Annotated in this window: 40 protein-coding genes; 28 read left to right on the forward strand and 12 right to left on the reverse strand. The window is 60.2% G+C overall.

The genetic code is table 11. The annotated features are described in order from the left end of the window. Positions 1-134: 134 nt before the first annotated feature. Positions 135-854: a transcriptional repressor LexA gene (lexA, locus tag ACIOWL_RS07425; protein WP_400383177.1), complete on the reverse strand. Its 720-nt coding sequence runs from the start codon at positions 852-854 to the stop codon at positions 135-137. 256 nt (positions 855-1110) lie between these two features. Between lexA and ACIOWL_RS07430 the strand changes: the two genes are divergently transcribed. The 8 genes from ACIOWL_RS07430 (at position 1111) to ACIOWL_RS07465 (ending at position 7467) form a co-directional block, all read left to right on the forward strand. Next, on the forward strand, positions 1111-1464 hold the full coding sequence (locus ACIOWL_RS07430) for a LysM peptidoglycan-binding domain-containing protein (protein WP_400383179.1): 354 nt from the start codon (positions 1111-1113) through the stop codon (positions 1462-1464). A 91-nt stretch (positions 1465-1555) separates the two neighbouring features. Continuing rightward, positions 1556-2662, forward strand: coding sequence for a histidinol-phosphate transaminase (locus ACIOWL_RS07435; protein ID WP_400383181.1), 1107 nt, complete (start codon positions 1556-1558; stop codon positions 2660-2662). 21 nt (positions 2663-2683) lie between these two features. Continuing rightward, the gene (hisB, locus tag ACIOWL_RS07440) at positions 2684-3304 is read left to right on the forward strand and encodes an imidazoleglycerol-phosphate dehydratase HisB (protein WP_400383183.1); all 621 of its coding nucleotides are present in this window, start codon (positions 2684-2686) and stop codon (positions 3302-3304) included. Next, a complete protein-coding gene (gene hisH, locus ACIOWL_RS07445; RefSeq protein ID WP_400383185.1) occupies positions 3305-3940 on the forward strand; it encodes an imidazole glycerol phosphate synthase subunit HisH in 636 nt (211 codons plus the stop codon). It begins immediately after the preceding gene. Between the two features lies 1 nt (position 3941). Beyond that, entirely contained in the window at positions 3942-4091 is a 150-nt protein-coding gene (locus ACIOWL_RS07450; RefSeq protein WP_400383187.1) for a hypothetical protein, read from the forward strand. A 25-nt stretch (positions 4092-4116) separates the two neighbouring features. Beyond that, complete coding sequence (priA, locus tag ACIOWL_RS07455) at positions 4117-4854, forward strand: bifunctional 1-(5-phosphoribosyl)-5-((5-phosphoribosylamino)methylideneamino)imidazole-4-carboxamide isomerase/phosphoribosylanthranilate isomerase PriA (RefSeq protein WP_400383188.1); 738 nt, start codon at positions 4117-4119, stop codon at positions 4852-4854. 362 nt (positions 4855-5216) lie between these two features. Beyond that, positions 5217-6098, forward strand: coding sequence for an SseB family protein (locus tag ACIOWL_RS07460; protein ID WP_400383190.1), 882 nt, complete (start codon positions 5217-5219; stop codon positions 6096-6098). 34 nt (positions 6099-6132) lie between these two features. Continuing rightward, positions 6133-7467, forward strand: coding sequence for an MFS transporter (locus ACIOWL_RS07465; RefSeq protein WP_400383192.1), 1335 nt, complete (start codon positions 6133-6135; stop codon positions 7465-7467). A 108-nt stretch (positions 7468-7575) separates the two neighbouring features. Here the strand turns inward: ACIOWL_RS07465 and ACIOWL_RS07470 are convergent, their stop codons facing one another. After that, positions 7576-7941: a DUF1844 domain-containing protein gene (locus ACIOWL_RS07470; protein WP_400383193.1), complete on the reverse strand. Its 366-nt coding sequence runs from the start codon at positions 7939-7941 to the stop codon at positions 7576-7578. Between the two features lie 321 nt (positions 7942-8262). On the opposite strand from ACIOWL_RS07470, the gene infC reads away from it, so the two are divergent. From infC to pheT, 8 genes are all read left to right on the forward strand, one after another. Further along, positions 8263-8913, forward strand: coding sequence for a translation initiation factor IF-3 (gene infC / locus ACIOWL_RS07475; RefSeq protein WP_400383195.1), 651 nt, complete (start codon positions 8263-8265; stop codon positions 8911-8913). A 169-nt stretch (positions 8914-9082) separates the two neighbouring features. Next, entirely contained in the window at positions 9083-9277 is a 195-nt protein-coding gene (rpmI, locus tag ACIOWL_RS07480) for a 50S ribosomal protein L35 (protein ID WP_047121169.1), read from the forward strand. A 99-nt stretch (positions 9278-9376) separates the two neighbouring features. Further along, a complete protein-coding gene (gene rplT / locus ACIOWL_RS07485; protein ID WP_400383197.1) occupies positions 9377-10057 on the forward strand; it encodes a 50S ribosomal protein L20 in 681 nt (226 codons plus the stop codon). Positions 10058-10154: 97 nt separating this feature from the next. Beyond that, entirely contained in the window at positions 10155-11033 is an 879-nt protein-coding gene (locus ACIOWL_RS07490) for a TrmH family RNA methyltransferase (RefSeq protein ID WP_400383199.1), read from the forward strand. 36 nt (positions 11034-11069) lie between these two features. After that, positions 11070-11519: a (deoxy)nucleoside triphosphate pyrophosphohydrolase gene (locus tag ACIOWL_RS07495; protein WP_400383201.1), complete on the forward strand. Its 450-nt coding sequence runs from the start codon at positions 11070-11072 to the stop codon at positions 11517-11519. Positions 11520-11583: 64 nt separating this feature from the next. Further along, positions 11584-12228: an LppM family (lipo)protein gene (locus tag ACIOWL_RS07500; protein WP_400383203.1), complete on the forward strand. Its 645-nt coding sequence runs from the start codon at positions 11584-11586 to the stop codon at positions 12226-12228. 142 nt (positions 12229-12370) lie between these two features. After that, on the forward strand, positions 12371-13450 hold the full coding sequence (gene pheS / locus ACIOWL_RS07505) for a phenylalanine--tRNA ligase subunit alpha (protein WP_400383205.1): 1080 nt from the start codon (positions 12371-12373) through the stop codon (positions 13448-13450). Positions 13451-13453: 3 nt separating this feature from the next. Continuing rightward, on the forward strand, positions 13454-15994 hold the full coding sequence (gene pheT, locus ACIOWL_RS07510) for a phenylalanine--tRNA ligase subunit beta (RefSeq protein WP_400383207.1): 2541 nt from the start codon (positions 13454-13456) through the stop codon (positions 15992-15994). 65 nt (positions 15995-16059) lie between these two features. Here the strand turns inward: pheT and ACIOWL_RS07515 are convergent, their stop codons facing one another. The 3 genes from ACIOWL_RS07515 to ACIOWL_RS07525 all read right to left on the reverse strand — a co-directional run bounded on the left by ACIOWL_RS07515 (position 16060) and on the right by ACIOWL_RS07525 (position 18099). After that, entirely contained in the window at positions 16060-16665 is a 606-nt protein-coding gene (locus tag ACIOWL_RS07515; RefSeq protein ID WP_400383208.1) for a class I SAM-dependent methyltransferase, read from the reverse strand. Between the two features lie 366 nt (positions 16666-17031). Continuing rightward, positions 17032-17493 carry a GNAT family N-acetyltransferase gene (locus ACIOWL_RS07520; protein ID WP_400383210.1) on the reverse strand — a complete coding sequence of 154 codons (462 nt, stop codon included), beginning with the start codon at positions 17491-17493 and terminating at the stop codon, positions 17032-17034. Between the two features lie 81 nt (positions 17494-17574). Further along, complete coding sequence (locus tag ACIOWL_RS07525; RefSeq protein WP_400383212.1) at positions 17575-18099, reverse strand: phosphoribosyltransferase; 525 nt, start codon at positions 18097-18099, stop codon at positions 17575-17577. Positions 18100-18464: 365 nt separating this feature from the next. Between ACIOWL_RS07525 and ACIOWL_RS07530 the strand changes: the two genes are divergently transcribed. Continuing rightward, on the forward strand, positions 18465-19979 hold the full coding sequence (locus ACIOWL_RS07530; protein ID WP_400383213.1) for a DUF5129 domain-containing protein: 1515 nt from the start codon (positions 18465-18467) through the stop codon (positions 19977-19979). On the opposite strand, the gene ppk2 is transcribed toward ACIOWL_RS07530, so the two are convergent. The 5 genes from ppk2 to ACIOWL_RS07555 form a co-directional block, all read right to left on the reverse strand. Next, complete coding sequence (ppk2, locus tag ACIOWL_RS07535) at positions 19976-20872, reverse strand: polyphosphate kinase 2 (RefSeq protein ID WP_400383215.1); 897 nt, start codon at positions 20870-20872, stop codon at positions 19976-19978. The two genes, ACIOWL_RS07530 and ppk2, sit on opposite strands and share 4 nt — an antisense overlap. A gap of 82 nt (positions 20873-20954) precedes the next feature. Further along, the gene (locus ACIOWL_RS07540) at positions 20955-22259 is read right to left on the reverse strand and encodes a M1 family metallopeptidase (RefSeq protein ID WP_400383217.1); all 1305 of its coding nucleotides are present in this window, start codon (positions 22257-22259) and stop codon (positions 20955-20957) included. A gap of 38 nt (positions 22260-22297) precedes the next feature. Beyond that, positions 22298-26269, reverse strand: a complete 3972-nt coding sequence (locus ACIOWL_RS07545; RefSeq protein WP_400383219.1) for a Pls/PosA family non-ribosomal peptide synthetase — start codon at positions 26267-26269, stop codon at positions 22298-22300. 387 nt (positions 26270-26656) lie between these two features. Then, a complete protein-coding gene (locus ACIOWL_RS07550; RefSeq protein ID WP_400383221.1) occupies positions 26657-26932 on the reverse strand; it encodes a hypothetical protein in 276 nt (91 codons plus the stop codon). 5 nt (positions 26933-26937) lie between these two features. Then, the gene (locus ACIOWL_RS07555) at positions 26938-27906 is read right to left on the reverse strand and encodes a quinone oxidoreductase family protein (RefSeq protein ID WP_400383223.1); all 969 of its coding nucleotides are present in this window, start codon (positions 27904-27906) and stop codon (positions 26938-26940) included. A gap of 176 nt (positions 27907-28082) precedes the next feature. Between ACIOWL_RS07555 and argC the strand changes: the two genes are divergently transcribed. From argC to ACIOWL_RS07585, 6 genes are read left to right on the forward strand one after another with little or no spacing between them, the layout of a single operon-like run. Then, positions 28083-29114, forward strand: a complete 1032-nt coding sequence (gene argC / locus ACIOWL_RS07560; RefSeq protein WP_400383225.1) for an N-acetyl-gamma-glutamyl-phosphate reductase — start codon at positions 28083-28085, stop codon at positions 29112-29114. After that, positions 29111-30325, forward strand: a complete 1215-nt coding sequence (gene argJ / locus ACIOWL_RS07565) for a bifunctional glutamate N-acetyltransferase/amino-acid acetyltransferase ArgJ (protein ID WP_400383227.1) — start codon at positions 29111-29113, stop codon at positions 30323-30325. Before argC ends, argJ begins: the two co-directional genes overlap by 4 nt. A 32-nt stretch (positions 30326-30357) precedes the next feature. Next, complete coding sequence (argB, locus tag ACIOWL_RS07570) at positions 30358-31296, forward strand: acetylglutamate kinase (protein WP_400383229.1); 939 nt, start codon at positions 30358-30360, stop codon at positions 31294-31296. Continuing rightward, complete coding sequence (locus tag ACIOWL_RS07575; protein WP_400383230.1) at positions 31293-32555, forward strand: acetylornithine transaminase; 1263 nt, start codon at positions 31293-31295, stop codon at positions 32553-32555. Before argB ends, ACIOWL_RS07575 begins: the two co-directional genes overlap by 4 nt. 30 nt (positions 32556-32585) lie before the next feature. Then, positions 32586-33545 (forward strand): ornithine carbamoyltransferase, encoded by a 960-nt coding sequence (gene argF / locus ACIOWL_RS07580; protein WP_400383231.1) that lies wholly within the window; start codon positions 32586-32588, stop codon positions 33543-33545. Positions 33546-33547: 2 nt separating this feature from the next. Next, complete coding sequence (locus ACIOWL_RS07585; protein WP_047121186.1) at positions 33548-34051, forward strand: arginine repressor; 504 nt, start codon at positions 33548-33550, stop codon at positions 34049-34051. Positions 34052-34105: 54 nt separating this feature from the next. Here ACIOWL_RS07585 and ACIOWL_RS07590 read toward each other — a convergent pair whose 3' ends face one another. After that, positions 34106-34276, reverse strand: a complete 171-nt coding sequence (locus tag ACIOWL_RS07590; RefSeq protein WP_400383233.1) for a hypothetical protein — start codon at positions 34274-34276, stop codon at positions 34106-34108. A 19-nt stretch (positions 34277-34295) separates the two neighbouring features. Beyond that, positions 34296-34847, reverse strand: coding sequence for a macro domain-containing protein (locus ACIOWL_RS07595; protein ID WP_400383235.1), 552 nt, complete (start codon positions 34845-34847; stop codon positions 34296-34298). A 309-nt stretch (positions 34848-35156) separates the two neighbouring features. Between ACIOWL_RS07595 and argH the strand changes: the two genes are divergently transcribed. The 5 genes from argH (at position 35157) to tyrS (ending at position 41979) form a co-directional block, all read left to right on the forward strand. Continuing rightward, a complete protein-coding gene (argH, locus tag ACIOWL_RS07600) occupies positions 35157-36575 on the forward strand; it encodes an argininosuccinate lyase (protein WP_400383237.1) in 1419 nt (472 codons plus the stop codon). 139 nt (positions 36576-36714) lie between these two features. Continuing rightward, on the forward strand, positions 36715-37455 hold the full coding sequence (locus ACIOWL_RS07605) for a maleylpyruvate isomerase family mycothiol-dependent enzyme (protein ID WP_400383238.1): 741 nt from the start codon (positions 36715-36717) through the stop codon (positions 37453-37455). A 122-nt stretch (positions 37456-37577) separates the two neighbouring features. Further along, the gene (locus ACIOWL_RS07610; protein WP_400383240.1) at positions 37578-38117 is read left to right on the forward strand and encodes an adenine phosphoribosyltransferase; all 540 of its coding nucleotides are present in this window, start codon (positions 37578-37580) and stop codon (positions 38115-38117) included. Positions 38118-38220: 103 nt separating this feature from the next. Then, positions 38221-40500, forward strand: coding sequence for a HelD family protein (locus ACIOWL_RS07615; protein WP_400383242.1), 2280 nt, complete (start codon positions 38221-38223; stop codon positions 40498-40500). 159 nt (positions 40501-40659) lie between these two features. Next, positions 40660-41979, forward strand: a complete 1320-nt coding sequence (tyrS, locus tag ACIOWL_RS07620) for a tyrosine--tRNA ligase (RefSeq protein ID WP_400383243.1) — start codon at positions 40660-40662, stop codon at positions 41977-41979. Positions 41980-42392: the final 413 nt, after the last annotated feature.

Below are 42392 nucleotides of genomic sequence, written 5' to 3' on the forward strand. Positions count from 1 at the left end.
CCGTTGTTAGAAGCTATACCAGCACACACCGGTGTCCCCTTATTCCAAACCACAAAACAATAATTTTTAACATATTTGTTTTTTTTTGCCCCCCCCCCCCCCCCCCCCCCCCACCGCTCTTTGTGCGCGAGCTACTAAAGAGAACGCATAACCGAGACAACACGTCCCATCACGGTTGCAGCGTCGCCGAGAATTGGTTCGTAACGTGAATTCTGCGGCAACAGCCAAGTATGCCCGTCGCGCTGGCGGAAGGTTTTGACGGTGGCTTCTTCGTCGAGCAGGGCCGCGACGATATCACCATTGTTAGCGGTTTGCTGACGACGGACAACCACCCAGTCTCCATCGCAGATCGCCGCATCCACCATCGAGTCGCCGGACACCCGAAGCATGAACAATTCACCGTGTCCCACAAGCTGGCGTGGAAGCGCGAAAACATCTTCGACCGTCTGATCGGCGAGGATCGGTCCGCCGGCAGCGATACGGCCAACCAGAGGCACCATGGTGGTGTCCGCCGAGGTGCTCAGCTCGATGATCTTAGCTTCGTCCTTGCCTGCGTCCGCGGCAGGCTTGGGTGCTTCGGCCGCGGCTGCATCTTCGGCAAGCTGCAATGGCAGCAAAATTTCCATCGCCCGCGGACGGCGGGGATCGCGGCGAAGGTAACCGAGCTTCTCCAGCTGGCTCAACTGGTGAGTTACGCTCGACAAACTCTTCAACCCAACGGTGTCACCGATTTCCCGCATCGACGGTGGATATCCGTTTTTGCCGATGGAGCGCTGAATGGTCTCGAGAATTTTCTTCTGGCGGATCGTCAGCGAACGTGCGTTCGATCGGGGAGTGCGCTCTGAAGCTGACATGATCTTTAGCCTTCCCTATTCACCGGGCTTGAGTTGGGCGGATGCCTAACTGTCGGACCCAGGTGATGTTATGTACTCGTTCCTCTTCTACTTCGAAATCTTAGTCGATATGAGGGAGTCTTTCAAAGATTTGTTCGAAAGTGTCTAGACATTTTTGGCAAGCATCTGTTAGAAAAGATATACGAGAATCGAACACATCTTCGAATCCAACATTCGAAGACAGGTTCGCATCATGTCACCGCTGAGGAGAATAGTCATGGCAACCGTCGCACTTGACTCAAAACGCACCAAACAACCAATGAAGATCCGTATCAACCGAAGGGGCTGGGCTGTCCTTGTCGGGGTACCGGTTTTTATCCTGACCATTGCCGCTGCGTTTTTGGTCACGATGTTCACCTCCGACGCGCAGGCGTCGTCGAACCTTCCGACCGGTGTTGAAACGGTGGCGGTCACGGTCATTCAAGGCGACTCGCTGTGGGCCCTGGCTCGTGAATACGCGACCGGATACGACGTTGATGTGGCTATCGAACACATTGCCGAGATCAACGCACTGGACTCCAGCGAGATCCGCGTGGGGGATACGTTAGAGATTCCGGTCCTGGCCAACTAGCCGCTATTCGTCAAGGATGCGGCGCTGGGTATTGTTACCTGCGCTTGTCGCCAATTCTTGAACAGCGCAGTGCGCCATTAGACTTAATGACGTGAATGACCGCAGTGAACTTTTGAGTCAGCTGCCCTTGCGTGAGAACCTCCGCGGGCTGTCCCCTTATGGTGCGCCACAAATTGACGTACCAATTCAGCTGAACGTCAATGAGAACACTCATCCGCTGCCACAGACCGTTATTGATGCCATCGCTCAAGAAGTCTCCAAGGCAGCCGCGTCGCTGAATCGCTACCCCGATCGTGAATTCGTGGAATTGCGAGAACTGCTGGCCGCATACCTTGGCCACAATCTAGATCGTGAAAACATTTGGGCCGCCAATGGTTCTAATGAAATCTTGCAGCAGATCTTGCAAGCTTTTGGTGGCCCCGGTCGTAGCCTGTTGAGTTTTGGGCCGACCTACTCGATGTATCCGCTATTGGCCAGTGGTACCGACACCGAATACATTGCCGGCCATCGAGCCGATGATTTCACCCTTTCGGCTGAATCTGCCGCGGCTCAGGTGCGTGAGCACACGCCGAACATCGTTTTCCTCTGCTCCCCAAATAACCCCACGGGCACCGCCCTGGGTCTGGACGTCATCGAGGCGGTGTACGAAGCGGCCTCGGAAACCAACGCCATGGTGATTGTGGATGAAGCCTACGCTGAATTTTCGTTGGCCAGCACTAAATCAGCCTTAACCCTGCTCGAAGGTCGCCAACGGCTGATCGTCAGCCGGACGATGTCCAAGGCGTTCGGCCTGGCTGGCGCCCGGGTGGGCTATTTGGCGGCCGCTCCCGAAGTAACTGACGCGATTCGACTGGTCCGGTTGCCATACCACCTGTCGGCCGTGACCCAGGCTACCGCTATCGCGGCGTTAAAGAACGTAGAACTGTTGCTGGCCCAAGTTGAGGAAATCAAAGCTCAGCGTGACCGCATCGTCCAAACCCTCCTTGCGCTTGGACTCAAGCCGTCGGTCTCGGACTCAAACTTTGTGTTCTTCGGCGGATTGGATGATCCGCATGCCATTTGGCAAGGCCTGCTCGAGGCCGGAATTATCGTCCGCGATAACGGAATTGCCGGAACCTTGCGGGTGACCGCCGGTACCGAAGCCGAAACTACCGCTTTCTTGAACCGGCTGACCGAACTGCTCAGCGCACAGAAGTAGAAAAGACAAACGAAGGAAGACATGTCTGCCGAATTGATTGGTGCACGACGCGCCCGCATGGAACGCGTCACCAGCGAGTCCTCGATATTCGTTGAGCTAGACCTTGACGGGTCGGGTGTCTCACAGATCAGCACCACCGTGCCGTTCTACGACCATATGCTCACTGCATTGTCCAAGCATTCGTTGATCGACCTCACCGTGCGCGCAACTGGGGACACCCACATCGATGTGCATCACACCGTTGAAGATACCGCGATTACCATCGGTGAAGTTCTCCGGGTGGCTTTGGGCGACAAGGCTGGAATCCGCCGATTTGGCACCTCATACGCTCCGCTGGACGAGGCCTTGGCTCGTTCGGTAGTGGATGTTTCTGGCCGCCCGTACCTGGTCCATGGGGGAGAGCCTGCGGGGCAGGAGTACCACTTGATTGGCGGTCACTTCACCGGGTCGATGACACGCCACGTTTTCGAAGCGATTACGTTCCACGCGCAGATCTGTGCACACATCGAGGTGCTCTCCGGTCGCGACCCGCATCACATTGTTGAAGCGCAGTTCAAGTCCTTCGCCCGCGCACTGCGAGAAGCCGTCGAGCACGACGAACGTATGGGCGATAAGATTCCATCCACGAAGGGTGCCCTTTAAGTGGCGAAAAAGACAGTGGTTGTCCTGGACTACGGTTCGGGTAACGTACGCTCCGCAGTACGCGCGCTGGAAGCCGCCGGGGCAGATGTTGAGCTCACCGCCGATCCGGACAAGGTGCAAAATGCCGACGGCCTTGTGGTCCCCGGTGTCGGGGCCTACGCATCCGTGATGGAACAGCTGACTAAGCTTGGCGCATTGCGCTGGATCGGCCGACGGATCGCCGGTGGGCAGCCGGTCCTCGGTATTTGCGTCGGGCACCAGGTGTTTTTCGAAGAAGGTGTGGAACACGGCGTCAAGACGGCCGGTATCGGCGAATGGCCCGGCACTGTCGAGCGCCTGCAGGCAGATGTCATTCCGCACATGGGGTGGAACACCGTCCGTCCGCCGGAGAACACCAAGCTGTTCGCCGGAATCGAAGACGAGCGATTCTATTTTGTGCACTCATACGGGGTGCAAAAATGGGAGTTCGACGTGACGCAGCCAGCGATGACCCCACCACAGGTAACCTGGTCCACGCATGGCACCCCGTTTATTGCTGCCGTGGAGAACGGCGCCTTGTCGGCGGTTCAATTCCACCCAGAGAAGTCCGGTGAAGCAGGCAAGAAACTGCTGAGCAACTGGCTGGAAACCCTCTAGCATGTGGTCGATCATACTTCTGGGCGTAGGGGCGTTTCTGGCAGGCGGAGCGATCTCGCTGAAAAACCAGAAGGCCCACATATCTTGGATCATCGCCGTGTGGGGTCTGGTCGCCGCTAGCGTGATCGCAGCCTGGGTCTTGACCCTCTAGTTTCTATTTTTCGACGAAGGACATCATGAGTGAGCAATCAATTCTTGAACTGCTTCCAGCAGTAGACATCGCCGGTGGGCAGGCCGTCCGCCTGGTGCAGGGCGAAGCCGGTTCCGAAACCGGATATGGCGACCCACTGGAAGCCGCGCTTGCCTGGCAGAATGACGGGGCAGAATGGCTGCACCTAGTGGATCTGGATGCGGCTTTCGGACGTGGAAGCAATATCGAGATCGTCCAGCGTATCGCCCAGGAACTCTCCATCAAGGTGGAGCTCTCCGGCGGCATCCGTGACGATGCATCACTGGATCGGGCCCTGGAGTTCGGTGCGACCCGGGTTAACCTGGGCACCGCAGCGCTGGAAAACCCGGAGTGGACTCGCAAGGCCATTGCACGTCACGGGGACAAGATCGCCGTTGGCATGGATGTGCGCGGAACAACCCTGTCGGGACATGGCTGGACCAAGGACGGGGGAGACCTGTGGGAGGTCCTGGCTCGTTTGGAAGACGCCGGCTGCGCACGCTACGTCGTTACCGACGTCACCAAGGACGGAACTCTTCGTGGCCCCAACGTCGAGTTGTTGCGGGAGATCGCATCCAAAACCAACAAGCCAGTTGTTGCCTCGGGCGGGATCTCATCCCTCGAGGACCTTCGTGTTTTGCGTGCATTGGTTCCCGAAGGCATCGAAGGGGCCATCATGGGCAAGGCCCTCTACTCCGGCCAGTTCACCCTGCCGGAAGCACTTGATGTCGCAGGACGTCGCTAGAGTCATCAAGCTCTGAGCATTCCTTACGTGGGTCGGCTGGAATTTTTCAGCCGGCCCACGTTTTTCTTTTGTGAAGCGAAAATGAACGGCAATCAGTTTTTGTGTGGTTGAGCGGTGTGGAACCGTGGCGCCTGAACCTGTGAGAAGCAGTGAGTTTGCGAGCGAAAGTTTCCGGTCATAACCGCAGATTCCGCATTCACCGGCGGTTCTTCATCCGCAGTGAGTTTTCTCGCGAGGTACTTGCAAGCCTCGGACGTCTGCGCAGGAAAACGTGAAGTGCAAACCTCGTTGGGTGGGCAAGCTCATGTGTGAGTCCGGGCAACGTGTTCATGCGCAGGTGTTCTCACCGATAGCATGGATCTATGAGCACTGAGCAACCCGAATCCGCACCGAAACGCCACCTGCCTGGACACATCGTCGCAGCCTTGGCGCAGGCAGGATCGGCAACCGACTCAGCGGGTCAAAGCTGGGAAGGCCGCGACCTGGCCGGTGAAGAAAACCCGCTGCACAAGTTCGACAAGGATGATGGGCTCGCCGACGCGCAGGTAGTGCAAGCGCTAGCCGACTTGCGAGCAGGAACCGGCAGCGAAGCATCGGTTCACCAAGCGATGGCCAATGCCCGAGTTTTTGTTGCCGTGGTGGCCCAGCTTGGGGAAGAAGCGATGACCGAGCACGGTTTCGCGGCCGATAAGGAAGCCGACATGGCGCTGGTGAAAATCAAGGGACCCGACGGGCGCATGGCCTTGCCGGTGTTTACCACCGTTGAACGGCTTCAAGCGTGGCATGGCGAGGCCCGCCCGGTCGCGGTATACGCTCCTCGGGCCGCCCTATCTGCGGTCAGCGAAGAATGCCAGTTGCTGGTATTGGACCCAGGTAGCGATTACACCTTTGTCCTTCGACGGCCCGGCGTGTGGAACCTTGCGAAACAGATTGGCTGGACACCGAGTTATCTGAACCAGGCAATTGCCGACCTCGTTCAGGAAGCGACTGGTGGGTACAAACAACTGCGTCAGGTAAAGCTTGCTCCCGGGCGAGGTGTGGGTTCAAGAGACGCACAAGGCCAAGGCGTGCCAGGCGGCGGATCTGGGCCGGAACTCAACCTCCAATTCGTTTTTGCCACTGGCACCAGTGAAAACGATGCGCGGGAAATAGCCACAAACATCCACGGGATATTGTCCCGAAACTCCGAGTTTGCCGAGGCGGTGGACTCGCTAGAAATCAGCTTGCTCAGCTCATCCAGCTAGGAATGAGCGTAAACGAAGAGGAAATCCCCACGTCATGAAGAACTACTGGCAGATTCTGCGTCAACCTCAGATCGCTTCGCTGCTAGTGATTGGCATGGTTGCTCGACTCCCGCATTCAGCGTTGGGCATGTTGCTCCTACTTCATTTAGTCACCAACCTCGAACAGAGTTGGGTTTCGGCCGGCTTGGTGACGGCGTTGATGACCATCGGTATCGCCATCGGCGCGCCGTGGCGTGGGGCACGCGTTGATATGTGGGGCCTTCGCCGGGCACTGTTACCTTCTGTTTTTGTGGAAACCGCAGTTTGGTGCACGGTGCCTCACGTCCCGCTGGTGTGGATCTATCCACTGGCGTTCATCGGCGGGCTCTTCGCCCTCCCAGTATTTTCCGTGGTGCGCACGGCTCTTGGTGTGATGACCACCGGGGAGCAGCGCCGGACCGCGTTTGCCCTTGACGCTACCGCCACGGAACTGGTTTTTATTGTCGGACCGGCAGCCGCCGGGATCGTGGCAACCCAGATTTCAAGCACCCTCGGTTTGAGTGTCATCGGCGTGACGGCTTCGGCCGCCGGACTGGCCATGATGCTACTGAACCCACCGACAAGTAGCGCCGATCCAAAGGCGGCCGCGAACCGGTCAAACGTGCATGAAGAACGGCTGGGCGCCGAAGCAAGTTTTATCGCTGCAGCGCCTGTGGGAGTCCCCGAGGTTGAAGGCGAGCTGATCCTTGCCGGGATGAAGTCAGCCCGCGCGCGAATCAAAAAACGCGGCAAGAACTTCAAAAATCGTTTCAGCTGGGTCAGCGCCTCCGTCCTTGCAGTCTTCATCGCCGCATCGGGGGCGGGCATGCTGCTCACGGGCACCGAAGTGTCTATTGTTGCGGAACTCGAAGCCGGTGGCCACAGCAGCCAGCTTGGCCTGGTGTTCCTCTTCTGGTGCGGCGCCTCACTTGTCGGCGGCCTGATATACGGGGCCATGCGACGCAATATTTCACCACTGGTGCTGTTGCTGATGATGGCGGTCCTGACGATCCCCATGTACTTCGCGTGGGATCCGTTGTCGCTGGCCGTTTTCTCCGCACTGCCAGGTTTCCTGTGTGCGCCAACCCTGTCTGCGGCTTCTGAATGGCTCACGGATCTGGTGGCCGAAAAACGACGAGGTGAAGCCATGGGTTGGTATGGATCAGCGATGACCGGCGGCACCGCCCTTGGCTCGCCCCTGACCGGTGTGCTGGTTGATACCTTTGGGCCACCGCTGGCCTTTGTTGGTATTGGGACCTTGGCCATCGTTGTGGTGATCATGGCCTTGATTGCTCAGCAGATCCGTCGCCAGATACGCCGCAAGCGCACCCGCACACGGATCGCTTCCTAGAGATTGCTCACACAACAGGGTTCTTGAAACCAAAAAATCATCCCCGGTTCGGCAGAAATTGCCGAGCCGGGGATGATCTTAATCTCTAAAAAATTTATGGGTGGAAACCTAGTTGACCGGTCCGGTGAACTTTTCGCCCGGGCCCTTGCCTGGGGCATCGGGAATCAGCGAAGCTTCACGGAAGGCCAGCTGCAGGCTGCGCAGGCCATCACGTAGCGGCGCCGCGTGCTGCGAGCCAATCTCAGGCGCACCGGCGGTGACTAGGCCAGCCAGTGCGGTGATGAGCTTGCGAGCTTCATCCAAATCTTTGAGCTCATTTGCGTCATCGCCTTCGGCCAGACCGCATTTGACGGCGGCTGCGCTCATCAGGTGTACGGCGGCGGTGGTGATGATCTCTACGGCAGCGACCTCAGCGATGTCGCGGACCTGCTGGTCGACGGTGTGCTGGTGCGAGTTGGTGTCTTCGGTACTCATACTGCTAAGCTTGTCACAGACCGACTCAATAAATGCAGTCAAGGTCCACCGGTTCGCGCCGGGCGGACGGACTGTACTAGTATTGAGCCAAGCAAGTGGAGGCCAACTCCCACCCGCTGTCGCCGCCTTGAGGCTTCCGGGTATTTCGGCAGGATATGTTTGAACATATCTAGGATGGAACACAATTAATGTGAATCTGTCGTGTCGTCACCGTGGCCTTCGCCTGCAATCGCAGCCGGAGGCCTTCTTCGTTTGCGGGTATGGAACTTAGGATTTCAGGAGTGACACATCAGCGATCCACGCATTAATGAGCGCATTCGCGTGCCAGAGGTACGTCTCGTCGGCCCCAATGGTGAGCAGGTAGGTATCGTCCGCATTGAGGACGCGCTTCGACTGGCTCACGAGTCCGATCTGGACTTGGTCGAGGTGGCACCCAACGCCAAGCCTCCAGTGTGCAAACTGATGGACTTCGGCAAGTACAAGTACGAAGCCGCAGTCAAGGCTCGCGAAGCTCGCAAGAACCAGACCAACACGGTTTTGAAGGAAGTTCGCTTCCGCCTGAAGATTGACACCCACGACTACCAGACCAAGGTTGGCCACGCACTGCGCTTCCTCGGCGCCGGTGACAAGGTCAAGGCCATGATCCAGTTCCGTGGTCGTGAACAGCAGCGTCCAGAGATGGGTATCCGCTTGCTGGAGAAGTTTGCAGCGGATGTTGCCGAGGTTGGCATCATTGAATCCAGCCCACGCATCGATGGCCGAAACATGGTTATGGTTGTTGGTCCGCTCAAGAACAAGGCAGAGGCTCGCCGCGAACAGCAGCAGAAGTCGGGCGGTCGCGAGTCGGCCAAGCGCAAGATCCGCACTGATGCACCGGTTGAGACCGAAGGCCAGAATGTTGCAGCAGCGATGGACGAGGATTCACTCGCCAAGCTGGAGCAGGCTCGCCAGGCAGCTGAAGGCGACGCCTAGCCAAGTCTGTTGGGCTTTCGAGCCCGTCACCGCCAGACGGTGAAGGACCTTCCTTGGAAGATCCAACTAACAAGAGAACAGCAGCGGTCACCTTTTGCAGGGGCCCGCTTCGGATGATCCCTACATGGCATTCAGTTGTTGTGTGGAGCACGTAAGGAGAACGGCAGCTATGCCGAAGTTCAAGACTCACAGTGGCGCCAAGAAGCGCTTCAAGGTTACCGGTAGCGGTAAGCTCGTCCGCCAGCAGGCTAACCGCCGCCACTACCTGGAGCACAAGTCCTCGCGACTGACCCGTCGCCTGGCTTCTGATCAGCTGGTCGCAAAGGCCGATGTGAAGACCATCAAGCGGATGCTGGGCCTCTAAGCCTCCCTTTCGCATTACGGGGAAGCATTACCCCACCACCCACAGACTTCTCCCATACCGCCACCGCGGCATGGGGAACCTACTTGAAGGAGAACACACGTGGCACGTGTGAAGCGGGCAGTAAACGCCCACAAGAAGCGTCGCGTCGTACTGGAACGCGCAAAGGGCTACCGCGGTCAGCGTTCGCGCCTGTACCGTAAGGCCAAGGAGCAGCTGCTCCACTCGTTCGTCTACAGCTTCAACGACCGTCGTAAGCGCAAGGGTGACTTCCGTCGCCTGTGGATCCAGCGCATCAACGCTGCATCCCGCGCCAACGGCCTGACCTACAACCGTCTGATCCAGGGCCTGAAGGCTGCTGAGATCGAGGTTGACCGCCGTATGCTTGCCGAGCTGGCTGTCTCGGACTCCAACGCATTCGCCACTCTGGTTCAGGTAGCAAAGGGTGCCCTGCCGGCTGACGTCAACGCCCCAAAAGCGCCTAAGGTAGTGGCCGCTGCAGCCCCAAAGGCTGCTGCTAAGGCTGCTGCCGCTGCTCCAAAGGCCGAGAAGGCCCCTGCCGCAGAGGCAACGGAAGCAAATGGTGTCTTCAAGGTTGTTGAAGGTGCTGAGGTCCCTGAGGGCTTCATCATCAAGGGCAACGCAGGCTCCAACAAGTACCACGTCCCAGGTTCGACCTGGTACGAGCAGACTGATGCTGAAGTTTGGTTCAACTCCATCGAGGCCGCCAAGGCTGCAGGCTTTGAGCCTGCAGGTGGCGAAGCCCGCCAGAAGATGAAGTAAATATACTTCCTCTTTATTGGAGAGATCACAGCAAAGGGTGGGATCCGCACATGGTGCGGATCCCACCCTTTACTGCTTCTACCGGTATTCTCGAATCATGAACTATACGCCCGAGCTCATGTCCAACCCACGCGCCGACCGGGTCAAAGCCGTCGCGCGGCTGGCAAACCGCAAGGGGCGTGAAGCCACCGGCCAATTCCTCGCCGAAGGACCCCAAGCCGTGCGTGAAGCACTCTTGGCACACCTGGGCAATGACAATCTCATCCAAGAGATTTACGTCGTTCCCGGCTTTTTGGAAAGCCACACGGAGTTCAACAATCTGTTGGCCGACAGCAAACTGACACCTCGTCTGGTCACCGGTGAAGTGCTGCTGGCCATGGCAGATACCCAAAGCCCGCAAGGGATCTTGGCTGTGGTGGCCATGAGCCAGCCGCAGCTGAGCGAAGTACTCGCCGCCAAACCCAAACTGCTTGCCGTGCTCTGCCGGGTGCAAGACCCCGGAAATGCGGGTACGATCCTGCGGGCCGCGGATGCAGCCGGGGCCGACGCGGTAGTGCTGACCAAGGGAAGCGTTGACATCTACAACCCGAAGGCAGTGCGTTCAACGGTGGGCTCCTTGTTCCACCTGCCGGTGCTCAGCAACATTGAGTTCGACCACCTGGTTGCCGCCGCCAAGACCACCGGTCTTCAGGTGCTTGCCGCGGACGGTTATGCCGCGCATGACCTGGATACCTTGCAAGACCAAGCGGCACTACGTGCCCAGAACAGCCAAGCTGCCACCCGGAACGAAACCGAACCCGTGCTTGAAGCTCCCACCCTGTGGTTGTTCGGCAATGAGGGCCAGGGGCTGGACGAGCAAGAAAAAGCCGCTGCAGACTATCGGGTCGCTGTTCCGCTGTATGGAGTGGCCGAGTCCCTGAATGTCGGCACCGCGGCCACCGTGTGCCTTTACGGTTCCGCCCGCGCCCAACGTTAGCCCGTCGTATCGCCACGAAATGAGCCTGAGCCTTTGATGGAAACCGTGTTGAAGCAGATTGTCGCGGTAGCGATTGTTGATGACCTGAAGAAGCCCACCCGGATGCTTGCCGCGCGCCGAAACCGGCCGGCGGCCCTGGCCGGGCTGTGGGAATTTCCCGGTGGAAAGGTCGAACCCGGAGAAACGGATAGTGAAGCGGTTCACCGTGAACTGCGCGAAGAGCTCGGGGTGCAACTTCGTTTGGGCAGTGAAATCACCGGACCGCTGGCCCAGGGCTGGCGGCTGAACGACAAGGCCGCAATGCGTGTCTGGTTCGCGGTCATTACCCATGGCGAACCGCGACCGCTCGACGGACATGATCAGCTTGCCTGGCTGGACCTCGACGATTCGTTGGGCGAAGCGGTTCAATGGATTCCGGCAGACGCTCCCATTGTTCAGGCCTGTTTGGCGCTAAGCCGAATCGGTCATCTGGCGCAACACCCTTAGACTGGTATATAGCGTCAAAAGTGGCATGTGAGTCACGATTCCCAACTTCCAAGGAGCTTCTGCCATGAAGAGACTTTTTAGCGTCATTGCGCTGGCTTTCGCCGCCGTACTGGCCCTGTCCGGCTGCGTCAACATGAATGCTGAAGTGAGCATCCAGGGTGATGACAAGGCAACCGGAACCGTTGAGGTCACCATGGAGAAGGAGGCGCTTCAAGGACTCGAGTTCAAAGATGTGCTTGCTTCTCAGGTCAACATGGATGAGCTGAATACCCAGCTGGCTGGTGTCTGGAACACCACCGAAATCGACAACGCTGAAAACGTTGGACTTTCCTTCACCACCGCAAAAACCATGAGCTTCACGGAACTGGCCGATGCCTTCAGCGTATTCGGTTTCCCGATCACCCTTTCGAGCAACGGTCAGGAATTCTCGTTCTCGATGCCTGGTTCCGGGCAGACCGCCGTTGACTCAAGCTTCACCGAAGCGAACTTCGCGGTGAGCTTCCCCGGCGCCGTGGTTTCCACCAGTGGCGGTACGGTAGATCACCACACCGTGACCTTCGACCTAGTCCAGGGCGCAGAGACCTACCAGGCCACCGGCAAGGTCGACTACTCGCTGATCTACTCGGTAATCTTCGGTGGCGCACTGTTGATCCTGACCTTGGTGTTCGTGTTGGCTTTCAGCCCGCGAGCAGTCAAGGAAGCGCACTAAGCTGGATTGCATCACCGCTGCGTAAGCAGTGCCACGCCAAGGGCCCGTCATCGTTGAAACGAAGACGGGCCCTTGGCAATAGAATAGAAGCAAAGTGCTTGAACGAATAATCACGAGATAAGAGTAAGGATCGATCGATCCCATGTCTGATCAGACAACACAAACGGCTCCGGACGCGGAGGCGAACATTCCGCACCCCACCGACGAAGCAGCGATTACCCAGGCAGTAGATGCCGCCCTGGCGGCCATCGAAGCCGCGGGAGACCTGAGCGAGCTGAAAGAAGCACGACTGGCGCACACCGGCGAGAAGTCGCCGCTGTCCCTGGCTAACCGTCAAATCGGCAAGCTGGACAAGTCGGAAAAGGCAATCGCCGGCAAGCTCGTTGGTGGGGCCCGCGGGCGCCTGAACAAGTCCCTGGCCGCGCGCACCGTGGTGCTTGAAGAAGCCGAAGCCGCGCGTATCCTCGTTGAGGAAACCGTCGATGTGACCGCCGCACCACGCCGCCGCCGCGCAGGCGCGCGCCACCCGCTCTCGGTCCTGCAGGACCGCGTCTCGGACATCTTTGTCGGCATGGGTTGGGAAATCGCCGAGGGTCCCGAAGTTGAATCCGAATGGTTCAACTTCGACGCACTGAACTTCAAACCGGATCACCCGGCCCGCGAAATGCAGGACACCTTCTTCATCGAGCCTGCCGATGCCCACCTGGTGTTGCGTACCCACACCTCACCGGTGCAGGTGCGCTCCATGCTGGAGCGTGACGTGCCGGTCTACGTCCTGTGCCCGGGACGTACCTTCCGCACCGATGAGCTCGATGCCACCCACACCCCGGTGTTCCACCAGTTTGAAGGTTTGGCTGTCGACAAGGGCCTGACCATGGCCGACCTGCGCGGCACCCTGGAGCATTTTGCGCGCCAGATGTTCGGCCCCGAGGCGCAGATCCGTCTGCGCCCTGCGTACTTCCCCTTCACCGAGCCGAGCGCCGAGCTGGATATCTGGCACCCGGGCGCCAAGGGCGGCCCGCGCTGGATCGAGTGGGGCGGCTGCGGCATGATCAACCCTAACGTGCTGCGCGCCGCGGGCATCGATCCGGAAGAGTATTCCGGTTTCGCCTTCGGTATGGGCATCGAGCGTACGCTCATGTTCCGCAACGACGTGCCAGACATGCACGACATGATCGAAGGCGACGTCCGTTTCAGCCAGCACTTCGGGATGGAGATCTAAGTTATGCGAATTCCACTGTCATGGCTGCGCGAATACACGCAGCTTCCGGCCGGAGCTACGGCCGAAGACCTCATGGAAGACCTGGTCAAGGTCGGCCTGGAAGAAGAAGACGTCCACCGCCCCAGCGACGAGCTGTCCGGCCCGATTGTGGTCGGCCAGGTGCTCTCGCTGGTCAAGGAGGAAGCCTCCAACGGCAAAACCATCAATTGGTGCCAGGTGCGTGTGGTTCCCGAGGGCACCGAACAGACCCTCACCGGAAAGGGCATCGACCCTTCCGGTGTGCAGGGAATCGTGTGCGGAGCGCACAACTTCGTGGAGGGCGACAAGGTTGTGGTCACCCTTCCGGGCGCCGTGCTGCCGGGAGACTTCAAAATTTCCCCGCGCAAGACCTACGGCCACACCTCGGCCGGCATGATTGCCTCCAGCCGTGAACTGGGCATCGGAGAAGACCACGACGGCATTATCGTGCTCTCCCGTTTGGGTCTCGACCCGGAGCTTGGCACCGACGTGTTCGAGCTCTTCGGGCTGGATGACCAGGCCGCGGAAATCAATGTGACCCCGGACCGCGGGTACTGCTTCTCGATCCGCGGGGTGGCCCGCGAGTACGCGCTGGCCACCGGCACGGATTTCACCGACCCGGCCACCAAGGTCGTCGTGACCGAGTGCACCGAGGCCGGTCACCCGGTGGTGCTCACCGATGAGGCACCGATCTACGGTGTGCCAGGGTGCACCCGGTTTGTGACCCGCGAGGTCACCGGGATCAATCCGAGCCTGCCGACCCCGCGCTGGATGGCATCGCGTTTGCAACTGGCAGGGATGCGCTCGATCTCCCTGCCGGTGGACATCTCCAACTACGTGATGCTCGAGCTCGGTGCACCGTTGCACTTCTACGATGCTGACAAGCTCACCGGCCCTATCACCGTGCGTCGCGCGGCGGCTGGGGAGAAGCTCACCACCCTGGATGAGAAGGAACGTGAGCTGTCGGTTGAAGACCTGCTGATCACCGACGAGTCCGGTGCCATTGGCATTGCCGGCGTGATGGGTGGTGCCAGCACCGAGGTGTCGGATGCGACCTCACGCGTGCTGATCGAGGCGGCGCATTTTGATGCGGTCTCCATCGCCCGGTCGCGCCGCCGGCACAAACTGCCTTCCGAAGCGTCCAAGCGTTTCGAACGCGGGGTGGATCCGCAGATCATGCAGATTGCCGCGCAACGTGCGGTAGACCTGCTGGTTGAGCTGGCCGGTGGAACGGAAACCAGCAAGGTGACCGACGCGGGCGCCGCCCCGCAGGCAGCGCAGATTCTGCTGCCGACCGGTTTCGCTTCGGCACTGATCGGTGTGCAGTACTCCGACGCGCAGATCATCGGTGCACTTCAGGGAATCGGCGCCGAGGTCACCCAGGACGCTGCCGGTTTCACCGTCACCGCCCCGAGCTGGCGTCCGGACCTGGCCATCAAGGAAGATCTGGTGGAAGAGGTCGCCCGGGTCATCGGTTACGACCAGATCCCAGCAACCCTGCCGGTAGCGCCTCCGGGTCGCGGCCTCAGCCGCTCCCAGGCACAGCGTCGCCGGGTATTGCAGGGACTGGCAGACTTCGGAATGACCGAGGTGCTCAGCTACCCGTTTGTCTCCGAGGCGCAGAACAACACCTTCGGAGCCGCGCAGGCCGGGACCTCGGTGAAGGCTATTACCCTGGCCAACCCGATCTCCAAGGAATTCCGGTTCCTGCGTACCTCGTTGCTTCCGGGACTGCTGGATACCGCGCGCCGCAACAACGGCCGAGGCTTCCGCGATCTGGCGCTCTACGAAGGCGGACTGGTCTTCCAACCGGGGGAGCAGCTGGGCTCCAGCGTGCTGCCTCCACTGGGCGCCAAGCCGAGCGACGAGGTGCTTGCCGAGCTCTTCGCCGGGGTTCCGAACCAGCCATGGCAGATCGCCGGGGTGTTCACCGGACACGAAGCACCAGCCGCTGCCGGATTCGCCCCGCGGGTGTGGGACTGGGCTGATGCGCTTGATGCGGCACGAACCGTCGCCGACATCTTGGGCACCGAGTTGGAGATCGCCCAAGGAAGCCATCAGGCGTTCCACCCGGGCCGCGCTGCCGCCCTGAAGATCAACGGCGAGATTGTCGGTTACGCCGGCGAGCTGCACCCGGCACTGCTGAAGGATGCGGATCTTCCGGCACGGACCGTGGCGTTTGAACTGAACGCCGCGGCCGCAATGGATGCCGCCCCGGAAGTGGTTGTAGCAGAGCACCTCTCAACCCAGCCACTGGCCACCCAGGATGTTGCCCTTGTGGTGGACCGTGACGTGGTTGCCGGGCAGGTGCTTTCTGCCTTGCGTGAAGGCGCCGGCGAGCTGTTGGAAGACGTTGCACTCTTTGATGTGTACGAAGGTCAAGGCATCGAAGAAGGCAAGAAGTCGTTGGCCTTCGGCCTGCGCTTCCGTGCGACCGACCGCACGCTGACCGCTGATGAAGCCTCGGCGGCTCGCGCCGCCGCGGTGGCCGTCGCCGCAGAGAAGTTCGGCGCCGTTCAGCGTTAACCGGCTCCGTATCAAACGCCTCGTTTCCTTGCACACCCAAGGAAACGAGGCGTTTGTTGTACTCCTTACCGGTAAAGGAAGCGGTACCACTGCGGGTTGGTTCGCTTCTGGAGCCAGCCAAGCCCACGGGTATCTGCCGGGTACTTATCGACCAGGGCCCACGAGGACAAAACGTCTTCCAGCTCACTGGATGAAATCCCGCCAATCACCGAACCGAAGCGTGAATTATCGAACTGCAGAGCCAAAAACGTGGCACCGTGTGCCGCAAGCTTGCTGACCTGTGCGCCGTAGCGGGTGCGGGCTTGTGAGTTGAGTCCCTGCAGGCACCCGGAGTCGAGGAAAAAGCTGAACCCTGGCTCTAAAACGGTGAGATCGGTGACATCGGCCAGGATGTATGTTTCGTGTTCTCCTGCTTGTTCCTGTGCCCTGTGCAGCGCACGTTGCTGTGCATCGACACCCACGACGCTGAAACCTGCCGCAGCCATCCGTCGTGTATGGATTCCGCTACCGCAACCCAAGTCCAGGGCGCGGGGTCGAGAAGAATGCTCTTCGGTAGCGTGATCTTCGAGTTCAATACGTAGCTGGTGATCAAAAGCATCCAGATGAAGTTTCGCGTAGTGTTCCCAAGGATGTAATCCCAGACGGTAGTACAGGCGGTAGTTGATTTCCATGATTTGCCCCTCGGGGGAGTTCGGGTCGTGGGAAAAATTATGGACCCTACCGCAGGGTAAAACCAGATACCTCTCGGGCGTGCAAGGACCCAAGTCAACGGCTAGACTTGGGGCTGGGGTTTACTCGTCGTGAAAAGGGGAACGCATGTCGGCGGCACGCAAAATGGGGTCCTGTCTACTGGTTTTGGTGATTGGAATTGTTGCTGTCGTGGCTGCGATTGCCATCGCGTGGGGCGCAGTCATCTTGATTCAACGGGGTGCTGGAACGCACCTGGACGAACCGGCGCAAGACCAGCAGCGTGAACAGGAATTCAGGGACGGTTACAATCCATCGTCGGACTCGATACAGGATACACAGAGCTGAAACTACGCTTTGGTATTCAGGCTGAGGGTCACGATATCTTCGGCATCTACACCTTGTCTGATGAATCCATTACGCTCCAACAATTTCAGTGAACCTGAATTGTTGGTGAAAGCCCGGGCGGCGAATGTAGTGTTTCCCTGTTCTTGAAGCAACGACAGGCCAAGCGGGATCATGTCCCCGGCAATTCCCTGCCCCCAGTGAAGCGGGTCAACCCAGTAGCCGATTTCAACCGCCTCGGGCCGCCGTGTTGCGGTAAAGAAACCGACCGGGGTTTCACCGCGCCGTGCAATGAACCATTGGACCCCGGGATCCTGCAACGCCTGCTCCATACGCTGTGCCAGGTAGGCACCTGACCATGGGCTGCCGTCTCCGATGAAGGCGGTGACGCGTGGATCGCCGGCGAGCCGGGCCAGAAAATCGTGATCCTTGGGGGTAAATGGAAACAAGCGCACGGGTTCGGTCATGACTCAAGCTTAAAAGCGAAAACCGAGGAATGGAACGTCCAGTTCACATTCCTCGGCTTGACAGCTGAGTTTGTGTCGTAATTAGTTGCCGGCTACGGTTTTCTCAACCGGAGGCAAGTCCGACCATGGGAAGGTAATCCACTTGTCGGTGCGGCGCCATTCGTAGTCTGGGACCATGATGGTGCGTGGTTTGGTGTAGAGGCAAACGGTTTTGACGTTTGCACCCCACTCGGAAATCAGATCCACAACCTTGGCCAGGGTGCGGCCGGAGTCTGAAACGTCATCCACCAAAAGCACGTTTTTGCCGCGAAGTGCACCCTCATCAAGCATCGGCGGAAGGACTACCGGTTCCGGGAGAACGGTGCCGATGCCGGTGTAGAACTCAACGTTCAATGCACCGCAGGCTTTGGCGCCCAACGCGTAGGAGATCGATCCGGCCAACAGCAGCCCACCACGGGCAATTGCGACAACAACGTCGGTCTCGAACCCGCTGTCGACAACTGTTTGAGCAAGTTCGCGAGATGCTTCGCCGAATGCATCCCAGGTCAGGACCTCGCGCTCGGTTTCAGGAAGTACGGCTGCGCCGGAATCGTCAATGCTAGTCATCCTCTGATTTTACAGCGAGTTGTAACATTCCTTGACTTCAAGTGGATCTGTGCTGGCAAGATCACTCGCCACGTTTGCGCGCGTATTTCCCGCTTGATCTGCGATGAAGCGCAGCGTTCTGGGGTTTCGGTGCTGCGTGACATCCTGTGAAGTGTAATTGGCGTCTCCGCATTCGCGGGCTCCCGGACTCCAGCTCAAGATGTTTAGAGGCTATCGGCCATCTCCTGCCCTGCTCCGGTTCGCCGCAGGGCATGCGCGAGATCCTGAAAATCTCTTAGGAGCGTAAGGGCACAGGCGAAATAGGCGATACGATGGTCTAAAGCCATCGATCAGACCATTAGTCCACGTTGACCGGAGCTGCACACATGCGTTTAAGCCATTTCACGACTCGAAGTTCGGCAGCGGTAGCTGTCGTGGCCTTGAGTTTCGCCACGATCCTCCCCGCAGCGAATGCGACGGTCTCCACTGTTGCCATCCCTGCCGGTACCAACCTGGAAAGCGTGAGCGTTTACGACACTGCAGATGTCCTCAACGATGAAAAAATCAAGGACGCGCTTGCCGGTACCGACTTCAACGAGCCGACAAAAGTAGTTGTCTTTTCCCGCGACGGAGAATACTCGGACAATATCAACACCGAAACGCTGTCCTTTGCGCGCGACTCACATCCGGAATGGATTTCCGCGGCTCCAGAAGACTACGGGGACTATTGGGCAGATGGCTATTTCATCATTACCCTCTCGGTCGAAAGTCCGGGAGAAGGACAGATCGGCACCTATTTTGGTGAGGATCGCAAGGTTTCCACCAGCCAGATGGAATCCATCCACAAGGCCGGATACGACGATTTCAACCTGTCCCGGTGGACTGACGGCGTGATTGCCGTCGCCGAAAAAGGCGCCAAGATCATGAATCGCCCGTGGTACAAAAATCCGGTCCTGTGGATTACCTCGGGCATTGCCGGGGGAGCTGCTGTAGTGGCCTGGCTGGTGACCTTGGGTGTGCGCGCTGCGCGGCGTAAGGAGTTCGCCGCACACCTTGCCTCGGGCAGGGAGCACTTGAGTAATGTGACCATGGATCTGGACACAACAGAGCTTTCGGCGCGCACCTTGCCGACCGGCTCGCACCATGCGGCAGATCTAGAGCGGCGTTTCGCTGACTTTATGGCCAAATACCGATCGTCGTTCACCGAGCAACAGGTACTGGAGACGGCAGATAAAAAGCTCAGGTCCTCAAGCGCAGGAGTGTCGCAGTCCAAGGGCTTTAACCAGACTGCGCAAATGCTGGACGCTACGGATGACGCGATTATCGCCGCCGCCGCGCTGTATACCCGCTCATCCCAATGGCAGGAGGCCTGGCGTGCACAAACCGCGCCGATCCTCGAAGACCTAGCTGAACTTCCTCAACTGCTCGGTGATCAAGACAAAAAACTTGGACCCGCCGGCGCTGCGTTGAGCTCGTTCAGCGACTCTGCGCAACAGGAGGTCGAACGCATCGGTACGGAATTCGCGGCTGAGAAAATCGACGTGGACACCGCGCTGGACCGGCTCAGCGAGCTTCGTAAGCTGCTGACCGAAAAACTTGATACCTATGCCACCGCACGGATCGGCGCCTATGCGAAGACCGCGGAAGAAGAAAAGGAAATGCGCGATTCCCTGCGCCAGCAGCGTTATGCCACCACAGGTACCCGTGCTGGTGGGTCGATCCTCGACGTCACCAGCCCGGCCGACCTGTTCTGGCGGGTCAACGCGTTCAACATCGGATACCGCTCGGCGGTCAGCTCCGTGGACAGCTCCCGCCAAGCCGCCAGCTCCTCGGGAGTATCCAGTGGCTACTCCGGGGGAGGCGGCAGCTTTTCAGGTTCGGGCGGTTCTTCCCGTTTCTAGAACTCTTCACCCTGGGAAATGACGTTGGCGGCGCGTCCCACGATCTTCGGATCGGGGATGCCCACTAGCTGGTGGTCTTTGCCCGTGTACTCAAAAAGGTTGAGTACATGGCGCATTGCCTGCAGCCGGGCACGCTTCTTGTCGTTTGATTTCACCACGGTCCAGGGTGCATGCTCGGTATCGGTTTTCAAGAACATTTCTTGTTTGGCCGAAGTGTAGTCATCCCACTTATCCAAGGACGCCAGATCCATGGGGGAGAGTTTCCACTGCCGTACCGGGTCGATGCGGCGGATAGTGAATCGGGTCAACTGTTCGCCGGCTGAGACCGAGAACCAGAACTTCACCAGGTCGATGCCTTCATCAACCAGCAGCTTTTCAAAGTTCGGTGTCTGGTCAAGGAAATGCGAGACCTGTTCTTCGGTGGAAAAACCCATCACACGCTCAACACCTGAACGGTTGTACCAGGAGCGGTCAAAAAGCACGATTTCGCCGGCCGCAGGGAAATGCTGAATATAGCGCTGGTAATACCACTGGGTCGATTCGCGTTCGCTTGGTTTCTCAAGCGCCACCACGCGGGCGCCACGAGGATTCAGGTGCTCGGTGAATCTTTTGATTGTTCCGCCTTTGCCAGCGGCGTCCCGGCCTTCAAAAACGATCACCACACGCCGGCCATTGGCCTTGACCCATTTCTGCAGTTTCAGCAGCTCAATCTGCAACGCCCGCTTTTGTTCGTCGTAGGTATCGCGATCCAGCTTTTCAGCGTAGGGGTAATCTTCCCGCCAGGTATCCACGATGCTTCCATCAGCACGCACCAGCACCGGATCATCATCGTCATTATCAAGTACGGTGTAGCCGTCTAGCGCTTCATCAAGTACGGGAAGTTCAATAGTCATGACGTCAGCATAGGATTTGCAGATTAACGGCAGGTGAATGGAAGGTATCTCCGAGCATGCAACTCAGGACCCGAACCCAAGATCAGGGCTGGGGAAACGACGGCAACTTTTCATCGAACAACCAGCGTTGGAAAATCTCGGTGGTCTTCGCTTCCGGCGCGTGAAGTGCGACGTGATCCATGAAGCTTTCGGTGCTTACGGAGGAGAATTTGTTGGCCGCCACCCAATCGCGAAGCATCGTGAAAAATTGATCCTCGCCCATCGCCTGAAGCAGCGCATAAAGCGTCAGCGCTCCGCGTTTGTAGACACGGTCATCAAACATGTCTTTGGGACCGGGATCTGCAATGCACAGGTCTTGCGGGCGCGAGTCCAGCAGGTCCCAGGCCTCGCGGGCACGCTGGGACAGGTCCATGATGCCGGCCGCGTCCGAATATACCCATTCACTGAAGCAGGCGAAACCCTCGTTAAGCCAGATATCTTTCCAACGTGCGGGCGTCAGCGAGTTGCCAAACCACTGGTGAGCGAACTCGTGGGCGATCAGCCGCTGAGCCTGCCAATCCATGGACAGATGATTCAGCCCAAAAATACTCAGGCCTTGGGCTTCCAAGGGGATTTCAAGTTCGTCATTAACCACCACCACCTTGTAGTTCTCAAAAGGGTAGGGTCCGAATCGGCGTTCAAACACTTCGGCCATGGCCCCTTGCCGGCTGAAAGCGCCGCGGACCTTGCGGTCCACCCCGGGCACGGCATAAGCCAACAAATGCCGGTCGTGGTCAAAGGGAATTTCCGTGTAGCGACCAATCTGTAGCGTCGCCAGGTAGGTGGCCATGGGTTCGTGCTGTTCATAAACCCACGTGTCCCGGCTCGCGGCCCGGCGATGGTCGACCAGGTCTCCATTGGCAACCGCCCGGTATCCGGCGTCGGTGGACACCGAGAAACGGTAGGTTGACTTGTGGCTGGGATGGTCGTTGCACGGGAACCAGGTGGACGCGCCAACCGGTTGGCCGGACACCAGGATCCCGTCGGTTAGCTCTTCCCACCCGACCTCGCCCCAGTGCCCGGCCTCCGCCTGCGGGCTGCCGGTGTAGCGTAGCGAGATTTCGGTCTGCGCCCCCGCCTCGAGCGTGCGAGGCAGCCCGATGACGACCCGATGATGTTTTTTGGACACGGGAACCTTGCGCCCCAGACAGGTAGCCTTGACTACTTTTAATCCAAACAGGTTCAGTGCCACCTCACTGATATTTTGCAGGGCACGAATCCGAAGGACCGCTTTGCCTTCCAGCAGGTTGCTCGCCAGCTTGACCGTCAGGTCGAGATCGTAGTGTTCAACGGTATAGGCAGGCGAACCGTGGTGTTTGGTGTAGCTGTCTAGGATCTGGTGGGGCATGGGTGCGAATATCCTCTGGTTGTGGTGGTGGTGACTGGTCAGGCCGGCTGGCTGAGGTTTTCAGCTGGAGTATGATCAGCGTGCTCCGGCTGCTGGGGGGTGTTAAGGTTCCAGCGTACTGCGGGATTGCCATGCCAGTAGGTATTTGCCGGCAGCACCTCGCCACGCAGGATCAGGCTGGCCGGCCCGGTGGTGGTTCCGGCAGAGATCTGCGCGGCCGGAAGGATCACACTGTGCGGCCCAAGGGTGGCACCGGATCCCAGGGTCACCGAATCAATGGACATGATGCGGTCATGGAACAAGTGCGTCTGCAAAACGCAACCGCGGTTGACCGTTGCATTGTCTTCCAACGTGACCAGATCCGCTTCCGGGAACCAGTAACTCTCACACCACACACCATGACCGATCTTGGCACCCTGGGCACGCAGGAACCAGACCAGGGCAGGGGTGCCCGAGGCCAAGCGAGCAAACCACTGGGCGCAGACCAGCTCGGTGAACGAGTCAACCATTTCGGTGCGCCAGATGAACGAACTCCACAGGGTATGTTCGCCTGGGCGAATCTTGCCGATGACGAGCCATTTCAGCGCTACCGCAATTAGCGCGGCCACCGCACCGGCGGCCACCAGCACCACACCGGACAGCAGTACGGCGACCAGCGGGCCGGCCGCTTGGCTGATGGCCGAAAGTGCCCACAATACTCCGGCTGCAATCGCCACCGTGGTGATGACCGCAAAACCACGGGTCAGTTCCCAGATAGCGCGCATGACTTTCAGTTTCATCGGCGGGCGGTAGGTGCGTTCTGACTCGGCGTCCACCGTGGTGCGGCGTAGCTTATGCGGGGGAGAGCCGATCCAGGAGGTCCCGGCCTTCATCTTTTTCGGTGTAGCGGACAACACCGCAATCAGTGAGCGTTTTGGCACGCGGCGCCCGGCATGCAGGATGCCAGAGTTGCCCAGGAATGCCTTTTTGCCGACCCGGACCGGGGCGATGTGCATCCACCCGCCACCGAGTTCATAGGAAGCGACCATGGTGTCATCGGCCAGGAACGCACCGGAGGAGATGGTGGTCATCTTGGGGATCAACAGCACCGTGGAAATCTCGACGTCGCGGCCCACCTTGGCACCGAGCAATCGCAGCCATACGGGGGTAAACAGTGAGGCGTACAACGGGAACAGGGTATCTCGGGCGGTGTCCAGGACTCGTTCGGTAGCCCAGGCCTGCCAGCCGACCCGTGAGGTGACCGGATGCCAGCCCTCCACCAGCCCAATGGATAGCAGCCGCACCTGGAGGATCACCAGCAGCATCTGGGAAACAAACCACACCACCGAGGCGAGCAGTATCGCGGGGAACAACCGCAGCCCAAGGCCGGTTAACGAATCTTCACCACGCAGCAAGGGTGCTGCGGCCAGGACAGCAAGGAGCACCGGAACCCACTGCACCAGATTCAGCAGCACCGATCCGGCACCGCCCAAGAACCGCGGCATCAGCTTATAGGCTGGTACTTCCGCAGGCCATTTGGGTTTGCTTCGCCCCTCGCGTTGCGCCGGGGAGCCGGCATACCGCGAGTTTTCCCGGGTTTCTCCGTAAACGGCGGAACCGGCCTCGACAATGCTGTTTGCCGCCACCTTGGCACCTGGAACCAGGGTGGAACGGGCGCCGATGGACGCGAAATCACCGACCTCGATGTGGCCAACATGGACCAAATCGCCGTCAATCCAGTAACCGGAGACATCAACTTCGGGCTCCAGGGTGGCCCCGGCGCCAACGGTGAGCATGCCGGTCACCGGCGGCAGGGTGTGCATGGTGGCGCTGCGGTCTATGTCCGCGCCAAGGCGGCGCGCATACCAAGGCAACAGCGGGGCACTGGCCAGGGACACCGGATCCACCACGTCGGCAATGTGCTGGGCCAGCCACAAACGCAGGTGCATGGATCCGGAACGCTGGTAGGTGCCCGGTTTCAACCCGCGCAGCAGCAGCTTGCTTGCCGCAATGGACAGGCTCATCCGCCCAATCGGGGTCACAAATACCAGCCAGAGCACTACCAGGGTGTACCACGGCAGGGGCGCTGGGGCTGAAAAAATTCCGACGGCCCACAATAACGTGTGGCCGAGCATGAGGTACGTGAACCAGCGCAGACCCGAGAGGATAAACAGCGGCGCGGAAACCAGTGACTGCGTGAACTGGGTTGAACGTTTGGTGCGGGAGACCGCGCGTGGTTCTCGCTCTTCGGTCTCCACCTGCTGACCACCCAGGAACTCCACCAGGGATCCGAACCGTGGATAGTCGTAAAGGTCCGCCACGGTGATATCCGGGTACCGGGTGCGTAGCGCGGAAACCAACTGGGCGGCGGACAACGAACCGCCACCGGCGCTGAAGAAGTCTGCGTCCAGGGAGGTAACTGCCAGCCCCAATGCGTCTTTCCACGCCCCGGCCACAAATTCGCCCACCTCATCGAGGTTGTCCAGCTGCGCTTCGTCGTCGTTGTGTTCGGCCCCGGCCAGTGGCCACGGAAGGGCGTTGCGATCCACCTTGCCGCTGGTTTTCATGGGCATGGTGTCAACGACCGCCAGCAGCGGCACCATGGGTGCCGGCAAATCCTTAAGCAGGAGTGTCCGGGCGGCGTTCAGATCGTAGTCCGCGGAGGCGTGGAGATAGCCAACCAGGATCTTGTTCCCGGTGGCGGTTTCGCGCACCGCCACCGCGGCACTTGAGACCTCGGGCAGTGAATTCAGCGCCGCGTCGATTTCACCAAGTTCAATGCGCCGTCCACCGATCTTCACCTGATCATCAACTCGTCCGATGAAGATCAGCCCCAACGGGTCATTGACGACCATATCTCCCGAACGGTAGGCACGCTCCCAGCCGAGGGTCGGCATCGGTGCGTACTTTTCCGCGTCTTTCTCCGGGTCCAGATAACGGGCCAAACCGACTCCGCCAATGATCAGTTCACCGGACTCGCCATCGGCCACCGGGATGCCTTCGGGATCAACTACCGCTAGGTCCCATCCGTTGAGCGGCAGGCCGATGCGCACCGGTAGGCTGCCGTCCATGGTGGCGCCGCAGGCGACCACCGTGGCCTCCGTGGGTCCGTAGGTGTTCCACACCTCGCGTCCGTCGGTGGCAAGCCGGCCGGCAAGCTCCGGCGGGCAGGCCTCGCCGCCGAAGATCAGCAGGCGCACCGAATCCAGGGCCTGGGCAGGCCAGAGGGCAGCCAGCGTGGGAACGGTGGATACGGCGGTGATGGCGCGGGAAACCAACCAGGGTCCCAGATCCATGCCGCTGCGGACCAGCGCGCGGGGAGCTGGAACCAGGCAGGAACCATTGCGCCAGGCGATCCACATTTCCTCGCAGGACGCATCAAAGGCGACCGACAAACCGGCCAGCACGCGGTCCGAGGTGTTCAGCGGGTCGTTGGGGAGGAACATCTGCGCTTCGGCGTCGACAAAGGCGCCAGCTGAACGATGCGAGACCGCGACGCCCTTGGGTTTGCCGGTGGAGCCAGAGGTGAAGATGATCCACGCATCATCCTCCAGGCCCGGTTCACGCGGGGAAGGGAAGGGGGTGGGGCGGCTGGAGGAAACCACGATCTGATCGGTTCCCTTGATGATGCCCGCGACCTCGGCCTCGGAGAACACCACCTTGGCGCGCTCATCCGGGTCATCGGCGTCAACCGGTACGTAGGCGGCCCCGACCCAGAGCACCGCGAGGATCCACTCGTACAGTTCCCGCGTGCCCGAGGGCACACGGACGCCAATGCGGTCGGCGGCGCCTAAACCGTGTTCGTGCAGTCGCCGAGCTTTGGCCTTGACCTCATCAAGCAGCTCAGCGTAGGTTTCGATGTTCTGCCCGTCATCGATTGCCGGGGCGTCAGGATGGCGCTGGGCGGTGTCCTTGAGAATCTCGATCAACGTGCGCGGGGTCGGCGCAAGAGCACCCGATGGGAACTGCGGAGCGAAAACTCCGGTTTCGGGTGCAGCTGAACGTATGGGGTCCATGCTTAGTGGATCCATCCCTTCACTATGGTGTGACAGTAGGTGGGAATCATGGGGGAGATGAAACCCGGCGCGAAGTTGGATCCTGGAGGGGTGGAAGGCAAAAGGCTTCCACAGACCATTAAAGCTACTTTGCACCGCCTAAGGTAGGAAACTGCACCCGTTTTGTCGCGCTTGTCTCAAAAGTTACTTCAAACGTTTCAAATTGGTCCCCAGAATTGGTTTTGCGGAAACGGCGGTGTTGAGCAGAATTCATCGTCGAGTCACCTGATCGGTGTGAGGCGCTCGCCGACGAAATCTCGTGGCTGGCACGGATCGCCCCAGGCATTGGAGTGCCGGGAGGCTGTTGCATCCCTGCCACTGGTCATGGAGCCAGGCGGCGCAATTCAGATCAGCTCGATGCGCTCAGGCAACAAGCCGCGTGGCAGTTTGAAGCAGCGCGGCAAAAAGAAAGCTCGCACCGGCAACAAAAACCGACCAGTCCCTCAGGTCAAAGGACCCGATCACATTGGCCCAGCGCTGGCGCATGGTGGTTGCCGATGGCAAGAGCTCGCCATCAGGCGCGACGGCATGACGGCCTTCGCCGCCGCTTGAATTTTCACTGCCCCGGCCGAAAACCGGATACACCACCAGCGCCAGCAGGCCCAGCCCCAACACCCAGGTCACAATGAGGTCAATCATCGGGTTCAGGGAACCAGCAGGACTTTGCCGGTTGTGGCGCGGGACTCCAAGGCGGCGTGGGCTTCGGAGGCCTGAGCCAGCGGGAATTGCGCACCGATGCGTACGTCCAAGTCCCCGGAAGCGGCCCAGCCCATGATGTCGCCAAAACGCCAGTGCATCTCATATTCGGTGCTGATGAAATCATCAAGTTTCGGGCGAGTCACCGACAGCGACCCCCCGGCGTTGAGCCGTTGCAGGTTGAAGTCCGGCACCTGTCCGCTGGCCCCGCCGAAGAGCACCAGGGTGCCGCGGCGTCGTAGCGCCGCCAGCGAGGTGTCAAAGGTATCTTTGCCGATGCCGTCGTATACCGCGTGCACCCCCTCGCCCTGGGTGACCTTCTCAACCGTGGCCGCGACCTGGCTGTAATCCACCACATAGTCGGCCCCGGCGGCCTTGGCGAGATCCTTTTTCTCTTGGGTGCTGGCGGTGGTGATCACCGTAGCACCTTTGAGCTTCAACAACTGCGTGAGCAAAAGACCCACCCCACCGGCACCGGCATAGGTGAGGATTACATCGCCTTCGCGCACCATGTAACTTGAGTGCACCAGGTAGTGCGCGGTCATTCCTTGGAGCGGGAGCGCCGCAGCCACATGCAGGTCCACCGCATCGGGCACATGGCCCACCTTGGAGGCATCCACCACCGCGTAGTGCGCGTAACCGGCCGTGCCGGATGCCGTGGCTACCCGGTCACCGACCTTGAAGTTTTGCACCCCGTCGCCCAACTCGGTGATGACGCCGGAAAATTCGGAGCCGGGGGTAAATGGATATTTGACCTGGTACACACCGCTGCGTTGGTAGGTTTCAATAAAATTGACCCCTGTCGCGGCGATTTTTACCAGAACCTGTCCCGCCGCGGGGCTGGGGATTGGCGCCTGTCCCAGAACCAGTCCCTTGGCATCCGAGGGTTCGGTGACGAGTATGGCTTGCTGCTGCATGGGAGCGCTCCTGTGAAAATTCGACGTGGGCCTCGCTGAAGGGGGCCGCTGCTAGGCTCAGTCTATGACCGAAGGCTGTCGACGGGCTGAGCGAAACTGCCTATGTCGTGAATCATGACAAAGTATGTTGTGAATATTTATTAGCCTCCATGCATAATTTGCGGTAAGCTCTGGTCATGACGATTTCAGTAGCTGTCTCCGGCGCCAGCGGGTATGCCGGTGGCGAAGTCCTGCGTATCCTCGCCGCCCACCCCGACGTAGAAATTGGCGCTATCACCGCGCATTCCCAGGCCGGCGCGCGCCTGGGCTCGGTGGCCCCGCATCTGCACGCGCTCGCCGACCGGGTCCTGGTGGAAACTACCGTTGAAAACCTTTCCGGACACGATGTGGTTTTTCTTGCCCTGCCGCACGGCGCCAGTGCCGCCGTTGCCGAGCAACTGCCGGACTCCACCCTGGTGATTGACGCGGGCGCCGATTTCCGCTTGGAATCGGCGGCTGCTTGGGAGAAGTTCTACGGCACCCCGCACGCCGGTTTCTGGCCCTACGGGTTGCCTGAGCTTCCCGGGCAACGTGAAAAGCTCGTTGGCTCCAAACGTATTGCGGTTCCAGGGTGTTACCCTACCGGCGGGCAGCTCTCGCTGGCCCCGGGGTTCGCCAACAACCTGCTCGAACCAGATGACGTAGTGATCGTTTCCGCCTCGGGTACCTCGGGCGCCGGCAAAAGCGCCAAAACCCACCTGCTGGGTGCCGAGGTCATGGGCTCCATGAGCACCTACGGGGTGGGCGGGGTGCACCGCCACATCCCGGAAATGGAGCAGGGATTCTCCAAGCTGGCCGGTGAACCGGTCACCGTGTCCTTCACCCCAACACTTGCCCCCATGCCGCGCGGCATCCTGACCACCGCCACCGCCAAGGTGAAGCCCAGTGTCACCCAGCAGCAGCTGCGCCAGGCCTGGGCCGACGCTTATGACGATGAATTGTTTGTCCACCTGCTGCCAGAGGGCCAATGGCCGACGACCGGCGCGGTGCAGGCAAGCAACCACGTTCAGCTCCAGCTGGCCTTCGACACCCACGCCAACCGCGTGATTGTCTCGGTTGCGCTGGATAACCTGACCAAGGGCACCGCTGGTGCCGCAGTCCAGTCGATGAACATCGCCCTGGGACTGAAAGAAGATACCGGATTGCTCATGCAAGGAGTCGCACCGTGAGCCTCGCCCACACAAACACCCACCCGTCCGCCAATACCCTTGGCGTGACTGCCCCGGCCGGGTTCACCGCCGCCGGTGTTCCCGCCGGGCTCAAGAGCACCGGAAAAAACGACGTGGTGGTGGTGCGCAACCTCGGGCCGGAATTCGCCGCAGCCGGGGTCTTCACCTCCAACCGCGTATCCGCGGCGCCGGTTAAATGGAGCCAGCAGATCCTCGCCGACGGCCGGATCGACGCGGTCCTGCTGAACTCCGGCGGTGCCAACGCCTGCACCGGGGCCGAGGGTTTCGGCAATACGCACCGCAGCGCCGAGCATGTGGCGGATCTGCTGAAGATTTCCGCCGCAGATGTGGCGGTGGCCTCCACCGGCCTGATCGGCCTGCAGCTGCCCATGGACAAGCTGTTGCCAGGCATCACCGCCGCGGTGGGCCAACTCGCCGACGGCCAGGATGCCGCGGATCAGGCGGCCGCCGGCATCATGACAACCGACACGGTGTCCAAGCAGGTCAGCCGGGTGGTGGGGGATGCAACCACCGGACAGGTGCTCATCGGCGGCATGGCCAAGGGAGCGGGTATGCTCGCCCCCGCGTTGGCCACCATGCTGGTGGTCTTGACCACCGATGCGGTGCTTTCCAGCGAACAGCTTGACGGTGCCCTGCGCAGTGCCACCGCGATGAGTTTCGACCGCGCGGATTCCGACGGTTGCATGTCTACCAATGACACCGTGCTGCTTCTGGCCTCGGGGGCGTCGGGAATTTCCCCGGACCTCGAAGAATTCACCGCGGCGCTGACCGACGCCTGCCAGGAACTGGCCGCCCGGCTGATCGAGGATGCCGAAGGCGCGGATCACACCATCGCCATCCGTACCTTCAACGCGGCCACCGAGGCCGACGCGCTGGAGGTCTCCAAGGCGGTTTCGCGGTCAAATCTGGTGAAGACCGCGATCTTCGGCAAGGACCCCAACTGGGGCCGGGTGCTCTCCGAGGTTGGAACCACCCGGGCCGCCTTTGACGCCGATGAGCTCAACGTCGCCATCAACGGTGTCTGGGTTTGCCAAAATGGCGGGGTGGGTGAAGACCGTTCGCTGGTTTCGCTTGAAGAGCGCAACGTGAGCATCGAGATCGACCTGAACGCGGGCACCGCGCAGGCAACGGTGCTGACCAACGACCTGACCCACGACTACGTCCACGAAAACTCCGCCTACTCCAGCTAGGCACCGCCCGGCAGGACGACAGGAAAAACAACATGTCTGAAAACACCCGCCCCGACGTTGGCCAGGCCCAGCGCAAGGCCGAAGCGCTGATCGAAGCCCTGCCTTGGATCCAGCGTTTCGCCGGCACCACCATGGTAATCAAATACGGTGGCAACGCCATGGTTAATGAGTCTCTGCGCCGCGCTTTCGCGGAGGATATTGTTTTCCTGCGCCACGCCGGAATCAACCCCGTAGTGGTTCACGGCGGCGGGCCGCAGATCAACAAGATGCTTGACACCTTGGGCATCGAATCCGAATTCCGCGGCGGGTTGCGGGTCACCACTCCCGAAGCCATGGATGTGGTGCGGATGGTGCTCACCGGCCAGGTGCAACGCGACCTGGTGGGACTGATCAACTCCCACGGCCCGTACTCGGTCGGTATGTCCGGGGAAGACGGCGCCACCTTGCAGGCGGTCCGCACCGGCACCGTGGTGGACGGGCTCCCGGTAGACCTCGGATTGGTTGGCGAGGTGACCAGGGTGCGCACCGATCAGGTGGATTCGTTGGTTGACGCCGGGATGATCCCGGTGATTTCCACCGTGGCCCCGGAATTCGACGCCCACGGCGAGCCGACCGGTGCGGTCCTCAACGTGAATGCGGACACTGCCGCCGGAGCCCTGGCCATCGCGCTGGGGGCCTCCAAGCTGGTGATTCTCACCGATGTCGAGGGCCTGTACAGTGCGTGGCCGGACAAGTCCTCGTTGATCACCTCGCTGAGCACCGACGAACTGCGGGAGATGATGCCGAGCCTTGAATCAGGCATGATCCCGAAGATGGGCGCCTGCCTTGACGCCGTGGATTCCGGAGTAGGCCAGGCGCACATTGTTGATGGGCGCGAACCGCATTCAATGCTGCTTGAAATCTTCACCACCGCCGGTGTGGGCACCCAGGTGATCCCCGCCGCACCAACAAACCTAAAGGACCACAAGTGAGCGACCAGGCAGCATCCACCGACGTTACCCCCACCGCAGAGCCCAGCACGGCGCAGCTTACCGGGCTGGAAAACCAGTCCTCGGCCGTCCTGACCGAGCGGTATTCCAAGAGCCTGCTCGGTGTTTTCGGTACCCCCCAGCGGGTGCTGGTGCGCGGAGCCGGCTGCCATGTCTGGGATGCGGACGGCAACCAGTACCTGGATCTGCTTGGCGGTATTGCGGTGAATACGCTAGGCCACGGCAATCCGTTGTTGACCAGCGTGATCACCTCCCAGCTCGCCACCTTGGGCCATGTGTCCAACTTCTTCACCTCGCCCTCGCAGATCGCGCTGGCGGAGAAGCTGTTGGAACTCTCCGAGGCCCCAGCAGGTTCCAAGGTGTTTTTTGCGAACTCGGGGACCGAGGCCAATGAAGCGGCGCTGAAACTCACCCGCCGAAATGCCGGCACCGAGCAGACCCCGCGCACCAAGGTGATTGCCCTGGAGCATGCGTTCCACGGCCGAACCTTGGGTGCCCTGTCACTGACCTACAAGGAAAAGTACCGCGCGCCGTTCGCGCCCTTGCCGCAGAACGTCACCTGGATCCCGGCGGGGGATATCCAGGCGCTGCGCGATGCGGTTGATGAGAGTGTCTCCGCCGTATTCATTGAACCAATCCAGGGCGAAGCCGGTGTGCTTCAGTTGTCCGCCGAATACCTGCAGGCCGCCCGCGAGATCACCACACGCACCGGCGCGCTGCTGGTCTTCGACGAGGTGCAGACCGGAATGGGACGCACCGGCCAGTTCTTCGCCTCCGCACCGGTGATCCCAGACGTGATGACCCTGGCCAAGGGGCTTGGCGGTGGTTTCCCCATCGGCGCCATGATTGTATTCGGTGAAGCGAACACCTCGCGGCTTACCCCCGGCGATCACGGCACCACCTTTGGCGGGAATCCGGTGGCGTGCGCCGCCGCGCTGGCGGTCATCCACACCATTGAGAAAGAAAACCTGCTGGCTCACGTGCGTGAGACCGGTGCCTGGCTGCGCAACGAACTTGAGGGTATTGACGGGGTGGGTGCCGTGCGAGGCGCCGGCCTGCTGAACGCCTTCGAGCTCACCGGGGCTTCCGCGCCGCGGCTGGTGAGCGCGGCGCTGGATGCAGGATTCATCATCAACGCCACCGATGAGCACACCATTCGGTTGGCCCCGCCGCTGGTGATCACCCGCGAGCAGCTTGCCAGCTTCATCCAGGCGCTTCCCGCACTGCTTGCCGCGGCCTGAGCGACTCACCAAGATTTTAAGGAACACACCATGAGCACAACCCGCCACTTCCTGACCGACCTGGATTTCACCCAGGCCGAGCAGACCAAGGTGCTGGATCTGGCACTGGCCATGAAAGCCGACAAATACGCCTTTACCCCCTATGCCGGTCCGCAAACCGTTGCGGTATTTTTTGACAAGACCTCCACCCGCACCCGGGTTTCCTTCCATGCAGGTATCGCGGAACTCGGTGGGTCGCCACTGATCATCAACTCCGCCGAGTCCCAGCTGGGTCACAAGGAATCCATTGCCGATTCGGCCAAGGTGCTTGAACGAATGGTTTCCACCATTGTGTGGCGCACCTACGCACAGTCCGGGTTGGAAGAAATGGCGCAGAATTCCTCGGTGCCGGTGATCAATGCGCTGTCTGATGATTACCATCCCTGCCAACTGATGGCAGACTTGCTCACCGTGCGTGAGCACAAGGGTGCGTTGGCGGGTTTGAAGATGACCTACCTCGGCGACGCGGCCAATAACATGGCAAACTCCTACCTGTTAGCCGGGGTGACCGCTGGCATGCATGTGGCCATCGCCGGGCCTGCCGGTTACCTGCCGGCCGACTCGATTATCGAGGCGGCCACGCAGCGCGCGGCGCTGACCGGCGGATCGGTCACCATCACCACCGACGCGGCGGCCGCCCTGGCCGATGCCGACGTCGTGGCGACCGATACCTGGGTCTCGATGGGTCAAGAAGATGAAAAAGAGGCACGCCAGAAGCTGTTCACCGAGTACTCGGTGACCTCAGCGGCAATGAAGCACGCCAAAGAGGATGCCATCGTGTTGCATTGCCTTCCGGCCTACCGCGGATACGAAATTGACGCGGCGGTCATCGACGGACCGCAGTCGGTGGTTTTTGATGAAGCGGAAAACCGGGTGCATGCACAGAAGGCCGTGATGACCTGGCTGATGGTTGCTTCCGGCCTGGCCGATGATCCCCGGGTGGAGCTGTAATCATGGCCTCCCAGCCCAGTACAAAAACCGCCCGCCAGGCGCGCATCCGAGCGTTCCTGGGCAACAACTCGGTCAAATCCCAGGCCGAGCTGCTCGGCTTGTTGAAGGATGATGGGCTGGAAGTGACCCAGGCGACGCTCTCGCGTGACCTCGTGGAAATTGGCGCGGTGCGCATCCGCGACAACTTGGGACAGCTGATTTACGCGGTGCGTCAGGAAGGCGGGGACCGTTCCCCGCAGACCGCCATCACCCAGGAAGTGCTCGATGCCCGGCTTGCCAAAATCTGCGCCGAGCAGCTGGTGACCGCTGAGGCGTCCGGAAACATTGTGGTGTTGCGCACCCCGCCGGGGGCCGCGAACCTGCTGGCATTGGCCATCGACCATTCGCAGATGCCGTCCATCTTGGGCTGCATCGCAGGGGACGACACCATTATGGTGACGACCCGACAGGTTGACGGCGGGGCAGAGGTAGCCGCCCGCTTCCTGCAGCTGGCCGAGCCAAGCTGAGTTCCGGCACGCCGGGCACCTGCTGTTTTCCACAGTGCGTGCCCGGCGTCGTGCTTAATGCCGACGACGGCCGATGCTTGATCTACGGCGCTGCGGCTCCCAGTCGTCCGGGAGCACCAACGTGCGACCCCCAACGCGCGCGGTGCGCCGGGCGGCACCCAAAAACACCACCACGAGCTTCAAGTCCGTGGTGGTGTTTTTTCCGTTGCGTGCGCGACGAAGCATTTGAGCAGTGCTGTGTGAATCAGGCGGCAAGCTCTTCGACGGCGTTTAGCGCGAAAGCCTGTTCAAAGGCGTCCTGCATCTGATCGGTGTGCGCCACCAGGATGATCCGGTGGATGGGAGAGATATGTTTGTTTGTCTCTACCCATTCGCTGATCGAGCCGAAGGCGATCTGCGCGACTTGCTGGGGATCCCAGCGAAAAGCACCGGCGCCCAGGGCCGGGATGGCGATTGAATGGGCCTCATGGCGGGCGGCCACGTACAGCGAATTCTTGAAGCAATCGGCAAGGATCTTCGGATTCGGTTTAATCAGGGCCAGGTTCGGCGCGGCGGTGTGGATGACCCACTTGGCTTTGAGATTCCCTGCCTTGGTTGCCACCGCAACACCCGAGGGAATGCCATCGGGGTAACGCTTGGCGCGGACTTCGCGACATGCCGCCAGCAAGGCCGGGCCAGCGGCGGTATGAATCGCCCCGTCTACACCGCCGCCACCCAGAAGGGACGGGTTGGCTGCGTTGACGATGGCGTCGACGCTCAGTGTGGTGATGTCACCGCGAAACAACTGGATATCCATTTGGTTTCCTCCAACGACGTATCCGTATACGACTATGGCATCACCTTACGCCCGGGTCATGCTTCGTGGAAGAGGTAATCTGCCAACTGATAGCTGGCACCGGGCAACTGCTATCAAAACTCTTAGGATCGGGTCTCTGGAAGTCAGGACACCGGCGCTGGGAGGAATGCCTGTTCCACTGAGTGCATATTTATGAGTAACATTGCATAAATCTTTGCTAGAGTAGGATTCAGTGAAATATTTCCCTCGCGTCGCCACCTTCCGGTGGCGCGCGAGCGGATCTCGGGCAGCAGCAGAAAGGAACGAGCCTTGGCCTCGTCAACAAATGAAGGATCGCTCTGGGGCGGCCGTTTCTCCGACGGCCCCGCGGACGCAATGGCAGCACTGAGCAAGTCCACCCACTTCGACTGGCGCCTGGCCAGTTATGACATTGCCGGATCCCGCGCACATGCCAAGGTGCTGCACCGCGCAGGCCTGCTCACGGAGCAGGAACTGTCCGACATGATTTCGGCATTGGACAAACTTGAGGCAGATGTCCGTGATGGGGTGTACACCGCAGCGCAGTCTGATGAGGATGTCCACGGTTCACTGGAACGCGGGCTGCTTGAACGGGCCGGCACCCAGCTCGGTGGCAAGCTGCGCGCGGGGCGTTCGCGCAACGACCAGATCGCCACGCTGGGACGGATGTTCCTGCGCGATCATGCGCGGATCATCGCCGGCGGTGTGATCAATACCTTGGATGCCCTGTTGGGACAGGCCAAGGCCCACCCCTATGCCCCGATGCCGGGCCGCACCCACCTGCAGCATGCCCAGCCCATCCTGCTCTCGCACCTGCTGCTGGCTTATGCCTGGCCGTTGCTGCGCGATGTCCAGCGCTTTGTCGATTGGGACAAACGAGCAGCTGTTTCGCCCTATGGTTCGGGCGCGCTGGCGGGTCAGACCCTGGGACTGGACCCGAACTTTGTGGCCGCGGAGCTGGGTTTTGATTCGGCCGTGTACAACTCGATCGACGGAACCGCCGCCCGCGACGTGTTCGCCGAATTCTCATGGATCACCGCCATGATCGGGGTGGATCTCTCCCGTGTCAGTGAAGAAGTGATCCTCTGGGCGACCAAGGAATTCAGCTTCGTGAAGCTGCATGATGCGTTCTCCACCGGCTCCTCGATCATGCCGCAGAAGAAAAACCCGGACATCGCAGAACTCGCCCGTGGCAAGGCCGGGCGCCTGATTGGCGACCTGACCGGGTTGCTGGCTACGCTCAAGGCGCTGCCGTTGGCTTACAACCGCGACCTGCAGGAAGACAAGGAACCGGTTTTCGATGCCGCGGACACCTTGGAAATCCTGCTTCCAGCCGTCGCAGGCATGATCGAAACCCTGAGCTTCAACACCGAACGTATGGCAGACCTGGCTCCGCAGGGTTTCGCCTTGGCTACCGACATCGCCGAATGGCTGGTGCGCCAGGGTGTTCCATTCCGCGACGCCCATGAGCTGTCCGGCGCTGCGGTGCAGCTTGCAGAATCCCGGGGTGTAGAACTGTGGGACCTGAGCGATGCGGACTACGCCGGGATCTCCGATCATCTGACACCTGCGGTGCGCGAGGTCCTGTCGACCGAGGGCTCGCTGAACGCGCGTAATGGCCAGGGCGGTACCGCCCCGAGCGCCGTGGCCGAACAGATCACCGAATTCGAACGCCAGTTGGATGAGGTTCGCGGATGGGTTAGTGCCTAAGACGTAGTTTTGAACTCTAGTACCTGAGCTCACAAATCCCTGGCTCAAACCTCTGGGACCGGAGTCGTGGCGGTGCATCACCCTGCCACGGCCCCGGTCCTTCGCGCTTTTAAGCCGCACTCGCGATACAGTGTGGTTTATGACACAGCTACTGGCGCCGGCCGCACTCATCACACAGGTCACCACCTCTTTGGATGAGCTGCGCGCGCAGCTGCGTGGCGTCGACTTCCAGGACTATCCGAAACCCAGCTCGCTGCCGGGGTGGAGCATCTCCCAGCTCATCGCGCACCTTGCGTCTTTTGCAAAGGCCGCGCGCCGCCAATTCGGGTCAGTCGGAGCTTCAACGCAGCCGGAGATGTACGACGGGGGACAGGCCGGGCGTATCGAAGCCATCAACATGACCGCACTGATGCGTCCCGAGGCGCTGCTGGAACTGACCACTTCGGCCCTGGCCGAACTGCGCGAGGTGTTGCCGGAGACGGAAAACCACTGGGAGGAATCGGTCGGTTATCGCCCCGGGGCAAAGGTTGCCGACATGATGTATGCCACGTGGCGAGAGATGCTTATCCACGCTACCGACCTGAACGAGTTCGTGCGCCCGGCCTCCAGCTGGCCCGCCGAGTTCTCCGAACATCTCTTCCGTGCATTGTCCGCTCGTGTGCCGGCGCAGGACCGTTTGGTATTGCAACCACACGGCAAATCACCAGTAATCCTCGGAGCCGGCGAAAAATCCTGGGTGCTCTCGGGAACCGAGTTTGATCTGGCTGCATGGCTCGCCGGCCGTCCCGCAGCCGGCCCGGTGCAGGCTACCGCCGCGGCGGATGCCAGCGACTATCCTTCCCTGCTTCCCTGGCCCAGTGATCGACTCATGAATCGCTAGCGGCAAATGTTTTCCTCCCCTGTTAGTCGCGGCCGGGAGACGGATTACCCGATGCGCTCGGTGAGCCGAACGGAAAACAGCTCAGCACGTCGCTGCGCCAAATGCGGCTAAAATTGTGAGGCGTGAATACTTCTGAAAGCATTACCGATCTGCTGGACCGTCTGTGCGCGATTGTCCCCGACTACCCGCAGCCTGGAATTTCATTTAAGGACCTGACCCCAGTTTTCGCCGACCCAACGGGGTTGCGAAGGATGGTCGATGAGCTTATTGCCCCATTCGAGGGGCAATTCGATATTGTGGCCGGGCTGGAAGCTCGCGGTTTTGTGCTGGCCGCGGCCGCGGCCTATGCCTCGGGCAAGGGAATGTTGACCATCCGCAAGGCGGGCAAGCTGCCGCGCGAGGTTTACCGCGACGAATACACCTTGGAATACGGCTCGGGCTGCCTTGAAGTGCACCGTGACGAAATCGCCCCGGGCACCCGGGTGTTGATCCTGGATGACGTGCTGGCAACCGGTGGCACCGTCGGATCTGCGGTGCGGCTGGTGGAGATGACCGGCGCGGTAGTTGCCGGTGTGGGTGTGGTGCTGGAGCTGGACGGGCTAGCAGGCCGCGAGAAACTCGACGGGCACCAGGTAGTTTCCCTGCAGTTGGTGCATTCCTAAAAGACTTCGCTCGGTTACGCCACCCGCGAAGCAGATTAACCGCGCTCGCGGTGGCACGCGTAGAATGATCTGTCCTGTGAATTTAGCGCAAGGGGAAACTGGGTTGTCCGAAACGATCGAGCAGGATCTGTCCACCGAGACCGAGTATGTGGGCAAACTGTACGCCAGACTCGATGAATTGCGTGCCGAGAAGGTACAGCAGCTGGGCCGCACCCGGGCGCAGGGCGCCGTGGGAAGCTTCCAGAACATGTCAGAGCGAGACTCTTTCGCGACCCTGTATGAGGATCGAATCGCGCAGTTGGATGCGGTACAGGATCGGTTGGTGTTCGGCCGGCTCGACATGGCCTCCGCAAGCGGGGCCAATGGTTCGCAAAGCCCGGACGAGAACCGCACCCGCTACATTGGACGTATCGGCCTGAGCGATGAAGATCTGAACCGTCTGATGATTGACTGGCGCGCGGCGGAAGCCGCCCCGTTTTACCAGGCAACCGCGTTGAACCCGCGCGGGGTGCGCCGGCGTCGACACCTGATGCTGTCAGGTCGCAGCGTCGCAGGCATTGAGGATGACGTGCTGGATGAGACCTGGCTTGACGAGGGTCATACCCACCACGGTGAAGGTGCGCTCATGGCGGCGTTGCGTGAAAAGCGCACCGGTCGCATGGGAGATATTGTCGGCACCATCCAAGCCGAACAGGACGCAATTATCCGTGCACCGCTGCCTGGAGCGGTGGTTGTCCAGGGCGGGCCGGGAACCGGCAAAACTGCTGTGGCTCTTCACCGTGCGGCCTTTTTGCTCTACGAATACCGGGAACGGCTGAAAAACGCCGGCGTGCTGATCGTTGGGCCCTCGAACTCGTTTATGCGCTACATCGAGCGGGTGCTGCCATCGCTCGGTGAAACAGGTGTGGTGATGTCCTCGGTCGGCGAGCTGTATCACGGTGTGCAGGCCGTACCGGAGACAAACCGCACCGTTGCCAGGCTTAAAGGCCGCCCGTCTATGGCCCGGGTGATCTCCACCGCGGTGCGCAATCGGCAGCGTGTGCTGGCCGAGGATCGGACCGTGGTGGTTGAGGGTACCGCCCTCACGCTGACCCGCAAGATGGTATTCAATGCCCGTGAACGTGCCCGCCATACCCATAAACCGTATAACCAGGCACGCGAAACCTTCGTGAAGGTGCTGGTGGGCGACCTGGCCGAACAGCTGCGCCGCAAGCTGGAGGAATCGGCGGGGCAATCCTCGACCACGGATCGCTCCTACCTGCCGCAGGAGGTCCGCGAGTCCTGGGACGTACGGGTAGCGCTGAACCTGTGCTGGATGCCGATGACTCCGCAAAAACTTGTCCGCGAGCTTTTTGCCAACCCGCACCTGTTGGCGGCGGCCGCGCCAAAGCTTTCGGAGGCAGATCGCGACGCGCTCTACCGTCGCGCCGATGCCCCCTTCACGGAGGCCGACGTACCGCTGCTTGACGAAGCCGCGGAGCTGTTGGGCGAATTCGCGGATCCGCAAGCGGCCAGCAACCAGGCCCAGTATGACCGCGACGTGGAAAACGCGCAGGCCGCGCTGGTGAATATGCACACCATGCTGGAGAATGCCGGTATTGATGGGGTGGTGACCGCAGAGCAGGTTGCCGGGGTTAACCAGGAAACCGCCGCGCGCCAAACCGCAGCCGAGCGTGCGGTGGCGGATCGCACCTGGGCTTATGGACACATTGTGGTTGATGAAGCGCAGGAGCTCTCCCCGATGCAGTGGCGGCTGTTGCTGCGCCGTTGCCCGATCAAGTCCTTCACCATTGTGGGGGACATCGCCCAGACCTCGGCGGCGTCCGGAGCTACCAGCTGGGATCAAGCGCTCTCCCCGTTTTTCGCGGATCGTTTCACGTTGGAGGAACTCACGGTTAACTACCGTACGCCGGCACAGATTGCTGACGCCGCGGTGCGTGTTGCGCAGGCCGCTGGCCTGCATATCACCACACCGCGTGCGGTGCGTGAGGGCGATTGGCCGGTGCTGCTGACCAAGTCAACCGCCGCGCAACTCGATGACACGCTGCGTACTGCCTTGGCCGAGGAGCTGGAGTTCGCCGCTGGGGGCTTGCAGGCGGTTATTGTGCCGCAGGACCAACTGGCCCACACCAGGGAAGTCATCGGTGCAGCCTATGGTGACCGCGTCGGTATTGGCTCTGGTGGGTTGAGCCAGGACATTGTGGTGATTTCCGCGCGTGAATCCAAAGGCTTGGAATTTGATGGGGTAATCATCCTTGAACCCGAGCAACTGGTTGCCGAAGTCGACGGGGGAGTGGGGGACCTGTACGTCGCCATGACCCGAACGACTCAGCGGTTGCGTGTGGTTTATACCGGTACCTTGCCCCAAGGAATGAAAGCCTAGCCACACCGGTTGGCGCGAAGTGGCATACAGCTACCGCCAACGGATAATCTAGGAACTGCGCATGCTAGGAAACCCCAACTGGTTGCGCGGTGCTGGACTTCCGCCGGAATCGGCGGATGTAAGGGGCAGAACATAGACAGAAAAATGGTCAAAGTCAGCATGTCTGAAAGCAAGCAGAATCCCGTTATTGCGGGTCAGAGTAATGATTCTTCCTTCGCGAATGTTTGGCAGGAGCTGAAGTGGCGCGGCCTGGTGCATGTGTCCACCGATGAAACCGAGCTTGAACGAGCGTTGTCCGAGGAAACCATTACCTACTATTGCGGCTTTGATCCTACGGCGCCGTCGCTTCACTTGGGCAACTTGGTTCAGCTGTTGAATATGCGTCGCTTGCAGCTGGCCGGGCATCAGCCATTGGCCTTGGTCGGCGGTTCAACGGGTTTGATTGGTGACCCTCGGCAGACCGCAGAGCGCACCTTGAACACCAAGGAGACCGTGACCGAGTGGGTGGCAAAGCTGCAGGCCCAGGTCTCGCGCTTCTTGTCTAACGAAGGTGATAACGCCGTACGTTTGGTCAACAACCTGGACTGGACCGCGCCTCTCTCGGCCCTCGATTTCCTGCGCGATGTTGGAAAGTACTTCCGTGTGGGCACGATGATCAAAAAAGAGATTGTTGCCGCGCGGTTGAACTCGGATGAGGGTATTAGCTACACCGAGTTCTCCTACCAGGTGCTGCAGGGATACGACTACCTTGAGCTGTACCGCCAGTACGGGTGCACACTTCAGACCGGTGGTTCTGATCAGTGGGGCAACTTGACCAGCGGCACCGACCTGATCCGCAAGGTCGAAGGCAAGTCGGCTTTCGCCTACGGCACGCCTTTGATCACCAACTCCGACGGAACCAAGTTTGGTAAGTCGGAAGGCAATGCGATCTGGCTTGATGCAGAAATGTGCTCGCCGTACACCTTCTACCAGTTCTGGCTAAACACCGCGGATGCGGATGTGATTGATCGTTTGAAGGTTTTCACCTTCATGTCACGAGAACAGATCGAAGCTCTGGCGATTGAAGTTGCCGAGCGTCCGTTCAAACGCCAGGCACAGCGTGAACTTGCCTGGCAGGTTACTTCTCTGGTGCATGGTGAAGAGGCAACGAACAAGGTCATTGCAGCTTCGGCGGCGGTGTTTGGAAATGGCGATCTGGGAGATATTGATCTTCCGACGCTACAGGCTGTTATTGCCGAACTGCCTACCGCCCAGGTATCGGCCGATGATTTAGGCATTCTAGATGTTTTGGTTGCATCTGGATTGAGCAAAACCCAGTCAGAAGCACGCCGCACCGTCGGTGAAGGCGGCGCCTACGTGAACAACGGGAAGATCGAAGGAATCGAAAGTGAACTTTCGCAGGCCGACTTCTTGCATGGAAGGTACGCCATTGTTCGCCGCGGCAAGAAGAACATGGCCGTTGTAGAGCTAACCAAGTAGTAACTAAGCAAAACCGCCAAAAAATCTGTGAACCAGCACACTTTTTTGGCGGTTTTGTTGTATCAAAATACGAAAACAGCTAGTCAGGACGGAAAATTCACCTGCTTCGAAGGGTGGTGGGTCGATTTTGCGTCCAGATGAAATCCGTGTAAAGTTTTATCTCGTGCCGCTGACACGGACCGATCGAAAGAGGTTGGGATGTGGACGCGGAGCGAACAGGTTTGAAACGCCGAGTTGACTTTGGTTGACGAGGTGGTAAGCTTGAAAAGTTGCTCCGGAGCGAAGCAGTCAAACGGAATGTTTGGTTGTGGTGTCGTGAGTGTTTGTTGTTTGAGAACTCAATAGTGTGCCAAGTTTGTTGATACCAAATTATTTTTTGTTTGGTGAATACGAAACATTTTGCTTGGGATGAT

The organism is Glutamicibacter sp. NPDC087344, from assembly GCF_044744225.1.
Taxonomy (GTDB): Bacteria; Actinomycetota; Actinomycetes; order Actinomycetales; family Micrococcaceae; genus Glutamicibacter.

Excerpts from the sequence above, each read along its gene's own strand:
- ppk2 (WP_400383215.1), bottom strand. The coding sequence starts at position 20,872 with ATGACTATTGAACTTCCCGTACTTGATGAAGCGCTAGACGGCTACACC.
- ACIOWL_RS07520 (WP_400383210.1), bottom strand. The coding sequence starts at position 17,493 with ATGACCGAACCCGTGCGCTTGTTTCCATTTACCCCCAAGGATCACGAT.
- argC (WP_400383225.1), top strand. The coding sequence starts at position 28,083 with ATGACGATTTCAGTAGCTGTCTCCGGCGCCAGCGGGTATGCCGGTGGC.
- argF (WP_400383231.1), top strand. The coding sequence starts at position 32,586 with ATGAGCACAACCCGCCACTTCCTGACCGACCTGGATTTCACCCAGGCC.
- ACIOWL_RS07525 (WP_400383212.1), bottom strand. The coding sequence starts at position 18,099 with ATGACTAGCATTGACGATTCCGGCGCAGCCGTACTTCCTGAAACCGAG.
- argB (WP_400383229.1), top strand. The coding sequence starts at position 30,358 with ATGTCTGAAAACACCCGCCCCGACGTTGGCCAGGCCCAGCGCAAGGCC.
- ACIOWL_RS07545 (WP_400383219.1), bottom strand. The coding sequence starts at position 26,269 with ATGGATCCACTAAGCATGGACCCCATACGTTCAGCTGCACCCGAAACC.
- ACIOWL_RS07465 (WP_400383192.1), top strand. The coding sequence starts at position 6,133 with ATGAAGAACTACTGGCAGATTCTGCGTCAACCTCAGATCGCTTCGCTG.
- ACIOWL_RS07460 (WP_400383190.1), top strand. The coding sequence starts at position 5,217 with ATGAGCACTGAGCAACCCGAATCCGCACCGAAACGCCACCTGCCTGGA.
- ACIOWL_RS07605 (WP_400383238.1), top strand. The coding sequence starts at position 36,715 with ATGACACAGCTACTGGCGCCGGCCGCACTCATCACACAGGTCACCACC.
- priA (WP_400383188.1), top strand. The coding sequence starts at position 4,117 with ATGAGTGAGCAATCAATTCTTGAACTGCTTCCAGCAGTAGACATCGCC.
- ACIOWL_RS07515 (WP_400383208.1), bottom strand. The coding sequence starts at position 16,665 with ATGGAAATCAACTACCGCCTGTACTACCGTCTGGGATTACATCCTTGG.
- ACIOWL_RS07490 (WP_400383199.1), top strand. The coding sequence starts at position 10,155 with ATGAACTATACGCCCGAGCTCATGTCCAACCCACGCGCCGACCGGGTC.
- rpmI (WP_047121169.1), top strand. The coding sequence starts at position 9,083 with ATGCCGAAGTTCAAGACTCACAGTGGCGCCAAGAAGCGCTTCAAGGTT.
- hisB (WP_400383183.1), top strand. The coding sequence starts at position 2,684 with ATGTCTGCCGAATTGATTGGTGCACGACGCGCCCGCATGGAACGCGTC.
- ACIOWL_RS07495 (WP_400383201.1), top strand. The coding sequence starts at position 11,070 with ATGGAAACCGTGTTGAAGCAGATTGTCGCGGTAGCGATTGTTGATGAC.
- lexA (WP_400383177.1), bottom strand. The coding sequence starts at position 854 with ATGTCAGCTTCAGAGCGCACTCCCCGATCGAACGCACGTTCGCTGACG.
- ACIOWL_RS07555 (WP_400383223.1), bottom strand. The coding sequence starts at position 27,906 with ATGCAGCAGCAAGCCATACTCGTCACCGAACCCTCGGATGCCAAGGGA.
- ACIOWL_RS07540 (WP_400383217.1), bottom strand. The coding sequence starts at position 22,259 with ATGCCCCACCAGATCCTAGACAGCTACACCAAACACCACGGTTCGCCT.
- ACIOWL_RS07450 (WP_400383187.1), top strand. The coding sequence starts at position 3,942 with ATGTGGTCGATCATACTTCTGGGCGTAGGGGCGTTTCTGGCAGGCGGA.
- pheT (WP_400383207.1), top strand. The coding sequence starts at position 13,454 with ATGCGAATTCCACTGTCATGGCTGCGCGAATACACGCAGCTTCCGGCC.
- ACIOWL_RS07595 (WP_400383235.1), bottom strand. The coding sequence starts at position 34,847 with ATGGATATCCAGTTGTTTCGCGGTGACATCACCACACTGAGCGTCGAC.
- ACIOWL_RS07430 (WP_400383179.1), top strand. The coding sequence starts at position 1,111 with ATGGCAACCGTCGCACTTGACTCAAAACGCACCAAACAACCAATGAAG.
- tyrS (WP_400383243.1), top strand. The coding sequence starts at position 40,660 with ATGTCTGAAAGCAAGCAGAATCCCGTTATTGCGGGTCAGAGTAATGAT.
- pheS (WP_400383205.1), top strand. The coding sequence starts at position 12,371 with ATGTCTGATCAGACAACACAAACGGCTCCGGACGCGGAGGCGAACATT.
- ACIOWL_RS07550 (WP_400383221.1), bottom strand. The coding sequence starts at position 26,932 with ATGATTGACCTCATTGTGACCTGGGTGTTGGGGCTGGGCCTGCTGGCG.
- ACIOWL_RS07500 (WP_400383203.1), top strand. The coding sequence starts at position 11,584 with ATGAAGAGACTTTTTAGCGTCATTGCGCTGGCTTTCGCCGCCGTACTG.
- ACIOWL_RS07590 (WP_400383233.1), bottom strand. The coding sequence starts at position 34,276 with ATGCTTCGTCGCGCACGCAACGGAAAAAACACCACCACGGACTTGAAG.
- ACIOWL_RS07585 (WP_047121186.1), top strand. The coding sequence starts at position 33,548 with ATGGCCTCCCAGCCCAGTACAAAAACCGCCCGCCAGGCGCGCATCCGA.
- ACIOWL_RS07530 (WP_400383213.1), top strand. The coding sequence starts at position 18,465 with ATGCGTTTAAGCCATTTCACGACTCGAAGTTCGGCAGCGGTAGCTGTC.
- ACIOWL_RS07470 (WP_400383193.1), bottom strand. The coding sequence starts at position 7,941 with ATGAGTACCGAAGACACCAACTCGCACCAGCACACCGTCGACCAGCAG.